The organism is Metapseudomonas cellulosilytica, from assembly GCF_049334135.1.
In the GTDB taxonomy this organism is placed as follows: domain Bacteria; phylum Pseudomonadota; class Gammaproteobacteria; order Pseudomonadales; family Pseudomonadaceae; genus Metapseudomonas.
The window spans coordinates 223,925-265,852 of record NZ_JBHZGN010000008.1 but is presented as its reverse complement, the minus strand read 5'-3'; the positions used below and the strand labels follow the sequence as shown (position 1 = coordinate 265,852).

The 41,928-nt window shown below is 64.5% G+C and carries 32 protein-coding genes and 2 pseudogenes (1 of these 34 running past the window's edge); 20 read left to right on the top strand and 14 right to left on the bottom strand.

Annotation, left to right across the window (positions count from 1 at the left end; genetic code table 11):
• Positions 1–51: 51 nt before the first annotated feature.
• The 3 genes from ACFW0H_RS13085 to ACFW0H_RS13075 form a co-directional block, all read right to left on the bottom strand.
• Positions 52–903 carry a transporter substrate-binding domain-containing protein gene (locus tag ACFW0H_RS13085; RefSeq protein ID WP_422914326.1) on the bottom strand — a complete coding sequence of 284 codons (852 nt, stop codon included), beginning with the start codon at positions 901–903 and terminating at the stop codon, positions 52–54.
• Between the two features lie 131 nt (positions 904–1,034).
• Positions 1,035–2,153, bottom strand: coding sequence for an FAD-binding oxidoreductase (locus ACFW0H_RS13080; protein ID WP_422914325.1), 1,119 nt, complete (start codon positions 2,151–2,153; stop codon positions 1,035–1,037).
• Entirely contained in the window at positions 2,146–3,210 is a 1,065-nt protein-coding gene (locus tag ACFW0H_RS13075) for an aromatic ring-hydroxylating dioxygenase subunit alpha (protein ID WP_422914324.1), read from the bottom strand. Before ACFW0H_RS13075 ends, ACFW0H_RS13080 begins: the two co-directional genes overlap by 8 nt.
• Positions 3,211–3,363: 153 nt before the next feature.
• On the opposite strand from ACFW0H_RS13075, the gene ACFW0H_RS13070 reads away from it, so the two are divergent.
• On the top strand, positions 3,364–4,323 hold the full coding sequence (locus ACFW0H_RS13070; protein ID WP_422914323.1) for a LysR substrate-binding domain-containing protein: 960 nt from the start codon (positions 3,364–3,366) through the stop codon (positions 4,321–4,323).
• A 294-nt stretch (positions 4,324–4,617) separates the two neighbouring features.
• Here the strand turns inward: ACFW0H_RS13070 and ACFW0H_RS13065 are convergent, their stop codons facing one another.
• Complete coding sequence (locus ACFW0H_RS13065) at positions 4,618–5,406, bottom strand: cysteine hydrolase family protein (protein ID WP_422914322.1); 789 nt, start codon at positions 5,404–5,406, stop codon at positions 4,618–4,620.
• Between the two features lie 186 nt (positions 5,407–5,592).
• Between ACFW0H_RS13065 and ACFW0H_RS13060 the strand changes: the two genes are divergently transcribed.
• On the top strand, positions 5,593–6,570 hold the full coding sequence (locus ACFW0H_RS13060) for a GlxA family transcriptional regulator (protein ID WP_422914321.1): 978 nt from the start codon (positions 5,593–5,595) through the stop codon (positions 6,568–6,570).
• Positions 6,571–6,740: 170 nt separating this feature from the next.
• Here the strand turns inward: ACFW0H_RS13060 and ACFW0H_RS13055 are convergent, their stop codons facing one another.
• On the bottom strand, positions 6,741–8,171 hold the full coding sequence (locus ACFW0H_RS13055) for an APC family permease (protein ID WP_422914320.1): 1,431 nt from the start codon (positions 8,169–8,171) through the stop codon (positions 6,741–6,743).
• 374 nt (positions 8,172–8,545) lie between these two features.
• Here ACFW0H_RS13055 and speB point away from each other — a divergent pair, with 374 nt between their 5' ends.
• From speB to ACFW0H_RS13015, 8 genes are all read left to right on the top strand, one after another.
• Positions 8,546–9,499, top strand: a complete 954-nt coding sequence (gene speB, locus ACFW0H_RS13050) for an agmatinase (RefSeq protein ID WP_422914319.1) — start codon at positions 8,546–8,548, stop codon at positions 9,497–9,499.
• Between the two features lie 93 nt (positions 9,500–9,592).
• Positions 9,593–10,423, top strand: coding sequence for a polysaccharide deacetylase family protein (locus tag ACFW0H_RS13045; protein WP_422914318.1), 831 nt, complete (start codon positions 9,593–9,595; stop codon positions 10,421–10,423).
• Between the two features lie 11 nt (positions 10,424–10,434).
• The gene (locus ACFW0H_RS13040) at positions 10,435–11,358 is read left to right on the top strand and encodes an NAD-dependent epimerase/dehydratase family protein (protein WP_422914317.1); all 924 of its coding nucleotides are present in this window, start codon (positions 10,435–10,437) and stop codon (positions 11,356–11,358) included.
• Positions 11,359–11,372: 14 nt separating this feature from the next.
• On the top strand, positions 11,373–12,098 hold the full coding sequence (locus ACFW0H_RS13035; RefSeq protein ID WP_422914316.1) for an SDR family NAD(P)-dependent oxidoreductase: 726 nt from the start codon (positions 11,373–11,375) through the stop codon (positions 12,096–12,098).
• Positions 12,099–12,154: 56 nt separating this feature from the next.
• Complete coding sequence (locus tag ACFW0H_RS13030) at positions 12,155–13,048, top strand: LysR family transcriptional regulator (RefSeq protein WP_422914315.1); 894 nt, start codon at positions 12,155–12,157, stop codon at positions 13,046–13,048.
• Between the two features lie 310 nt (positions 13,049–13,358).
• Positions 13,359–14,702 (top strand): cytochrome C, encoded by a 1,344-nt coding sequence (locus ACFW0H_RS13025; RefSeq protein WP_422914314.1) that lies wholly within the window; start codon positions 13,359–13,361, stop codon positions 14,700–14,702.
• 4 nt (positions 14,703–14,706) lie between these two features.
• A complete protein-coding gene (locus tag ACFW0H_RS13020) occupies positions 14,707–15,204 on the top strand; it encodes a sorbitol dehydrogenase (RefSeq protein ID WP_422914313.1) in 498 nt (165 codons plus the stop codon).
• Entirely contained in the window at positions 15,201–17,423 is a 2,223-nt protein-coding gene (locus ACFW0H_RS13015) for a GMC oxidoreductase (RefSeq protein ID WP_422914312.1), read from the top strand. The genes ACFW0H_RS13020 and ACFW0H_RS13015 overlap by 4 nt, the downstream gene beginning before the upstream one ends.
• Before the next feature lie 287 nt (positions 17,424–17,710).
• Here ACFW0H_RS13015 and ACFW0H_RS13010 read toward each other — a convergent pair whose 3' ends face one another.
• Genes ACFW0H_RS13010 through glcD form a run of 5 tightly spaced genes read right to left on the bottom strand, consistent with a single transcriptional unit; the run spans position 17,711 to position 24,124 of the window.
• Positions 17,711–19,885, bottom strand: coding sequence for a malate synthase G (locus ACFW0H_RS13010; protein WP_422914334.1), 2,175 nt, complete (start codon positions 19,883–19,885; stop codon positions 17,711–17,713).
• Positions 19,878–20,306 (bottom strand): heme-binding protein, encoded by a 429-nt coding sequence (locus tag ACFW0H_RS13005; RefSeq protein WP_422914311.1) that lies wholly within the window; start codon positions 20,304–20,306, stop codon positions 19,878–19,880. Before ACFW0H_RS13005 ends, ACFW0H_RS13010 begins: the two co-directional genes overlap by 8 nt.
• A 40-nt stretch (positions 20,307–20,346) precedes the next feature.
• Positions 20,347–21,564, bottom strand: coding sequence for a glycolate oxidase subunit GlcF (gene glcF / locus ACFW0H_RS13000; protein WP_422914310.1), 1,218 nt, complete (start codon positions 21,562–21,564; stop codon positions 20,347–20,349).
• Between the two features lie 8 nt (positions 21,565–21,572).
• A complete protein-coding gene (gene glcE / locus ACFW0H_RS12995; protein WP_422914309.1) occupies positions 21,573–22,625 on the bottom strand; it encodes a glycolate oxidase subunit GlcE in 1,053 nt (350 codons plus the stop codon).
• Positions 22,625–24,124, bottom strand: a complete 1,500-nt coding sequence (gene glcD, locus ACFW0H_RS12990) for a glycolate oxidase subunit GlcD (protein WP_422914308.1) — start codon at positions 24,122–24,124, stop codon at positions 22,625–22,627. The genes glcE and glcD overlap by 1 nt, the downstream gene beginning before the upstream one ends.
• Positions 24,125–24,356: 232 nt before the next feature.
• Between glcD and glcC the strand changes: the two genes are divergently transcribed.
• The gene (gene glcC, locus ACFW0H_RS12985; protein WP_422914307.1) at positions 24,357–25,130 is read left to right on the top strand and encodes a transcriptional regulator GlcC; all 774 of its coding nucleotides are present in this window, start codon (positions 24,357–24,359) and stop codon (positions 25,128–25,130) included.
• Positions 25,131–25,250: 120 nt separating this feature from the next.
• On the opposite strand, the gene ACFW0H_RS12980 is transcribed toward glcC, so the two are convergent.
• The 3 genes from ACFW0H_RS12980 to ACFW0H_RS12970 form a co-directional block, all read right to left on the bottom strand.
• The gene (locus ACFW0H_RS12980; protein ID WP_422914306.1) at positions 25,251–29,651 is read right to left on the bottom strand and encodes a response regulator; all 4,401 of its coding nucleotides are present in this window, start codon (positions 29,649–29,651) and stop codon (positions 25,251–25,253) included.
• Positions 29,652–29,694: 43 nt separating this feature from the next.
• Positions 29,695–30,852: a response regulator gene (locus ACFW0H_RS12975; RefSeq protein WP_422914305.1), complete on the bottom strand. Its 1,158-nt coding sequence runs from the start codon at positions 30,850–30,852 to the stop codon at positions 29,695–29,697.
• Between the two features lie 175 nt (positions 30,853–31,027).
• Positions 31,028–32,794, bottom strand: a complete 1,767-nt coding sequence (locus tag ACFW0H_RS12970) for a sensor domain-containing diguanylate cyclase (RefSeq protein WP_422914304.1) — start codon at positions 32,792–32,794, stop codon at positions 31,028–31,030.
• A gap of 351 nt (positions 32,795–33,145) precedes the next feature.
• Between ACFW0H_RS12970 and ACFW0H_RS12965 the strand changes: the two genes are divergently transcribed.
• From ACFW0H_RS12965 to ACFW0H_RS12925, 9 genes and pseudogenes are all read left to right on the top strand, one after another.
• Complete coding sequence (locus ACFW0H_RS12965) at positions 33,146–33,625, top strand: hypothetical protein (RefSeq protein WP_422914303.1); 480 nt, start codon at positions 33,146–33,148, stop codon at positions 33,623–33,625.
• Positions 33,626–33,639: 14 nt separating this feature from the next.
• A pseudogene (locus ACFW0H_RS12960) lies at positions 33,640–34,437 on the top strand (phosphatidylserine decarboxylase).
• A pseudogene (locus ACFW0H_RS12955) lies at positions 34,434–34,563 on the top strand (IS5/IS1182 family transposase); the annotation flags it as partial. The pseudogenes ACFW0H_RS12960 and ACFW0H_RS12955, both read left to right, overlap by 4 nt.
• A gap of 31 nt (positions 34,564–34,594) precedes the next feature.
• Positions 34,595–34,858, top strand: coding sequence for a hypothetical protein (locus ACFW0H_RS12950; RefSeq protein WP_422914302.1), 264 nt, complete (start codon positions 34,595–34,597; stop codon positions 34,856–34,858).
• 30 nt (positions 34,859–34,888) lie between these two features.
• Positions 34,889–35,671 carry an arginine deiminase-related protein gene (locus tag ACFW0H_RS12945; protein WP_422914333.1) on the top strand — a complete coding sequence of 261 codons (783 nt, stop codon included), beginning with the start codon at positions 34,889–34,891 and terminating at the stop codon, positions 35,669–35,671.
• Positions 35,672–35,694: 23 nt separating this feature from the next.
• A complete protein-coding gene (locus tag ACFW0H_RS12940; RefSeq protein WP_422914301.1) occupies positions 35,695–37,023 on the top strand; it encodes an MATE family efflux transporter in 1,329 nt (442 codons plus the stop codon).
• Between the two features lie 312 nt (positions 37,024–37,335).
• On the top strand, positions 37,336–38,787 hold the full coding sequence (locus tag ACFW0H_RS12935; RefSeq protein ID WP_422914300.1) for a sensor histidine kinase: 1,452 nt from the start codon (positions 37,336–37,338) through the stop codon (positions 38,785–38,787).
• Entirely contained in the window at positions 38,784–39,410 is a 627-nt protein-coding gene (locus ACFW0H_RS12930; RefSeq protein WP_422914299.1) for a response regulator transcription factor, read from the top strand. The genes ACFW0H_RS12935 and ACFW0H_RS12930 overlap by 4 nt, the downstream gene beginning before the upstream one ends.
• Before the next feature lie 98 nt (positions 39,411–39,508).
• Positions 39,509–39,997 (top strand): GlcG/HbpS family heme-binding protein, encoded by a 489-nt coding sequence (locus tag ACFW0H_RS12925; RefSeq protein ID WP_422914298.1) that lies wholly within the window; start codon positions 39,509–39,511, stop codon positions 39,995–39,997.
• 60 nt (positions 39,998–40,057) lie between these two features.
• On the opposite strand, the gene egtB is transcribed toward ACFW0H_RS12925, so the two are convergent.
• Positions 40,058–41,928, bottom strand: partial view of an ergothioneine biosynthesis protein EgtB gene (gene egtB, locus ACFW0H_RS12920; RefSeq protein WP_422914297.1) — the 3' portion only. 238 nt of this gene lie beyond the right edge of the window; 1,871 of the gene's 2,109 nt are visible here — the last part of the coding sequence; the start codon falls outside the window, past its right edge; the stop codon is at positions 40,058–40,060.

Genomic DNA, 41,928 nt, shown 5'->3' with positions numbered 1-41,928 from the left:
CCCCCCCCCCCCCCCCCCCCCCCCCCCCCCCCCCCCCGGCGGATCACCCGGTCACTGGCTGGGTGGCGTGAAGTCGTGCTTGAACCATTTGCGGCTCAGCTCGCTGATCGTCCCGTCGGCGATCAGCGAGGCGATCGCCGCGTCCAGCCTGGCCTTGAGCTCGGGCTCATCCTTGCGGATGCCGAAGGCTTCGCCTTCACCCCAGATCGGTCCGTTGATCGCCGGGCCGACCAGCACCAGGCCGCTGTCCGAGGCCCGCTGCATTTCCCCGGCGAGGAAACCGAGGTCCTCGAACACCACATCCACGCGGCCATTCTTCAGGTCCATCAGCGGTTCCGGCGGGGTCTTGTATTCGCGGATGGTCGCCACCTCGCCGAACTGCTCATGGATGAACTTGCTGTACACGGTGCCGGAGACGATGCCGATCAGCTTTCCCTTCAGCCGGTTGCGCAGGTCGTCGACGGCCGGGGTGTCCAGTTCGGGCTTTCCGCGCAGGTGCAGGGTGCCGCGGCCGAGGTCGACGCCGCTGGACTGCAGGGCGATGAAGGTGGCGGGCGCCTTGGTGTAGGGGCGGGAGAAATCGATGACCTTGCGGCGCTCCTCGCTGATCGCCAGGGCATCCATCACCACGTCGAACTTGCCGGCGCGCAGGCCCGGGATCAGTCCGTCCCAATCCTGGGCGACGATCTTGCAGCGAACCTGCATGCGCTCGCAGAGCACCTTGGCCATCTCCGGCTCGAAGCCATCGAAGCTGCCGTCCGGCAAGGTGCGGTTCCAGGGTTCGTACACCCCCTCCGTGGCGATCTGGATAGTCTCCAGGTCCTTGGCCTGGGCATTCAGCGAGCAGCTGGCGAACAGCATCAACAACGAGCAGACGGCGAATTCGATTTTCTTGTTTTTCATCTTTGTATTCTCCGATGCGAAACCACAGAGGGTCGTAAGGGGCATGCAAGGCAAGGCGGATCACAGCTCGGGTGTCGGTTCGATAGGCACTCCATCGGTACTCGGTCGATGTTCGGCAGCCGCAGCCGCCATCAGTTGTCCAGCGCCAGCACCACCGGCGAGGTCGGCCGCGCGCAGCACAGCAGCACCCGGCCCGCTTCGGGCTCCACCAGGGGGGCTTCGGCGTACTCGACGCTGCCGCTCAGAAGGGGCGTCAGGCAGGCGTTGCACAATCCGGCGCGGCAGCTGAATGCCGGCTTGAGTCCCGCCTGCTCGGCGCAATCGAGCAGCGACGGGCAGGCCGGGTCCCAGGCGACGGCCTGGCCGGAAGGCTCGAAGCGCACCGTCAGTGCCGTGTCGGCCACGGGAGCCGGACTGGCCGGCGTCGGCGTGGCGGGAATGGCGGGCGTCTCGTCCTCGTCGAGAATCGTCGCCGGGCCGAAGAACTCGTAGCGAATCCGCGCCTTGTCGATGCCCAGGCCGCGCAGCAGGCGCCAGTTCGCCTGCATGAACGGGCGCGGCCCGCACAGGTAGACGTCGTAGTCATCCAGCGGCAGCAACCCCTGCAGGGTGTCCCTGCTGACCAGCCCGCTGCTGTGGTGATGACCGTGCTCCAGGTCCTCCGCTGTCGGCGCGCGATAGCAGAAGTGCACGGCGATTCCGCTGCGCCGGGCCGCCAGCGCCAGCACCTCCTCGCGCAGGGCGTGGACGGCGCCGTTCTCGCAGGCGTGGATGAAATACACCGGGCGCGTCGAACGGGTGGCCAGCCGGTGCAGCATGCTCACCATGGGCGTCAGCCCGACCCCGCCACTGAACAGCAGCACCGGCCGCTCGCTGTCCTCGTCGAGGACGAAGTCTCCCGACGGGCCGGCGATATCCAGCTCTTCGCCGATCTCCACCGCCTCGTGCAGGAAGCTCGAACCGACACCCGCCGGGACATCGGGCAGATGCGCAGGGGGCAACTCGTGCTTCACCGAGATGCGCACCTGCGTCTGGTCGTCCGGGTCGCCGGACAGGCTGTAGGCACGCAGCACCTGTGGGCCTTCGCTGCCGGGAATGCGCAGCACGATGAACTGCCCCGGGCGGAACTTCACGGGCCCGCCATTCACGGCGGGCTTGAGCACGAAGGAGGTGATCGACGCGCTTTCCCGCACCTTCCCTGTCACCTGGAAGCGCGCGAAGCCCTTCGCGACGGGGATTGGCTCAAGCATGGGCCTCGACCTCGCTGGTGCCGCGCATGCCGGCCGCGGCTTCCTGCTCTTCGCGGATCAGCCGCTCCATGCCACGGCGGAAGCGCAGCGGACCGGAGTCGATGGCCAGGTCGATGTTCGGCGTCTGGCGGTTCTTCATGCCCGCATGCACGGCGGCGAGCACCACGCGGTCCTCTTCGAAGGCGCGACGCACGTCGACGGCGAACCGTCGGGACACGGCCTCGTCATCGGCGTCGAAGTTGCGCAGCTGGAACCAGTAGTAACGGGTGCGGTTCTCGTCCACCGGCGTCATGAAGTTGTACGAGTCCATGAGGAACGCCTTCTCGTGGACGGGCGCGTGGTCACCACCGGTGCCGGCCGGGGTGTGCACTCCCTTGATGATCGCGTGGGACGGATAGCGTACCTCGTAGTACTGCAAGCGGTCGCAGCGCCCCTCGAACTTGAGGTACTGGGTGTAGAACGGCGCCACGTCGATGTCGTACAGCCAGCGCGAGACCACCACGCCGTCGTCGCTCACCCGGGTCTGCAGCGGCTCCGACTCGCAGGCCGAGGTGCCGAAGGTACTCTGGTGCACCCAGGCAACATGGGAGGGGTCCAGCAGGTTGTCGGTCATGTACAGGTAGTTGCACTCGACGGTCATCGAGTCTCCACGATTGAGGCCCCAATCCGGGTGATCCCACTCCGGGATATCGACGATCTTCGCCGGATCGGCCAGCAGCGGATCGCCCATCCACAGCCAGACCAGGCCATAGAGCTCCTCCACCGGGTAGCTGCGCACCTTCGCGGCCTGCGGCACCCGCGCCACACAGGTGGCCTTCACGCAGGTGCCCGAGCAATCGAAGGTCAGGCCGTGGTAGCCGCATTCCACCAGGTCACCCTGCAGGCGCCCCATGGACAGCGGCAGCTTGCGGTGGGGGCAGGCGTCTTCCAGGGCGACGACGCTACCGTCGGCCTTGCGATACAGGACGATGGATTCGCCAAGGAGGATGGTCCCATGCAGGGCCTGCTTCACTTCGGTATCCCAGGCGGCGACATACCAGGCGTTTCTCAAGAACATGGCTCGTAGCTCCTCTTGTTGTTATGCGAAGCGAGGCTTCTTGAGGCAGAGCGTAGGAGCCGGGGACTCAAAAGAATAGATGGTCTTTTCTGTTGATTGTTTTAGATTTTCTAAACAAGATAAATCGTCGTCCCTTGGGCTTCAGGAACCGTCATGAGCCACCTTCCCCCCTTGCGTGCACTGGAAGTATTCGAGGCTGTCGGCCTCTGCGGCGGCATTTCCCAGGCGGCGAAACGCCTGGGCATCTCCGCCGGAGCGGTCAGCCAGCAGATGAAGCTCCTCGAAGAGGCGGTTGGCCTCAGCCTGACGGTCAAGGAGGGCCAACGCCTGCGCCTGAACGCCGCGGGCCAGCGCTTCCATGAAGGTTGCAGCCAGGCCTTCGAACGGCTGCGGGCGGCGGCGGCGGAACTGGAGCGCTCGAAGAACGCCAACAACCTCTATGTCAGCGCCCTGCCCTCGCTGCTGTCGAAATGGCTCGCGCCGTTGGTTGCCGAGTGGCAGCGGGAATACCCGGAGCTGAGCGTCTACCTCGACGGCACCCATACCGAGCCCTCCCAGGCCGAGGCCAACGGTGTCGACTTCCGCATCAGCTACGGCGAAGGCATCCACGATGACCAGCACACCCTCGAACTCTTCCGCGACTGCGTGATACCCGCCTGCAGCCCTGCCCTGCTGGCCGCCGCAGTGCCAAGGGAAGACGCCCGCACGTTGCTCGAGTACCCGCTGATCACCATCGACTGGCGGCCCAAGTTCGACTCGCCGCCGTCCTGGGAGGAATGGTTCGCGGCAAACGCTGTCGACGATGCGACGGTCAGCAATAGCCGGATCTACTCGCTGTCGTCGATGGCCATCCAGGCGGCCATCGACGGACAGGGCCTGGTGCTGGCGCAGTACTCGATGATCAGCAAGGACCTGGAAGACGGCCGGCTGGTCATCGCCCACGCCTCGGCCCTGCCAATGCCGGCGGCCTACAACCTGAGCTGGAACCAGAACAACCTCCACAAGGCCCAGTGCCGCGCCTTCCAGCGCTGGCTGATCGCCCGGGGGCGGGATCAGCAATGTGTCACTGACGAGTTGCTGCAATGTCCGCAGGTCCAGCTCCAGCCGGCGTGAATACGACCGGGTGATAAGGGGGCGTGGTCACCTCGGACCCCGTAGGTTGGTGCCGAGCGCAGCGAGGCCCAACAATACGCACATCGCTGGGCTTTGGCCGAACCGGCCATGCATTGCCGCCGCCAGTTCTGGCAGCCAGGGCCCCAGCACTCAAGCCGAGCAGCAGAAAATCTCGCCGATCCGGGCTGGCAGGCCCGAAGTTCTTTCTATCGCTCATGCGTGACTCCGCATCAGTCAGCCAGCACGGGAGCCACCAGGGCTCCCGTGTCTGGTCGGCCGATTGGCCAGCCAAGTTCAGCGGCCTTCCAGCTTGTCCACGACCTCGTCGGTGGTCACCAGGTCGTTGGCGATGTAGCGGAAGTTGACCAGTGCGCTGCCGTATCCGTCGCCGTCGGGAAGTTTCGGGCCGGCGACTGCGTCGCGCACGACGACCACCTCGAACCCGCGCTCCAGGAACTCGCGAAGGTGCGATTCGACGCACAGGTTCGAGGCCATGCCGGCAAGCACGATCTTGTCGATCCGCTGCTTGCGCAGCTGCAGCATCAGGTCGTTGCTTTGCGGGCCATACAACTTGTGCGGCGAGGCGACGATGGTCTTGCCGTCTTCGATGACGGGCTTGAACTCCGGCATGAAATCGGCGCCCGAGTTGCGGAAGCCATCCAGCGTCAGGGCGCCCTTGCGATCGAAGAGGCCAAGCTTGTGCTGAACGGTCTCGGCCGGTGCCTCGTACTCCCACTTGTGATCGTGGGGATAGTAGTAGTGCGGCGAGATGGCCACGGTCGCACCGGCCTTCTTGAAGGCCGTGAAAAGCCGGCCCAGGTTCGGCACCAGATGCTGCTCGGTCACGCTCTCGCCGAAGACCGGCCAGCCTGCGCCCTTCGGGCTCATGAAGTCGATCTGCGGGTCGATCACGACCAGGGCGGTTCGGCTCATGTCCCATTGAAAGGTCGACGCTGGGAGCGCGGGCTTGGCCGGATCGGCGTAGGGGTTCTCGGCGGCGAAGCCGACGCCGGATGCCAGCAGGATGGCGCCCAACAAGGCGGCATGGATCATTTTGCGGGGATGGGTTCTGTTGAAGGTCATTTCGCATGTCCTCGAAGTGGGGGTGGCGTGTGTACGGTACGGCGCGAGGACGGATCGAAAAGGACGTTTATCCCTGGATTTCGGCCGACTCGCGCAGCCACCTCGGGTGGGGCGGGCACAGCCGTTGACCCTGCAAACAGGCGGGGCGTCTAATGGCGCATCAGCCAGGCTCTTGGCATTCAGCTCATGCCGCATCACGTTTGCTTCCTGATCTACCCGGGCTTCGTCTTGCTGGACCTGAGTGGCCCGCTGGAAGCCTTCTCCAACGCCAATCGTGCCCGTCCTTCGGGCTATCGATTCACGGTCGCTTCGCTTGACGGCGGATTGATCAGCACCTCGGACGGACTGCAGGTCGCGACCGAAGCACTGCAGGATGTCGACCGCCTCGACACGCTCATCATCGTCGGCGCGCCAACCGCTCCCGTCGGTGACTGGATGACGCCGATGGCGGCTGCGATCCGGCAGCTGTCCTTGCGTTCGCGCCGCACGGCCAGCGTCTGTACCGGCGCCTTCGTGCTGGCCGAGAGCGGGTTGCTCGACGGTCGTGTCGCGACCACCCATTGGAACTACGCGCCGCAATTGCAGGCGCGCTATCCGTCGCTGCGCGTGGATGGCGATCGAATCTGGACCGAAGACGGGAACGTCTGGACCTCTGCAGGCATGTCGGCGGGCATCGACATGGCCCTGGCCATGATCGAGCAGGACCTGGGCAAGGAGGTGGCGCGCTTCGTTGCACGCATGCTGGTTGTCTACTATCGGCGCCCCGGCGGTCAGTATCAGTTTTCTTCGCTGCTGGACTTCGACCCCGGCTCGGATCGCATCCGCAAGGTGCTGAGCTATGCACGCGACCATCTGCGTGATGACCTGTCCGTTCAGCGCCTGGCAGACGTGGCGCACATGAGCGTGCGCCAGTTTGGCCGCGTGTTCGCGACAGCCATCGGGGTAACGCCGGCGAAAGCGATCGAGCGCCTTCGTATCGAGGCGGCGAGGCCGCTGATCGAGGATGGGCATCAGAGTTTCGAGGAGATCGCCAGGAGCTTCGGATTCGGCGATGCCGACCACATGCTGCGCAGCTTCGTGCGAGTCGTTGGGCGCACACCACAGGAACTGCGTCGCAGCGCCCGCCAGGCCAAAGGCGATGGCGGGTCCGGGCGAAAGGCCTAGCTGTAGGCCGCGCGTGCGCAAGCTCAGGTGCAGCCGGATCAGCCCGGCACCCTACGACAGGCGCCGGGAATGACCGCCCCGTTCCCTCCTCACCGGGGACATGCCCTGTGGGTTGGCGTGCGAAAGAAACGGTCCGTCCCGCCCCTCTCGCACGACGAGAACCCAGGCGATTACGAGGCTTTCAGGGAGCTTCCCGAGAGCCTGCCGGGCCCGAAACAACGACTCAGTATTGCGATCGCGGCACCGCTGATGATTGCGAACGCACCCAGGTACCAGGCCGTGTAGATGTCCTCCGGCGAAACCGGGCTCGCACCGGCCATGTAGCCGATGTAGGCGAGTACCAGGATGGCCATGAGCGCCAAGGCCGAAAGCCCCGCCGCAACCAGCGGTTGCTGTTTTTTCCAGCTCATCACGATGAATGCGGCAAGTGCGGAAACGTAGGACAGCACCAGCGTGATGGTGATGACGTCGTAGTACCAGATGATCTTGCCGACAGGCTTCCACCAGACCAGCACGATCCCCACCGCCGACACCAGCACCAGGGTGATCCAGGGCGCCTTGAAGCGATTGACCACTCGCAGTACGGAAGGCAGGTGCCCTTCTTCGCTCATCCGGTAGAGCGTCCGCGCAGCCGAATTGGAGGAAATCTGCAGTCCGGCACAGGCCGATGTGATGACCACGAACAAGGCAATCCAGGCCATCGCCGGCGGCAAATAGGTCTGGGCGACTACCGCGATGGGGCCGCCATTGCCGTTCTCGACGATCGCGGCAAGCTGCTCGACCGGTACCGCGAACTGCCAGCCAATGGCCGCAAGGCTGTAAATGAGGAAGGCCGAGCTCAGGACGATCAGGAGCGAACGCTGGACGGTTCGCACCGGTACGCGCGCTTCCTCGATGTAATTGATGGCCGAGTCGAAGTTCGCCAGCATCCAGACGCCGAACAGCACGCCCGGGCCGATCGCGGCCAGGCCGCCTGCGCTTTCCAGGGAGTACATGGTCGCGACCGACAGCCCTGTGGTTTGCGGGTTGGCGATTCCCAGCAAGCCCAGACCGGCAACGACGGCGATCTCGAAGATCAGGAAGGTGGCGGCAACCCGCGCCGTTACGCCAACCCCGCGGGATGAGACGACAAGGAAGGTCAGGATCAGCAGCGTGCTGATGACCTTCGCCTGCCATTCGCCCTGCAGCGCCGGAAACAGCGCCTGAATGTACTGCGTGCCGATCACCGCGCACATCGGCGTGACCGCCATGCACGCAATGGCGTAGGTCCAGCCCAGGACGACACCGCAGTTCGGGTGCAGAAAGCGGGAGCAGAAGGTGAAGATACCGCCGGCCGACGGGGCATGCCGTGTGAGGGAAACCATGCACACGGCCAGGACCAGCATCGGAAAGAAAAACGCGATCAGAATCGCCAGCGGTGCCTGTTGGCCGGATATGGAATACAGGATGGACATGGATGAAGCCGCCACCCATGCGGGGGCATTGAAGCCCAGTGCGGAAAAAACGACGTCCTTTGTGCCGAGCTTGCCCTTGTTCAAGCCCGTGTCGAGCTCCCTGATCGTGCCGTGCCGGTCATAACCGATGAGGTCGTGAAATTTCATGTCGTGCGGTCTCGCTGTTGTTTTTAGTCGGGAGGCGCCTCGATGAAAAGTACGGCCCTGTCGTCCAGGCAAAAATCCTGAGCTCCGAAAGTCAGCTTCTTCGGAAGCAAAAGTGAAGACCGCCCCATCGGTGCACTTTCGCTTTGGTGAAAGTCAGGTTGCGCATCGCAGGATTTATTCCCCCAGAGCCTCGCACCATCCTGTCCTGGCCCGTGGAGCTCTCAACAAGTGCCATAAATGCACATGGGAACAGCGAAGGCGCCTTGCTCGGCAGGGCTGCCGCCTTGTGCCGCCGAGAGCTCCGGGTACCGCTAATCGGACTTTCAATACCCGAATGCGCGCTGCCGCCTGACGAGCACGCATGGAGTAATCGTATGCACAATGACTTTCCCCAGCCGCTGGACGCCGCCCTGGTTCCCCGCTTCGCCGGCATCCCGAGCTTCATGCGTCTCCCCATCTTCGAAGACCCGAGCCAGGTGCAACTCGCCCTGGTCGGCGTCCCTTGGGACGGCGGCACGACCAATCGCGCAGGGGCTCGGCACGGGCCGCGCGAAGTGCGCAACATGTCGAGCCTGATGCGCAAGGTTCATCACGTCAGCCGCATCGCACCCTACGACCTGGTGCGAATCGGCGACCTGGGCGACGCGCCGGTCAACCCCATCGACCTGCTCGATTCCCTGAAGCGCATCGAAGGCTTCTTCCGGCAGATCCACGAAGCGGGCACGGTGCCCCTGTCAGTCGGGGGTGATCATCTGGTCACCCTGCCCATCTTCCGGGCCCTGGCGCGCGAGCGCCCCATTGGAATGGTGCATTTCGACGCGCACTCCGATACCAACGATCGCTACTTTGGCGACAACCCCTACACCCATGGCACGCCCTTCCGCCGCGCCATCGAGGAAGGCCTGCTGGACCCGAAGCGCACCGTCCAGATCGGCATACGCGGCTCCATCTACTCGGCTGACGATGAAGCGTTCGCCGAGGAGTGCGGGATTCGCGTCATCCACATGGAGGAGTTCGCCGATATCGGTGTCGCAGCGACCCTTGCCGAGGCGCGCCGGGTCGTGGGTGATGGCCCGACCTACATCACGTTCGATGTCGATGTGCTGGACCCGGCATTCGCGCCAGGCACTGGCACCCCTGAGATCGGCGGCATGACCACGCTCGAGGCCCAGCAAATGATCCGCGGCCTTCGAGGCCTGAATCTGGTCGGCGCCGATGTGGTGGAAGTATCCCCGCCGTTTGACCAGGGCGGCTCCACCGCCCTGGTGGGGGCCACGATGATGTTCGAGCTGATGTGCATCCTCGCCGAGTCCATCGCCAAGCGGTGACCGCCCGCCCCGTCTATCAGCAGCACGCCTGACCGGGATGGCGGATGCCGACCGGCCAGGCACGCGCGCAGCCAATAAAGAGGACGTCCTCCAATGGTCATCTGGCCAAACAACAAACGCTTCGCCGCCACCCTCTCCTTCGACCTCGATGCGGAATCTGCCTGGGAATCCTCCAGCCTGAACGGTCGCCGTCTCTCGTTGCTGTCCATGGGGGCATACGGCCGGAGGGTCGCCGTACCACGCTTGCTCGACCTGCTCGAGCGGTACGACATCCGGGCCCAGTTCTACATCCCTGGCCGTATCGCGCAAATCGATCCGGAGGTCGTGCGCAGCATCGCCAAAGCCGGACACGGGATCGGCTGCCACGGGTTCTTTCACGAGCGCGTGGATGAAATGGACCCGGTTCGGAACCTGCAGATCCTGAAGGACAGCAAGGCCATTCTGGAGCAGACCATCGACCGTGAGGTCTGCCACTACCGGGCCCCGCTCTGGGAAATCACGCCGGATGTGCTCCAGTCGCTGATCGAACTGGGCTTCCATTCCGACAGCAGCCTGATGGGGGATGACCGTCCTTACCTCGTCGGTGGGCCAGAACACAGTCTGCTCGAACTGCCCGTCAGCTGGCTGCTCGATGACTTCGAGCAGTTCGCCTACTCCGCCGAGCCCGCCGTCGGTGGCGTGATCGAAGAGCCGGACAAGGTCTACCGCATGTGGGCGGCCGAGCTCGCCGGCATGCGTGAGTTCGGCAGCCACTTCATGCTCACCATGCACCCTGAAGTGATCGGCAGGCCGTCGCGGCTGATGATGCTGGAGCGCCTGATCCAGCTGATGCGCTCCCACGAAGACCTGTGGTTCTGCACCCCGGAGACCGTCCACGCCCACTGGCGTGCCGGGAACATCGAGCTGCCCATGCACCCTTACTGAGGATTCTGTAGATGAACTATCTGGTAACCGGCTCCAATGGTTTCCTCGGCCAGGAAGTGGTCCGTCAGTTGCTGGCAGCGGGTCATGCCGTACTGGGATTCGATCGAAGCCTCAGCAGCGCGATCGCCGACGAAGGCTACAACTATCTGCAGGGAGACCTCGCTGACCTGGCAACGCTGCTCCAGGCCTGCCAGGCATTCAAGCCAGCCGCGATCATCCACACCGCGGCGATCTCCCACCCCGTCGACTCCCGCCGGATTCCGCTGCAGACCGTGCTCACCAATGCACTGGGCACCACCCATGTCTTCGAATGCGCGCGCCTGAGCGGGATCGGCCGGATCGTCAACCTCAGCTCGGAATGCGCCTATGGGCACAATCAGGACCTCGGCGTGATCGATGAGTCCGCCGCCCTGGAGCCGACCACACCCTATGGATGCACCAAGGTCTTCACCGAGAAGCTCGGCAAGGTGTACGGCGAGTTGTACGGGATCGAGGTGATCTCGCTGCGTCCCGGCTGGATCTATGGACCTGGGCAGTTCATGCAGTGCTACCTGAAGTCTCTGCTGCGCCACGCCATCGATGGCGTTGCCCTCTACGAAGCCGAGGGCGGTGATTACCTCCTGCAGTACGTACACGTCAGCGATGTCGCGCAAGCCTGCATTCTCGCCGCACAAGTACCGGCCGCGCGCCTCAAGCAACGCGTGTTCAACGTGACCGCCGGCGAGCAGGAGAGCTATCGAGACGTTGCTCGGCGGGTGCTCGACCTGTTCCCCCAGGCCCGGTTCGAAATCGGCCCGGGCACGATCCCCGTTCTCGATGCCAACGCACGTTTCGATATCACCGCAGCGATCGAACAGCTGGGTTACCAGCCCGGATACAGCCTGAGCGAAGGCCTCGCCAGCTACGCCGACTGGCTCGTCGAACATCCTTTCTGACTGGGGAATCACTTATGAAAACCTATCTTGTAACCGGTGCTGCAAATGGCATCGGCAGGGCCGTCTCACTCCGCTTGGGGGAACCCGGTGACACCGCGATCCTGAATGACCTGGCCGACAGCGCGGACCTGCAGGCGGTCGTCGACGAGCTGCGTGGTCGTGGAGTCCAGGTACGCGTGGCGTTGGGCGACGTCTGCGACCCTGGCACGGCCGCCCACGCGTTCGAAGGCGTGGGCCGCCTGGATGTCCTGGTCAACAACGCCGGTATCCTCTTCGAAGCGCCGATCACCGAGCTGAGCCTGGAGCAGTGGGACCGAATGATTCGCGTCCACCTGCATGGCGCCTTCCTGTTCGCCAAGGGAGCCGCGGTCCTGATGAAGCGTCAGCGCAGCGGTGCGATCATCAATATCGCGTCGGATCTCGGCCAGCTTGGCTGTGCCGATCTTTGCCACTACTCGGCAGCGAAGGGGGGCATCATTGCCTTCAGCAAGTCGCTGGCAAGGGAGTTGGCACCCTGGCAGGTGCGGGTGAATTCCGTCGCCCCTGGCGGCACCCTGACCCCCATGGTCGAGCGATTGGGTGAGGACTACATTCGCGCAGAGGCCGCGCGCTATCCTTTGCAGCGATTGGGCTCTGCCGATGAAATTGCCAACGTCGTGGCGTTCCTGGCCTCGGACCAGGCCAGCTTCATGACGGGTCAGATCCTCGGCGTGAACGGCGGCGGTGCGATGGTTGGCTGATCCTGTCACCCTGGCGCGACCTGGCGCGGGCCAAACCACAACGATGAGCAGAAATTATGCTGGGCAATCTGACTGACATTGACCTGCGGATGTTGCGGATCTTCTGCTCCATCGTCGAAGCGGGCGGCTTTACCGCCGCCCAGGTCCGCTTGAACACCAGCCTGCCACGCCTGAGCGTTCTGGTGCGCGACCTGGAAATTCGCCTCGGCTACTCCCTCTGCACCCGCGGCAAGGCCGGGTTCCAGCTGACGGAGGAAGGCCAGGCCACCTACGCGGCCGCCCAGGAACTGTTCACCGACATCAATCGTTTCCGCCAGCGAACGACAGCCCTGCACGGCGGCCTGCCTGACTTTCTGCAAATAGGCACGGTCGACAGCCTCATCACCTGCCAGGAGGCGCCGCTTCCAAGGGCGATAGCGCGGTACAGGAAGGATCACCCCAATACGCGCCTCGAGCTGCACATCATGCGCCCTGACGAACTGGAGCAGGCCGTCCTGGAGGGACGCCTGCAGCTCGCCATCGGGGCGTTTCATCATCGACTCTCCGGCTTGTATTACCAGCCGATGTTCGAGGAAGAACAGAACCTGTATTGCAGCGCTGACCACCCGCTCTTCAACCGGGACGATGCGACGCTCGGCGTCGAGGAAATCTGTGCGGCGGACTACGTGGATCGCGGCTACATGGCAGAGAACCGACGCCCTCACGACCTGCGGTTCAGCCGATCGGTAAAGGCCTTCTCCATGGAGGCGATCGCAACATTGGTATTGTCTGGCACCTACATCGGCTACCTGCCCACGCACTACGCCGCCGCCTGGGTCGCCGCCGGCAAACTGCGCGCGCTGCAACCGGAGCGCTTGTCCTATCGCTCCGAATTCCATTGCGCGACCCGCCAGGGGCAAGAGGCGAAACCCGCACTGACGAAGTTCTTGAAGTGCCTGTTCAGTTGCTGACGTATCGATGAGCCTGCGACGCATCCTCGGCGGTGGCATCTCTGCTTCTCGAGCCTGGCATGGCCAATCACACCATCTCCCCGATCCGGTGTTCCCTGCCCCGGAAATCCGCGAAGAGCCCAATACAGGCCAACTGCAATTCGGGAACGGACCCTGGCCGATTGCGGCTCGACCACTAGTCGGAATCCCCGGCCGGAGTTCCGGGGGCAGGACTAGTCTGAATTCTGGCGCCAGGGATCTGCGCTGAAGTACAAGGCCCAGGAAGGGCTGCCCCATGTCTCCTGGCGCTCTATCTGCTGAGGAGACAACAATGAAAATCCACCCGCGTCGCCTGGCGTACTGGAGCGGTACCGTCGCCGGAGTTCTTGCGTTGCCTGTCGTTGCCGCCACTCCCCCGCTGTCCCCGCAAATTCCCTTTGATGTCACAGTGGTCCCGCCGGTCAGCCTGCAAAGCCTGCAGCACGATTTCGATGTGCTGTCCTGGCAGACCTTCGTCGCCGTCAACTGGCCGGCCCTGGCCAACGGTCAAGCAGACACCGGGGCGCAGATCGGCAAGCCGGATGCGGCGACGGTGTGGGAGTCGTGGAAGGAGAGCTACCAGATCTTCCTGCCCAACGGGCAGAAACCAGCGGGTTGGAACCAGCCCAGCCCGCCGCCGGCCGCCTGCCAGGGCTTGAAGAGTGGGCGCGTGCTGCAACAGATGGGCAAGGTGCCGGATGTGCTGGACGAGACGATCCAGCCGTTCAAGACCGGCCCGCTGGTCGACCAGAGCGGCCGGTACACCCGCAATGAAATCGTGCTGAACCAGTCGATGTTCGACGGCATCGTCGACAACGGCCTGTACAGCATCGAGGGCCAGCAGGCCTTCTTCACCAACGTCAAGAACCAGGTTGCCTTCAGTTGCGGTTCGAACCAGGCGAAGCAGGTCGGTTCGATCATGATCAAGGCCTCCTGGAAGCTGCTGGACGGCGACGACCAGCCGCAGGATTTCCATACCGTGGATGCCCTGGTCTACACGCCGGGCAACAGCGACCCGGACAAGGGGCCGATCATTCCCGAGTCCTGTACCTCGGCCAAGGTCGGGCTAATCGGGCTGCACATCGTGCACAAGACCGCCGACGCGCCGCAGTGGGTCTGGTCGACCTTCGAGCATGTGCGCAATGTGCCGGAGAAGACGACGCCGGTGAATGAGCGCAAGGGGCCTTACCTGTTCTACGACCCCCATGCCGATAACCGCCCGGTCAACGAGCCGCCGCCACGGCCGTGGAACCCCGCGGTCAAGAGCACGCCGTCGCAGATCGTGCGGGAGATTCCCATCGACGCCGCCACGCAGCAGCTCAACGCGCAGTTCCAGTCCGCGCTGGCCGGCACCGTGTGGGCCAACTACCAACTGGTGAGCACCCAGTGGCCGACCGACCCGGCGGACAACTGCCAGAGCCCGTCGCCGACCAATCCCTTGGGTACTCCGGCGCCCAACTTCCTCGCCAACACCACCCTGGAAACCTACATCCAGGGCACCACCCCGCAAGCCTCGTCGAGCTGCATGGAGTGTCACAACAACGCCACCACCAAGGTGACGCAATCGCCCCGCACCAGCTTCGCGGACTTCACCTACCTGCTTGAACGCGCGCAGTCCACCAGCGTCAAGGAGTGATGCCATGAGCGACCAGAACCTGCAGAACTTCATCGGGCTGTCTTCGGCCCTCACGGGCCTCGCGTCGAGCAAGCTGGCCCCTTCCATCGACCCGATCAACCTGCCGCCGCTGTTCTTCGCCACCGCCCAGGACGGTCTGGGTGCGGCAGTGCTGAGCAACCTGCTGGAGCAGTACGCCAGCCTCGAGGCCGCCGGCAAGACGCCGGACCAGATCGCCGCCGCGGTGCTGGCGAACCCGGGCAGCCAGACCGCCCAAGGCGCCCGTTCGATCATGAAACTGTGGCTGCTCGGCATCTGGTATCAGCCGTTCGATCAAGGGAACCGGCATGCGGGCGATCAGCAGGTCGTCTCCGATCAGGCCTACAAGGAAAGCTGGGCCTGGCGCATCGCCCAGGCCCACCCCATGGGCTACAGCCAGTTCCACTTCGGCTATTGGGCTGCTGAGCCGCCGAGCCTGGAGGACTTTACCGGTGTACCCGCCAATGGAGGGCCGAGCGCATGAACACTGAACAAGCGGATGTAGTGGTGGTGGGCGGCGGCATGTCCGGCAGCGTGATGGCCTATCAACTGGGCCTGGCCGGGCTGAAGGTGCTGGTGCTGGAGTCCGGACCGGCGATTCCGCCCAATCGCAGCGAGTACCTGGAGCGTTTCTACACGGCGATCCTCAAGGCGCCGGAAGCGCCCTACCCGCCGGATGAGCTGGCCCTGGACCCCGCCCAGCAGAATGCGCCGCGGGCCACGGTGGCGGACCTGATCAACGGCTGGCAGAACCCGCAGAAAAGTTACCTGGTGCAGAAAGGACCGCTGACCTTCAGCAGCACCTACGAGCGTCTCGGCGGCGGCACGATGTGGCACTGGATGGGCACGGCCCTGCGCCTGGTGCCGAACGACTTCCGCATGAAATCGGCCTATGGCGTCGGGGTGGACTGGCCCCTCAGCTATGCCGACCTGCAAACCGCCTACTGCCGCGCAGAGGCGGAAATCGGTGTGTCCGCCGATGTCACCGCGCAGAGCTATCTGGGCGTGTCCTTCCCGCCGGGCTACCAGTACCCGATGCACGGCATTCCCGCATCGCTGGTGGATCAGGGCCTGGCGGCCGCGGTGAACGGCAAGCTGTTCCAGGGCCTGCCGCTACTGGTCAGCCCGACTCCGGCCGGGCGCAACTCGCAGCCCTATGACGGGCGCCGGGTCTGCGCCGGCAACACCAGCTGCACGCCGATCTGCCCGATCCAGGCCAAATATGACGCCACCGTGACCATGAACAAGGCTCTGGATACCGGCAACGTGCGCGTCCTCTACCAGAGCGTGGCCAGCCGCGTGCAGGTGGGACCCGACGGCCAGGTCAGCGGCATCGAATTCATCCAGTACGCCACCGGCACCGGACCGGCCACCGGCACCGGCCTGGCCCAAGGCAAGCGCTACGTGATCGCCGCCCACGCCATCGAAACACCCAAGCTGCTGCTCAACTCGGCGTCGCCGCAGTGCCCGAAAGGCGTGGCCAACAGCAGCGGCCAGGTCGGGCGCAGCCTGGCCGACCACCCGGTGTACCTGGCCTGGGGCCTGATGCCGGAGGGCAAGCCGCTGTTCCCCTATCGCGGGCCGTTGTCCACCTCGGGCATCGAGAGCCTGCGCGACGGCGCTTTCCGCAAGGGGCGCGCGGCCTGGCGCATCGAGATCGGCAACGAGGGCTGGAACTGGCCGGCGAACGATCCCTACACCACGGTCTGCGACTTCATCGACGGCACCAACAACGGCCACGCCAACCCGCTGCCGTCGCAGTCGGGCCAGCCGTCCCAGGCGCTGTTCGGCACGGCGCTGGTGCAGAAACTCAACAGCGTCTTCACCCGCCAGTTCCGCATCGGCTTCCTGGTGGAGCAGATGGAGGACAACCCCGACCAGGCGCTGTGCCAGGTGCTGCCGTCCAGGGAGTACACCGACCACCTCGGTATCCCACGGCCGGAAATCCACTACGACTTCTCGGACTACACCAAGGAGGGCTTCAAGCAGGCGCGCGCAGCCGCGACCTACATCATCACCGAGCTGCTCGGCGCCGAGGAGCTGACCGACCTCAACCCGTCCATCGCGAACTCCCCGCCCGGTGTCTTCAGTTACCAGGGCGAGACCTACAGCTATCAGGGCGCAGGCCACCTGATGGGCACCTACCGCATGGGCGCCGACCCGACCACCTCGGTGGTCGACAAGCATCAGCGCAGTTGGGACCACAGCAACCTGTTCCTGGTCGGCGACGGCGTGTTCCCCACCACCGGCACCGCCAACCCGACCCTGACCCTCACCGCCCTGGCGTTCCAGGCTGCCGACAGCGTGGCCAGCGACCTGCTGGCGCGCACGGTCCAGGTGCAGGCCAACCAGGCGTGGCAGGGCACCGGCGTGCAGGTCAACGGGTACAGCTGGCAGCTGGCGGTGTGCCGCGGCGGGCAGTGGACCGCCAACCCGGCCACTGGCATGGTCGGCGGCGACGGCCATGCCGGGTTGATCGCCAAACCCGGCTACACCCTGCCAGGGGCCAACGAAGGCGCGCTGATCGGCCGTATCGGCAGCAATGGCACGCCCTTCCTGATCGGTGCCATGGCCCAGTTGCCGCACGGCCAGCAAGGTGAGCTGCAACTGTGCATCAACGACGACCTGGTCGGCCGCTACGGTGTCGGCCTGCGCGATAACCTGGGCAGCCTGAGCGTGGAGGTGCGGTTCGGCTCGCTGTAAACCCGTGGTGGGTCGGTATCGCTTCGCCCAGCGGGGTGATACCGACCTGGGCTGCAGACGCCATCGGCAACAGCGTCGCGACCGTGGTGGTCGCCAGGAGGCTTGGCGAGTTCTCGGAGGAAGCGCTCCATGGCCGGCCCTGCGGAGCTTGAATCCATCCAATCTCGGCAAGGCCGATGCCAAGGTTTTTTCACAGCCTTGGCCAAAGGCTGACGCTGGCGATTGTGCCGATACAGGCAATCCTTACTGGCTACCCAGCAAGGAGTCCTGCGACTTTTCGACCCCGGCTAGTTCGACTTCTTGAACGCCAGACGGAATCGATGCAGCAGCGGTTCGGTATAGCCACTGGGCTGCGTGCTGCCTTCGAACACCAAGGCGCAAGCCGCCTGGAAGGCTGTCGACCGCTCGAAGTCCGGTGCCATGGGCCGGTAATCGGGATCACCGGCATTTTGCTGGTCTACCACTTTGGCCATGCGTTGCAGCACCTCCAGCACCTGCTCCCGACTGACCACGCCATGACGCAGCCAGTTGGCCAAGTGCTGACTGGAGATACGCAGGGTGGCACGGTCTTCCATCAGGCCCACATCATGGATGTCCGGCACTTTGGAGCAACCAATGCCCTGCTCCACCCAACGCACCACATAGCCGAGCAGACCCTGGGCGTTGTTTTCCAACTCCTCGCGTATTGCCTCCCCACTCCAATCAGGCTTTTCGGTCACCGGCACGGTTAGCAGACCATTCAGCAAACCGTCTCGTTCGGAGGCGAGGTCGACCTGCTCCAACTCACGCTGTACCGCCTGCACGTCCACCTGGTGGTAATGCAGAGCATGCAGAGTGGCCGCGGTCGGAGATGGAACCCAAGCGGTGTTTGCGCCGGCCCTGGGATGGGCGATCTTCTGCTCCAACATGGCAGCCATGAGATCCGGCATCGCCCACATCCCCTTGCCGATCTGCGCGCGGCCGCGTAGCCCGCTCGCCAGGCCGACCAACACGTTGTTGCGTTCATAAGCCTGTATCCAGGCGGTGGACTTCATGTCGCCCTTGCGCAGCATCGGCCCCGCTTCCATGGCACTGTGCATCTCGTCACCGGTCCTATCGAGGAAGCCGGTGTTGATAAAAGCCACCCGCGCGGACGCGGCGGCAATACAGGCCTGGAGGTTGACGCTGGTGCGCCGCTCCTCGTCCATGATCCCCATCTTCAAGGTGTGGCGCTGAAGGCCCAGCAGATCTTCTACGCGGCTGAAGAGTTCATCGGCAAAAGCAACCTCCACTGGACCATGCATTTTCGGTTTGACGATATAGATGGAGCCCCGCCGCGAGTTGCGGCGGCTCTTCTGATCATGCAGTGAAGCCAGGGTAGTCAGCACCGCGTCCAGGATGCCTTCGGGAATCTCGTGGCCGTCACCATCACGGATGGCTGGGTTGGTCATCAGGTGGCCGACGTTGCGCACGAACATCAGGGAGCGACCCGGCAGCTGCAATTCGGAACCATCGGCAGCTACATAGCGACGATCGGGATTGAGCTTCCGGGTGAAGGTCCTGCCACCCTTGCTGACTTCCTCGACCAGGTCGCCCTTCATCAGGCCCAACCAGTTGCGGTAGACCTGCACCTTGTCCGCGGCGTCCACGGCAGCTACCGAGTCCTCGCAGTCCATGATGGTGCTGAGGGCGGCCTCCAGCAGCACATCCTTCACCCCTGCTGCGTCAGTCCGGCCAACGGTGCTGTCGCGGTCGATCTGGATTTCGAAGTGGAGCCCGTGATTTTTCAACAGCACGGCACTGGGCGCATCGGCTTCACCCTGGTAGCCAATGAAACGAAGCGGCTCGCGAAGGCCAGTTTCGCGCGTGCCCAGGTAGACCACCAACTGGCCGTCTCTAACCGCGTAGGCAGTAGCATCGGAGTGGGAGCCCTCAGCCAGCGGCGCCGCTTGGTCGAGGAAAGCTCGGGCGAAGGCGATCACTCGGGCACCACGCAATGGGTTGTAGCCAGTCCCCTTCTCGGCGCCATCCGTCTCGGGAATCACATCGGTGCCATAGAGTGCGTCGTAAAGGGAGCCCCAGCGGGCATTGGCAGCATTGAGCGCATAGCGGGAGTTGGACACCGGCACCACCAATTGCGGGCCAGCCTGTTCGGCCAGCTCCGAGTCGACATTGGCCGTGCTGACCTGCACGCGTTCCGGCTGCGGCACCAGGTAACCAATGCCTCCCAGGAAAGCCTGGTACGCGGCCATGTCACGAATTGGACCAGGGTTCGAGCGGTGCCAGGCGTCCAACTCAGCCTGCAATCTATCCCGCTCGGCCAGCAGGTCACGATTCCTGGGGGCCAGATCGTGGACCAGGGCATCGAACCCCAACCAGAAGGCAGCCGGGTCAACGCCGGTGCCGGGCAATGCCTCCTGTTCGATGAAGGCAACCAGTTCAGCGGCAACGTTCAGGCGATGGCGGGCAATGTGGTTACTCATGGGCGTTCTCCGTTCCAATTCGGGCCAGGCATTCGGCGCCAGCACGGGCGACTTGGGCATCCTGATCGGACTTCACACCGGAAACGCCCACGGCCCCCACTACCTGGCCATCCACCAGCACCGGCACACCGCCCTCCAGGGACGTGAGCAGCGGTGCGGAAAGGAATGCATTGCGCCCGCTGTTGACCATGTCCTCGTAGAACTTGGTCTCGCGTCGACCAAGCGCCGCGGTCCGCGCCTTCTCCGTGGCGATGTAGGCACCGATGGGAGCGCAGCCATCGAGGCGCTCCAGGGCCAACGGATGGCCGCCGTCATCCACTACAGCGATGGCCACATTCCATTGGTGGCTTTGGGCCTCGGCACGGGCGGCGGCGAGGATGCGGGTAACGTCGCTCTGGCTGAGCACGGCTTTGGTGTGCATGGGATGTCCTCGAGTACTCATTGAGTTTGCATGGGTTGGCCTAGCCAAGCGCTTCATCCACCAGTTCGATCCAGTGCCTCACTGGTGTCCGGCCGGCGCCGTCGAGATGGGTCTGGCAACCGATGTTGGCGGTGGCGATCACTTGGGGCTGACCGCTTTCCAGGGCGTTGAGCTTGTTGTCACGCAACTGCCGCGACAGCTCCGGCTGGGTGATCGAATAGCTGCCGGCAGAGCCGCAGCACAGGTGCGAGTCGGGTACCGACGTGAGATGGAACCCCAGGCGGGTCAGCACAGCTTCCACGGCGCCACCCAGCTTCTGGGCATGTTGCAGGGTGCACGGGCAGTGGAAGGCCAGGCGCAGGTCGGTTCGGATGCCAAGGGCTTCCAACGGCGCATCGCGTAGCACTTCCACCAGATCCTTGGCCAGCGAACTGACCCGCTGTGCGCGCGCTGCGTAATCCGGGTCGTGCATCAGCAGGTGGCCGTAATCCTTGACGAAGGCTCCGCAACCGCTGGCGGTCTGGACGATGGCTTCGGCGCCGGCTTCGATGGCGGGCCACCAGGCGTCGATATTGCGCCGGGCCCGGTCCAGACCTGTCTCCTGGGCATTGAGGTGATAGTCCACTGCGCCGCAGCAGCCCGCCTCACGGGCCGGAACCACACTGATCCCCAGACGGTCCAGCACCCGCGCGGCAGCGGCATTGGTATTGGGCGACAGGCCGGGCTGCACGCACCCCTCCAGCATCAGCACGCGACGGTCATGCCGCAGGTTGGGGCGCGGTCGTGCAGGACGAACCTCGCGCGGCAGCTTGGCCTTGAGGCCCTCCGGCAGCAACGGTCGGAAGGCATTGCCGGCCTTCACCAGCGCCTTGAACAGCCCGGCGTGGGGTACGACAGTGCGCAATCCGCCACGAAGCACGCGTTCGCCGAGCGAACGCGGCACCCGCTCTTCGACCACGGCGCGGCCGATATCCAGGAGGTTGTGATACTGCACGCCGGAGGGACAGGTGGTTTCGCAGTTGCGGCAGGTCAGGCAGCGATCCAGGTGCTGCAAGGTACTGGCACTGGGCTCATGGCCCTCCAGGACCTGCTTCATCAGGTAGATACGCCCACGCGGGCCGTCCAACTCGTCACCCAGCAACTGGTAAGTGGGACAAGTCGCATTGCAGAAGCCACAGTGCACGCAGCTGCGCAGGATGGCTTCGGCTTCTTCACCGCGCGGCAGGGCGCGCGCCTGTTCACTCAAATGGGTTTGCATGGGTCGCCTCAAACGTCCGCGTACATACGCCCGGGGTTGAATATCCCCTGCGGGTCCAGTTGTGCCTTGAGCTGGCGGTGGTAGCGCAGCAGCGGCTCCGGCAACGGATGGAAGGGACTTTCACCACCGTCGAAACAAATGGCGTGTCCTCCGGCCTTCTGGGCGATGGAGCGGATCTCCTCGGCCGATGCGTCGGATTTCAACCAACGCTGCGCCCCGCCCCAATCCACCAGTTGAGTACCGGGCAGATCCAGGACCGGGCAGGCGTTGGGCAGCGAAAGCCGCCAGAGCGGACGCGGGTCATCGAAGAACGGCAAGCACTGCTCCTTGAGCGCCTCCCAGAAGCCAGGCTCGACGGTTTCGCAACCCAGTCGTTCGCGGGCCGCGGCCACCGAACCTTCACCGCCCTCCAGGCGCAGGTGCAGGGCCTCGCCGTCATGGCAGGCGGCGCTGAGGGGCAGCGGTTGCTGTCCCCACTCGGCCAGCTTGCGCAGGGCTTCCGGCAGATCCACCGCCAGGCGCAGATTGGCCACGGCACGCGGTCTCGGCAGCACCTTGAGAGAGACCTCGGTCAGTACACCCAGGCAACCAAAGCTGCCAGCCATCAGTCGCGACAGGTCGTAGCCGGCGACGTTCTTCATCACCTCGCCGCCGAAGCGCAGGTGCTTACCCAGGCCGGTGATGACACGGGTGCCGAGGACGAAGTCGCGCACTGAGCCCGCCCAGGGCCGACGTGGGCCGGACAATCCCGCAGCGACCATGCCGCCCACCGTGGCACCATCGCCCAGGTGCGGCGGCTCACAGGCCAGCCACTGATTCTTTTCGTTCAGCACCCGTTCCAGTTCTGCCAGAGGCGTACCGGCACGCACGGTGACCACCAGCTCGGTGGGGTCGTAGCTGACGATTCCACGGTGCTCGCGGGTATCCAGTTCCAGGCCCGTCACCTGCCTGCCGATGCGGGCCTTGCTGTCACCGCCCCGGATGCGCAGGGCGCTGCCTTCGGCAAGCGCCGCGCGGACCTGCTCGAGCAGGTGGTTGCTGGCGTCAAATGCGTGGCTCATCAGAAGCGCTCCAGTTCCGGGAAAGGCAGCTGACCCATGTGCACATGCATCGCACCAAACTCGGCGCAACGATGCAGGGTCGGGATGTTCTTGCCGGGGTTGAGCAGTCCGGTGGGGTCGAAGGCCGCCTTCACGGCGTGAAACAGCGTGATCTCGTCCGCGTTGAACTGGGCACACATCTGGTTGATCTTCTCGCGCCCCACACCGTGCTCGCCGGTGATGCTGCCGCCCACCGCCACGCAGAGTTCGAGGATCTTCCCGCCGAGCGCTTCGGCGCGTTCCAGCTCACCCGGCTGGTTGGCATCGAAGAGGATCAGCGGGTGCATGTTGCCGTCGCCGGCATGGAATACGTTGGCGACCCGCAGGCCGTATTCGGCGGAAAGATCGGCAATACCGCGCAGCACGCCAGGCAGTTCGCGACGGGGGATGGTGCCGTCCATGCAGTAGTAATCGGGGGAGATCCGCCCCACCGCCGGGAAGGCATTCTTGCGCCCGGCCCAGAATCGCACGCGCTCGGCTTCGTCCCGAGCCTGGCGTACCTCGTTCGCACCGGCGGCTTCCAGCACCTGGCGCACCCGTTCGCAGTCGTCGTGGACGTCCGCCTCGACCCCGTCCAGTTCGCAGAGCAGGATGGCTTCGGCGTCCACCGGGTAGCCGGCGTGGATGAAGTCCTCGGCGGCACGAATGGCCAGGTTGTCCATCATCTCCAGACCACCCGGGATGATGCCGGCGGCGATGATGTCGCCCACCGCGCGGCCGGCCTTCTCCACCGAGTCGAAGGCCGCCAGCAGCACCTTGGCCACCTGGGGCTTGGGCAGCAGCTTGACGGTGACTTCGGTGACCACTCCGAGCATGCCTTCGGAGCCGGTGAACAGGGCCAGCAGGTCGAAGCCGGGGCTGTCCAGGGCGTCGGAGCCCAGGGTCAGGCGCTCGCCTTCGACGGTGAGGATGTCCACCTTGAGCAGGTTGTGCACGGTCAGGCCGTACTTCAGGCAATGCACGCCACCGGCGTTCTCCGCGACATTGCCGCCGATGGAACAGGCAATCTGCGAGGACGGGTCCGGGGCGTAATAGAGATCGAAGGGCGCCGCCGCCTGGGAGATAGCCAGGTTGCGCACACCGGGCTGGACACGGGCGTAGCGCCCGACCGGGTTCACTTCGAGGATGCGGTTGAAGCGTGCCATCACCAGCAGGATGCCTTGCTCCAGGGGGAGCGCCCCACCTGACAGGCCCGTACCCGCGCCCCGGGCCACCACCGGCACGCGACGCTGGTGGCAGAGCTTGAGCAGGGTCTCCACCTGCTCGACACGCTCCGGCAAGACAACCAGCATGGGCGTAGTGCGGTAGGCGGAAAGGCCGTCGCATTCGTAGGGGCGGAGGTCCTCCTCGCGATGGAGGATTTCGAGATCCGGCAAACACTCGCGCATTTCGGTCAGCAACGCGGCTTTGTCGACTCTCGGCAGCACGCCGTCGACGCGCTCGTCGTAGAGGATGTTCATGGCAGGCTCTTTGGTCTTGTTGTTTTGATGCCGGCGGTGACCGTCGGTAATGACCATCATCAGCCTGCCCTACCCGATCGTCCATTGCGCTGAGCACTGGTCCGACCAGTTTTTGAGGAACAGTACGTTTCTATACTTATGGGAACTCCAGTATTTATCTAAGCTGTAGAGCACTCCACGATGTAGTCGTGTTTCACTTTTTGACTGGTCCTACCAGTTTGGAACGGAAGAAATGCCTAGCACGAAAGACGGTGAACGCCGCCAGGTAGCCGATGTGGTAGCCGAGCGCATCGAGCAACTGATCGTCGATGGTGTGCTCAAGACCGGGCAGGCACTGCCCTCGGAACGCCGCCTATGCGACAAGCTGGGGATCTCCCGCTCAGCCCTGCGCGAGGGCCTGCGGGTACTTCGCGGACGCGGAATCATCGAGACCAGCCAGGGGCGCGGTTCCTTCGTCGCCGAACTCACCGGCCCCCGGGATGCGAGCCCCTTGATGCACCTGTTCAGCTCGCAGCCCCGCACGCTCTACGACCTGCTGGAAGTACGGGCCCTGCTGGAGGGTGAATCGGCGCGGCTGGCCGCCCTGCGCGGAACAGACGCCGACTTCGTGCTGATCACACGGCGTTACGAGGAAATGCTCGCCGCCCACCAGAGCCCGGAGGGATTGGACTCCCAGGAACACGCGAGGCTGGACCATGCTTTCCACCTGGCAATCTGCGAGGCTTCCCACAACCCGGTGCTGGTCCACACCCTGCAATCGCTCACCGACCTGATGCTGAGTTCGGTCTTCGCCTCGGTGAACAACCTCTATCACCGGCCACTCAGCCTGAAGCAGTTGGACCGCCAGCACTCACGGCTCTACCACGCGGTCATCGAGCGGCTTCCGGAGCAGGCCCAACGCGCCGCCCGTGACCACATCCATGGCATTCGTGACAGCCTCAAGGAAATTGAGCAGGAAGAACAGCGACTGGTGCGGGCGACCCTTCGCCTGGAGGGTTGGAGCTGAAAAAGGGTTCTTCGCGGAATTCCGGGGAAGTGAAAGCCGATCCCGGAAGCGGTGCGCACAGCGCACCCTACGGGCCAGACCAGGCGAAAGGGGGTGGCCTTGTGCACGGGGGGTGGATGTTTATTCACTCGCCATCTCCTGCAGCAACTCCAGTGCCCTGTCGAATTCGAAGAGTTCGACCTGTTGCGCCACCCTGGACAGAACTTCCGCTGCCGCGATGCCAGGAGCCATGGCCTCCAGTGTTTTCAGGGCATCGACGGCCGCCGTGTCGCTTTCGGCCAGAAGCCGCTTCAGTTGTGCGAGGCGGATCTCGAACTGCGGCCGGGAAGACCGCATGGCGGGCGGTTCAGTGGCGGGGCTCGATGGCGCAAGGCCGGCGAGTGCTTCCAGCACTGGCGCCAGGCCATGCTCGACCTCCGCCAGCCTGGCCTGAACTACCTCAGTCGCCTCACCGGCCAGGCAAGCCTGCTCCAGCGCAGCCGCCGCCTGCGCCACGCCTGCAGCACCGATATTGCCAGCGGTGCCGCGCAGGCTATGGGCCAGACGGGCGGCCGCCGACGGGTCATCGCTGGCGCGCGCCGACTGGAACTGTTCGCCAAAGTGCAATTGGGTCGCGTGAAACTTGCGCAACAGGCGTAGATAGAGGTCGCGCTTGCCCATGCAGATCGCCAGGCCAGCGGCCAGGTCGATCCCCGCCAGGCTGTCGGGCAGTCCAGCGGCCGCCTCGGGAGCCCCCACCACAGGCGCTGCAGCCTGTCGGCGCGCGCCAGGCCTGATCCACCTGGCCAGGGTAGCGAACATGCCGGCCACGTTCAGCGGCTTGGAGATATGGTCGTTCATGCCACTGGCCAGGGCCCGCTCGCGGTCGCCGGCCATGGCATTGGCGGTCATGGCGATCACCGGCAGATCGGCGAAGCGTGGTTGCTGACGAATCCGGCGGGTAGCGGTATAGCCATCCATAACCGGCATCTGGCAATCCATCAGTACACCATCGAAGTCCGCGTCCTGGTCCAGCAAGTCGAGCGCCTGCTGTCCATCGACAACCTGGCGCAAATCGATGCCCGCACTCTGCAACAGTTCGCCGGCCAGTTCGCGGTTGAGTTCGTTGTCCTCCACCAGCAAAAGGCGCGCCCCTCTGAGGCTGGCCATGTCGCTAGCACTCTGCCCGCAGCGCTCGCTGGCCCGGGTGTCGGCCTGCGGCACCTTGCCCAGTACCGTACCCAACGCTTCGAGCAGCGTGGAAGGTGTCACCGGCTTGGTCAGCACCACCGGCAGGTGCACGCCCTGGCGCTCCGCCTGCTCGCGCACCTCTTCACGGCCAAAGGCGGTAACCATGATCACCGACGGTGTACGCGCCAGGTTGGCCGCATGCATTTGCCGCACCGTCTCCACGCCGTCCATGCCGGGCATACGCCAGTCCATCAGCACCAGGTCGTAGGGCAGATTCCTCTGCTCGGCCTCCACCAGCACCCGCAATGCCGCTCTACCGCTGTCCGCCACGTCCACCTCCACGCCGTAACTGCTGGCCATGCCGGAGAGGATTTCGCGGGCGCTGGCATTGTCGTCCACGACCAGCACGCGGATACCCAGCAGTTCGTCGGCGGTGAACATGCGCCGTGGCTGCGCGTCGCGCTGCACGCCCAGGCTCAGGCTGAAGTGGAAGGTGGAGCCGCTGCCGAGCGCGCTTTCCACCCAGATGCGCCCGCCCATCAGCTCCACCAGACGCTTGGAGATGGCCAGGCCGAGACCGGTGCCGCCGTACTTGCGGGTCGTGGAGCTGTCGGCCTGGCTGAAGGACAGGAACATCCGCTCGCACTGTTCCTCGCTCATGCCGATGCCGGTGTCGCGTACCCAGAAGTGCAGCTCCACCCGCGCCTCGTCGCCACCGACGCGCTCCACGCCGACCACGATCTCGCCCCGCTCGGTGAACTTCGCTGCGTTGTTGCCCAGGTTGACCAACACCTGCCCCAGGCGCAGCGGATCGCCGAGTAGCGCGGTGGGCAGGTCGGCCGGGGTGCTGTAGAGCAGCTCCAGGCCTTTGTCCTCCGCTTTCAGGCCGACCATGCTGGCGAAGTTCTCCAGCACGTCCTCCAGGCGGAAGGGAATGATCTCGAGGTCCATCTTGCCGGCTTCGATCTTGGAGAAGTCGAGGATGTCATTGATGATCCCCAGCAGATTCTCAGCCGAGCGGTGCACTTTCTCGATGTAGTTGCGCTGCCGTGGATCGAGCTCGGTGCGCAACGCGAGATGGCTCATACCGATGATGGCGTTCATCGGTGTGCGGATCTCGTGGCTCATGTTGGCCAGGAAGTCGCTCTTGGCCCGCGTCGCCTCCTCGGCCATCTCCCGTGCGCGCTGGACCACGGCTTCAGCCTGCTTGCGCGCGGTGATGTCGAAGTACCACTCGACCGCGATGCGCCGCTCGCCGAGGGTCAGCGGCACGGCCGAGAGCAGCACTTCGAAGCCCTCGCCCGACTCCTGCTGCAGGCTGGCCTCGAAGTTGAGCACCTCACCCTCGGCGGCGGCGGCGAGAAAGCGCTGGCGCGCCAGCTGGTCGCGCCAGAAGCGGCCCTCGTCCGATTCAGCAAGCCGCTCGCGGTCAGTGCCGAACAGGCTATCCAGCTCCGGATTGCAGTAGCTCGGCAGGCCGTCGTCGCCGCGGATCAACATGGCCACCGGGCTGCTGTCGAGCACCGCGCGCAGCTGCGTCTCGCTGGCCTTGAGTGCCGCCTGCAGCCGGCGCCGTTCGCTGACGTCGCGCACCGAGGCGCAAACGCAGGTCCCGCGCCCCTCCAGAGTCGGCAGGTGCGACAGGCCGATCTCCACGGAGAACAGGCTGCCGTCCTTGCGCACGCCCTGCAGGTCTTCGAGGTAGGCGCCCATCTGCCGGGTGCTGCCATGGTCGATGAAACCATTGCGCAACTCCACGTGGCGCACGCGAGCGGCGCTGGGCACGAGGCGTTCGACGGACTCGCCGATCAATTCGCCCGTTGAGTAGCCGAACAGGCTGTCCAACTGGGGGTTGGTCATCAGGATGCGACCGTCCGCGCCTATTACAAGCATGCCGTCCGGCGCCGCCTCGATGATGCCCCGGTACCAGGCTTCCGTAGCACGCAACGCGCTCTGCTGGGCTTCCAGCTCCTGCGCCTGGCGCTCCAGCTGCAATGCCTGGGCGCCCATTTCGTCGGCCTGTCGACGCGTTTGTGCAAGCAGTTCCTGCACCGCCAGGTTGCGCTCCATCAACGCCATGGCGCCGGCCAGTCTCGGCAACGCCTCCTGCAACAGCGCCATCTCGCGCTCACCCGGCGCCTGGAACCCGGCCAGTTCGAGCACGCCATGCAGCCGGTCCCCACGCAGGATCGGCTGCAACAGCAGGTAGCTGGCCGGCAGCTCACCCAACTGCGTGCGCAAGCGACCAAACGCCTGCGGCAAACCCTCGAACTGACGGGGCGTGCGGTCCAGCGCGCACTGCCCGAGTAAACCAGCCCCCAGGGCGACCGATGCTTCCGGCGGGTACTCCGGATCGGTGGCATAGCTGCCCATCAGCTCAAGATGATCGCTGCCCTGGCGCAGGTTGTAGACCACGCCCTGGCAGATGCCGAGCGTGCCGGCCATGTGCCGAAGAAAGGTCAGCGCCAGCTCATGCGGTGCGGTCGCCTGCGGCAGGTCGGCCTGCAACTGTGCCGTCTGCGCCTGGATCCAGCGCTGCCGCTCAAGCTGCTGGGCTTTGGTTTGCAGCATGGCGATGGCGCGCGCCAGGTCGCCCGTCTCGTTCTCCATATCGGTATGGGGGATGTGCTGCTCCAGCTGCCCCGCCGCCAGGTGGTCGACGGCGGCACGCACCCGGTTCAGTGGCAGCCGAATCGAACGGCTTGCCAGGCTGGACAGCAGCAACGCCAGGGTCAGCCCACCCAGCAGCAGTACATAGGTGAGCGTAGTGCTGGACTTGGAGAACTCGGCGATCTGCTTGGCCGTGTCATGGATAAAGGTTTCCTTGACCTGGGCCATCCGGTTGAGCAGGTCGTCGGCCTGCTGGTCCAGGTCCTGGAACTCGCTGCTGTTGAGCAGCATCAGCGCCTGCCCCTGGTAGCCCTTGCCGGCCAGCTCCAGCGCTTCCTCGCCACCACGCTGAATGCGCTCCACCAGCAATTCCAGCTCAGCCAGTTGCACCAGGCTTTGCTGGAGGCGCAGGGTCGGCCGCGCCTGGGCCAGGGCCTCCTGCAGGCGCTCCCGGGTGTCATTCAGCTGCTTCAGCGCGTCGACGCGTATCTCTGCGCTGCTGGTGCCGACGGCACGCTGCAGCGCCTGCACCAGATGCGGCAGTTGCGCGCGCGCCTCCTGCAGGTGGGCGGCACCGACCAGGTCCTTCTGGTACAGCTGCTGCATATTGCGCTTCAGCAGTTCCTGCGTATGCAGGCTCTGCACCCCGAGCACCAGGATCAGCGCCAGCAGCGCGGCAAAGCTCAGGACCAGCTTGTGGCGCAACGGCAGGCGCTCAAGCAGGGCAAACACTCTGTTCATGGCCATTCCCCGTTTGCCGAATCCAGGCAGGTCACGCTGGCGCTCAGGGCTCCTCGGCGATGCGCTCGAGGGCAGCCAGTTGCTTGGCCATGTCCTGGTCGCTGTCAGCGAAGCGTTCGGCAATGGCGCGGAACTGCTCGTGATACGTCAGGAAGGCGTCGCAGATATCCGGATCGAAGTGCGAGCCACGCCCCTGGCGGATGATCTCCACTGCCTGCTCGTGGGGCATTCCGGGCTTGTACACGCGCCGGCTGATCAGCGCGTCGTAGACATCCGCCACGGCCATCAGTCGCGCGCTGATGGGGATATCGTCCGCAGCCCGTCCCTCGGGATAGCCGCTGCCATCCCACTTCTCCTGGTGGCTGTAGGCGATTTCCTTGGCCAGTCGCAGGAAGTCCACCGAGATGCCTAACTGATCCTCGGCATGCTGGATGGCGTCCCGCCCCAGGGTGGTGTGGGTTTTCATGATCTCGAACTCATCCGGGGTCAAGCGCCCCGGCTTGAGCAGGATGTAATCGGGAATGCCGATCTTGCCGATGTCGTGCAGGGGCGCCGACTTGAACAGCAGGCCAATGGTCTCGTCGTTGAGAACGTGCCTGAAACGCGGATGATCGCGCAGCAACTCCGCCAGCAGCTTCACGTAGTTCTGGGTGCGGCGGATGTGGTTGCCAGTCTCGTTGTCCCGGGTTTCCGCCAGCGAGGCCATGGCCTGGATGGTCACGTCCTGGATGGCCATCACCTCGCGAGTACGACGCTGGACTTCCTGCTCCAGATAATCGTTCTGGTCACGCAGGAAGTCGGCAGCTTCCTTGATCTTCAGCTGGGTTTCCACCCGCGCCAGAACCACCGGCGGACTGATGGGTTTGGTGATGTAGTCCACGGCCCCCAGCTCCAACCCCAGAATCTCGTCTTCCATCGAAGCCATGGCGGTGAGAAAGATGATGGGAATATCGCGGGTGCGCGGGGCCAGCTTGAGTTGTTCCGCCACCTGATGGCCAGACAGCCCCGGCATCATGATGTCGAGCAGGATCAGGTCCGGCAGCGGGTCGGCCTGCAACAGACGCAGGGCCTTCTCGCCGCTGTTGGCGGCCTTGACCCGGTACCTGTCCTTGAGCAGGTCGGCCATCAGCATCAGGTTGTCCGGTGTGTCGTCGACGACGAGGACGGTAGCTGTCTTGTAGGCGTCTTGCGTGCTGTCCATGGTGATCGGCTCCCCTGCCAGTCAGAGAGCGGCCCGGACTCCTGCCGCTCGGTTGTAAGGGAGATTAGTCGCGGATTTCGGGGATGACGATCCGCGCCCCTGCCAACCCGACACGCAACCAGCCAGCACAACACTCACCAGTATCAGCGTCCGCCACGCATGTCCTGACCCGCTCTCAGTTGCACTCGATACGGTTGCGGCCGGCCCGTTTGGCGCGATACAGCGCGATGTCGCTGCGCGACAGCGCGGACTCGGCGCTGGCGTCATGGGCGTCGAGGGTGGAGATACCGACGCTGATGGCCAGGGGGATTCGCTCATCGCCATGCACCACGGGGGCGCCGCACAGCTCTTGCTGGATGCGCCGGGCGAAGGTGACCGCCTCGTCGATATCGGCATCGCTCAGTATCACGGCGAACTCTTCGCCGCCCATCCGTCCGGCCGCGTCGGTCTTGCGCAATTGCTTGCCGAGGATCGCCGCGAAATGCCGCAGCGACTGGTCGCCCACCGAGTGTCCCCAGCGGTCGTTGATCGCCTTGAAGTGATCCAGGTCGAACATCAGGATCGCACCGCGGTGGCCGGCGCTGCGCTGCACCCGGCCCAGTTCGGCTTCGAGTTGCTGCATGAAGTGACGGCGGTTGGCGAGCTGGGTGAGGGAGTCGGTGGTGGCGAACACCTGCAACTCGGCCTCGATCTGCTTGCGCTCGGTGATGTCGGTGATGAAGCCGTGCCAGAGCACGCTGCCATCGTCCAGCCGCCGGGGTTGCGCCTCGCCCTGGCGCCAGGAGATCCCCTGCCCCGGCAATTGCACCCGAAACTCCAGGTGCCAGGGCGCCAGGCTGCGGGCAGAAGCCTCTAGCGATTCGAGGAACAGCAGCAGGTCGTCCGGATGGACGATCGTCTGCATCACCCGGGCATCAGCCTTCAACTGCTCCGGCGTGAGCCCGCAGATATCCCGGACGCCGGCACTGGCGTAGGCGAAGTACGAGTGGCCGTCCGGGTCGCGGCGGAACTGGAAGACCATGCCGGGGATTTCGTCCGTCAGGTCGGTCAGCAGCGTGGCGGTCTGCTGCACCTGCTCGGACATGCTGCGCATGGCGGTGATGTCCGTGGTGGTACCTATCATGCGCAATGGATTGCCGGCGCCATCGCGCTCGACCACCTTGCCGCGGCTGCAGACCCATTTGTAGTTGCCGTCCCGGCAACGGATGCGGTGCTCCACTTCGTATGCCTCGGTGCGCCGCTCGAAGTGGGCCTGGATGGTGGCCCTCACATAGTCCAGGTCCGCCGGGTGGACGCGGGTGTAGCTCTCCTCGATGCGATTGCCCACTTCATGCTCGGCGTAGCCCAGCATGGCCTTCCAGCCGGTGGAATAGTGGATCTCGCCGGTGGTCACATTGCGGTCCCAGATGCCGGTACCGCTTCCGGCGATGGCCAGCGCCATGCGCCGTTCGCTTCCGCGCAGCACCTCCAGCTCCCGCCGCAGCTCGGCATCGGCTCGCTCACGCGCCAGCAGGTCGGCCGCCAGCCGGGCCAGTTCGCGAAGCAAAAGCAGTTGGGCCGTATCCAGCTCCCGAGGTTGGTCGTGCAACAGGCACAGCATGCCGAGCACACCGCCATCCTCGGCCCGCACCGGGCAGCCGGCGAGGAAGCGCACCTGGGGTTCGGCCATTACCAGTTCATGAGCACGGAAGCGTTCGTCGCAATGGAGGTCGGGTACCACGAGCACCCCGTCGGTGTGAACCCAGCAGACGCCAAAGGGGACGATCGACTCGGCAATGCCAAAGGCAAGGCCATCGCAGGTCCTGATCCGTTGCCACTGCTCGGTGCCCGTGGTCAGCAACGCGGCCATGACGCCGAAATGGCGTCTGGCCAGGCGGGTCAGGCCGTCGAATCGGTCATCATTGGCGCTCTCCGGCGCCTCGTGTGCAGGCAAGGGCTGCATCTGGACTCTGCTTCGCCAGGACTGAGGGAGCCGCCTGGCGCTGATCGGCCATAGGGAACTCGAGTCTACCCATAATGGCGATTCGACGTCATGACCCGGGCGAGGTGTTGATGATGAAAATCTTCCAGGGCGCACTGTGGGTGAGGGGTGCCCGCCCGACCCGCTAGCGAGCAGTTGAGTCCCCCGAGTATCAGGGGCACGGCCACTGGCTACTTGGGTTGGAACTGTTGGGAGTTCTTCGGACTCCACTCTATTGAAGCCCAGCGCCGATGTGATTCGGCCCATCCAGGACAGGGATGCTATGAAAGCAGGCGCGCGTTACCGACAACGTTGCGCCAGCTAGAGGTCGAAATGCTTGTCCTCGTCCGTCACACCGGCGATTCCATCCGCATCAATGGCAAGGTCGCCAGCTCTTTCGCAGCCTCCCCCTGCCGGCACACAGGCGGTTCCACCCGTCTTTTGGTCGCAGGACAAAAACGAAGAACAGGGAAAGAAGACGAACCCTCGGCAGGAACGAGAGGGACCTTTCTCGAACCCACAGCGGCGGCCATCGCTGCACCACTTATCGGCGTTGCTCCTGGCTCGGACGATGACGACGAGCGTCCGCTGATACCACCCATCCCACCGACAATTCCCTGGGCGATCGAACTGCCCACCGAATTAACGACGAACCAGCCCGTCCAGTTCGATCCAGCGCCTACCGAAACAGCGCGCAACGCCCACACCGGGTCCAACAACGACGGATTCCCCGGCGACTTCCACAGCGCGGTGAAGGCGGCCCCTACCCTGTCCGCCGCTGGCGAAGTCCTCGACCACCTGCACGGCAACTAACTGAGGTGGACCCCATGTCAAAGAGTCTTAGGGATTGGTTGGCGAACGATATATCCCCAATCAAGGAAAAGTCGATCAGTTGGATCTCACAACATCACTTTTTCCGGGACCCCGTACGTCCGGCGTACTCGGACATGAGTTATTTCTTTTCCCCGGCCGACGGCATCATCCTGTATCAGAAAACGGTACGCAGCGATGAAAGCATCGTCGATATAAAAGGGCGCCCCTATTCGTTACGGGATGCCTTGCGTGATCCGCAATATGAGGCAGAAAGCCTGGTCATCGGCATTTTCATGACCATGTTCGACGTCCACGTCAATCGTGTTCCCTACCCCGGACGGCTATCGTACCGGGAGCTGGAGCCTATCGATACATTCAATAATCCGATGCTCGATGTAGAGACAAACATTCTGGAGGATCTTCGCATCCCATCGGACATGCTGGATTACCTTCATCACAACCAGCGCATGGTCAATCGGATCGACTCGCCGGAACTTGGCATGAGTTATTAAGTGCTGCAGATCGCCGACTACGATGTGGATTGCATTACGCCTTTCAACCTCAAGCAACATCAGCCCGTCTTCCAGGGAGAGCGCTTCTCCCAGATTCGCTACGGCTCGCAAGTTGACCTGATCGTGCCACTCTCGTCCAACTTCGTTTTCGAGACGCTGCAGAATACCGGCGACCATGTCGAGGCGGGCATCGATGCGCTGATACGCATTTCCAAAAGAAAAAACCATTATCGAAACGCTGAAGAAGAGTTCCCCTCTCCGGAGAAATACACCGCTCACGATGCACGAGCTTCCCAATGAAGCAGATGACATTCTGCCGGCGTCGAGTACGCCGACAAGCGCAAGTAGAGTCGCAAGCCGTTTTTCCTGATCGAGTGGAATCAGGAGGTGCCGTGGCAAGGAATGATCGCGCTGATCGAGCCGCATTCCATCCTTAACCTGACAGGAGCTCTCTGCCATGAAAGCACTGGATACCCACACTGCGGACGCAGCCCGGAATATTCTGAATCCAGCGTATGGTCTGGAACTTGAATCGCCGGAACCTGAACTCAACGGACTGGAAATCAGCTTCAGCGAGGTGGCCGAGCAATCAGAGTTAAAGCTGACTTCCCCCTGGCGTAATCCTACGCAACTGGAGCGGCCGTGCTTCCTGTTGAACTTCCCATTCTCCTATTCGACTCAAGAGGCCAACAATTGCTGGATGACGGAACTGTCGGAATAGGATCGCCAACCAGACTTTACCAAGGCCTGCATCCAGTTCATGGAGCTGTACCGCTATATCAGCGCGGAGGCGCTGGTTTATATCCTGCCTACGCCTAAACTTTCCGGCCTGCAGGATCTCTTGTACACGGCGAATCTGGGTATCGTCCTGGATCATTTTTCAGACAAGAATACGGTCGTGATCTCGAACTTCACTTCCGAGCCACGCCGCGCCGAAACGGCAGTCGGCTTCCAGTTTTTCCGGAGCATGGGATATGACGTCCATGTGGCGCCGAGCAAGTTCGAAGGTGAGGCCGAACTGAAGCACCTGCACGACAATATTTACATTGGCGGCTATGGTATCCGGACTGAAAAGGAAACTTACGACTGGATGGAAGAAAAGTTCGACATGCACATCATCCAGCTGCCGATGACCGATCACTACCTCTATCACCTCGACTGCCTGGTATTTCCGATTACCCGCGAGCACACCCTGGTCTGCACCGAGTTGCTTGAAAAACGGAAGATCGCCGAACTCGAACGCGTCACCAATATTATCGATGTCAGTCTCGATGAGTGTTACTCCGGCATCTGCAATAGCGTACGTCTGCCAAGCCTGGTGCTCAACTCATCGCACATCCACTCGCTGAGGGCCAGTACAGAGGAATACGCCGAGGAAATCCACAAGAACCGCAAGCTGGAGGATATTGCTGCCGACCTGGCGCTGGAGGTCAGTTATTTCAATCTCAGTGAGTTTCACAAGAGCGGTGCTCTGCTGTCCTGTATGGTCATGCACTTGAATCGTCATGCCTACAAGATCGCGCTGACTGCCTGAAAGCGACCCGTGAGTATCGGATCGTGGCGAACGGCAATCTGTCGAAAGTACTCTGGACGGTCTCGCTGCCGATCATCTTCGTCGAAGCCTCCGAAACCTTCGATCGCCTGATCGATACCGTCTTTCTGGCAAGGGTCGGTGTGACCGAGCTGGGGGCGATCGCAGTCACCGACTCCATATTGCTGTTATTCCTGGTACTGCCGCTCGGGCTGGTGGACGGCATCCAGATTCTCACTGCGCGGCGTGTTGGCCAGCGCCGACCCGAGGCGGTCGGCGCCATCTTCAGCCAGGGACTGGTACTGGTACTGCTCATCTGCCTGGCGCTGACGGTGCTGCTCAAGCTGCTCTCGCCAGTGGTGAGCTACTGGTTCGTCACGTCCGACGAGGTGGGGGTTCTGCTGGATGACTATCTCCAGATCGAAGCCTACGGCCTGGTGCTCACCGGCGCGACGTTCGCCTATAGCGCCCTGCTGGTCAGCATCGGCCGATCGCGGGCCCTGGTGCCCGCCACCCTTCTGCTGGTCAGCATCGATGTGTTGCTGAACTACCTGTTCATCTTTGGCAATTTCGGCTTTCCCGCCCTTGGCATGCGCGGTGCTGCGGTCGGCTCGGTGGGCGCCGAGTTCGTTACCTGTATCTTCCTCACCGTCTACCTGTGGCGTCTCGACAGCGGACGCTACCGGTTCTTCCGCCGGCCCAGATTCGAGCATCGGTCCCTGCTGTTGCTGGGGCGCCTGGCATCCCCCATAGCGCTACAGGGGGGCGTAGAAACGCTGCGCTGGTTTCTGTTCTTCCTGATTCTCGAATCCATGAGTACCGAAGCGCTGGCGATCGGCAATATCGTTTTCACCTGCTATATCGTCTTCCTGATTCCGACCGAGGGCATCTGCGAGGCGACCTGTTCGCTGGTCAGCCGCTACATAGGACGTGACTGGTTGCCGAAGATCGACGAGATCCTGCGACACGCCATCAGCGGTGCACTGATGGTCACCGGGCCTTTCGTCGCGATTGCGCTGCTGGCACCGCACTGGCTGGTATCGGTGTTCTTTCCAGAGGCAGTGGGATTGGAGCAAAGCAGCATCAGCTTGCAGGTTGTCGCTCTCGCCATGCTGGTGGCCATCCCGGCAGAAATCTGGTTCACCGCGGTGATTGGCACCGGCGACACCGCGGCGGCACTTGTCATCGAAGTGTTCATTTCATTGGCAATGCTTGGCTTTGCCTACGTCGCCGCCTTTCATCTGGCCTTGTCGGTCGCAATGGTCTGGGTTTCACTGCCGCTGGCATCCCTGGTCAACCTGGTGTTTTCCTATGCCTGGATGAAGTCCGGCATCTGGCAACGACACGAAGCCTGATTCCGTCGCAGCAGTGCGCAGCTGTCATCCAGCGACATGGAGGTCGGCAACTGCACTACAACGGGTATAGGCGCCGCCACGGAACTTGCGGCGCCGTACCGATTTCCGGAATCAGGCTGAACGGATGCGAACCATCGACACCTCCCCCCTGGGCCAACGCGCTGGCGCATCCCGTGCGGCCATTACCGCCAGCCGCCCCTTGCGCAGCGGACCGCGTGCATCCCCAAGGGCAATCCTCCTGGCCTGGCCGACGGCGTGCCCGCCCCCTGCCTCCGTAGCCGTACGGATGGCTTGCGTCCGAGGCGGCAAGGCATGATGTCGGCCGTGAAGCCCCTGACGAATACCCGCACATTCCTTCTCTGGCTGGTCCTGTTCTGCCCCATCGCAGCCTGGATCGGCTGGCAGGACTACGTCGACCGCTACGAGCGTTTTTTCCAGGACACCAGCATCGCGCAGCGCATGCTCAGCCAGAAGACCGTGCAGCACGAAGCGGTGCTGGCCACCCTGGCCGCGCTGTCGCACCCGCCCATTCCTGAACGCCTCCTCCCCAGCCTGCAGCCATCCATGCCGCAGTTGTTGGGGCTGGGTTTCCTGCGCGACGGGGCCTGGGCAGGCAGCACCGCGTCTCCGCCGGGCCTGGTGGCTGCGGTCGAGCACGCCCGTCAGGCGGGGCGGCCCGTCACGCTGTCGCTGGACGAGTCCCGCTATTGGCTGGTTGCCCCATCGAGCTGGAGTCTGTTGCTGGACGCGCGGCAACTCATTTCGGCCGCCGACTTCCCGCCCTCACTGGCGATGTTGACGCTGGATGTCGGAGCAGGCCCGCTGACGCTGCTGGCGCGCCAGCCTGCCACCCGTTCACCGGGCTGGAAAATCGACCTGCGAAAACCTCTGGGCGCAGTCAGCCAGCCCTTTCCCCTGCACAGTTGGCGCACCCTGACGCCCGCCGACTGGCCCTGGGTGGAATGGTTGGCCTGGGCGGCCGCCAGTTGCCTGCTGACGGCCGGCACCGCTGCCTGGCAACGGTCGAGCGCCGACGCCAGACGGCAGCAGGAGGCGGTCCGTCTGGCGGCGATGGCGCGGCTGAGCACCCTGGGGGAAATGGCTGCGGGCATTGCCCATGAGCTGAACCAGCCGTTGACCGCCATCCTCGCTCAGGTGCGCGCCGCCGAACGCCTGCTGGATGACGAGGACGAGCGCCCAGCGGTGCGCCAGGCGCTGCGCGCCAGTGCTGGCCAGGCCCGCCGCGCGGCCGACATCATCAGCCGCATGCGCGAGCTGGTGAAGCCCAGCTCGCCCTCGCCGCGCATGATCGTGGAACCGGATGCGCTGGCGGCTTCGCTGCTGTTCCTGCGCGAAGAGGAGCTGGCGCGCCGCGGCATCCGCCTGACGTGGCGCAATGCCGACCCGGGTGCCCGCCCGCTGGGTGATCGGGTGGCGCTCGAGCAGATCCTGCACAACCTGGTGCAGAACGCCGCCGACGCGCTGGCCGACACGCCAGGCACCCGGAGTATCGTCCTGAGCGGCCGCGTCGAAGGCCCGGAATACGAGTTCAGCGTCAGCGATAATGGCCCTGGCATCCCCGCCGAAGCCTTGCCGCGGCTGTTCGAGCCGTTCTACAGCACGCGGTCGCAGGGCATGGGGCTGGGCCTGGCCCTGTGCGAAACCCTTGCTGGCTCCATGGACGGCCGCATCGCTGTGCACAACCTCGACCCCACGGGCGCCTGCTTCACCCTGCGCCTGCCACTCGCCGGAGCCGACGCATGAGCCTCCCCGCACATTCCCCGCTTGTGTACCTGGTCGACGACGACGATGCCGTGCGCGAAGGACTGGCGCTGCTGCTGCGTAGCGTCGGGCTGCGCAGCGAGGGCCATGGCGATCCCCAGGCTTTCCTCGCCTCGCTGTCGCCACAGGCCATCGGCTGCGTGGTGCTGGACATCCGCATGCCGGGTATCGGCGGGCTGGACGTGCTGGCAAGGCTGGCGGAGGTTTCCGACCTGCCTGTCGTGATGCTCACCGGTCACGCCAACGTCGACCTTTGCCGCCGCGCCTTCAAGGGCGGCGCCATGGAATTCCTGCAGAAGCCGGTGGACGATGACGTCTTCCTGGACGCCGTACAGGCCGCCGTGCGCACCCACGTCGCCAGCCGCGAACGCCAGGCGGTGACCCAGGCCGCCGTCGAACGGCTGGCACGGCTTTCCGGGCGTGAGCATGACGTGCTGGTGCGCATCGTCCAGGGCATGAGCAACAAGGAGATCGCGCGGGAATTCGACCTGTCGCCGCGCACCGTGGAAACCTATCGGGCCAACGTCTTCGCCAAGCTCGAAGCCGACTCGCTGGCGCAACTCATCCGCCAATACGCCACCTTGCTGGACCCGCCGTCTCCGTAGCACTACGGAGACGGCAGCGTAATCGGGCGCATACCGCGGCAGGCGCGCCCTGGCCACACTGGCTACTCCTGAAATCGATCCACGAAAAGGACGTAGCCATGTCTCGTTATCCGCTTGCCGCGCTGTTCTGCACCCTGACCTTCGCGGGCGCCGCCAATGCTGCCGTGCTGAAGGAAAGCAATATTTCGACTGCCGACGCCCAGAAGCTGGCCGCCGCCACTGTCGCCGCCTGCCAGGCCAAGGGCTACAACGTCAGCGCGTCGGTGGTGGACCGCGCGGGCCTGCTGAAAGCCTTCGCCCGCGCCGACAACGCCGGCCCCCACACCATCGAAGCCAGCCGCGCCAAGGCCTTCACCTCAGCGTCCGCCAAGGCGCCGACCCTGGCCATCATGGAAAACGCCCAGAAGAACCCGGGTGCCGCCAACCTGACCGATATCCCGGGCTTCGTGCTGCTGGGTGGCGGCGTCCCGGTCAAGGCCGGCGATGCCGTCATCGGTGCGATCGGCGTGGCGGGCGCACCGGGCGGCCACCTGGACGCACAGTGCGCAGACGAAGTCCTGGCGGCCAACGCTGAACTGTTCAAGTAAGCGACTGCGCCGGCTCCGCAGCCTGGCCCGCAATGCCGGCAGGCTGCGGCGGGACGGGGTTCAGGCCTCCAGCACGAAAATGCCCACCTGCGGATCCGGACTCAGCCACTGACGCCCCAGGTGCCAGCCGGACTCGGCGGCCAGGTCCGCCACCTGCGCCAGGCTGTACTTGTGCGAGTTCTCGGTGTGCAGGCGCTCTCCGGCGCGGAATTCGAAGGTGCGGCCGGCCGCGTGAACCTTCTGGTTGCGGCGGCTGACCAGGAATATCTCCATGCAGCTTCGCTCAGGGTTCCAGCGGGCCAGGTGATCGAAGGCGTCCAGGTCGAAATCACCTCCCAGTTCGCGGTTGATGCGCGCCAGGAGGTTCTTGTTGAACTGTTCGGTGATGCCATCCGCGTCGTCGTAGGCCGCTTCCAGGGTGGCGACATCCTTCTGCATGTCCAGGCCGAGGATGAAGCGCGAGTCGCGTCCCAGGTAACGACGCACCGAACGCAGGAAGCGCCGGGACTCCTCCAGGGTGAAGTTGCCCAGGGTGGAGCCGGGGAAGAAGGCGACCCGCGGACGCCGCGCGGCTTCCGCCGGCAGGTGGGGCAAGTGGGTGAAGTCGCCCACCTGGGGCAGCACCCGCAGGTCGGGATAGGCGCCCTGGAGCATGGCAGTGGCCTTGCGCAGGGCCGACTCACTGATGTCGATGGGCAGGTAGAGACCGATCTGCGGTGCGGCATCCAGCAGTAGCCGCGTCTTCAGGCTGGCGCCGCTGCCGAACTCCACCAGCGCCGCTCCCTGGGGAATCACCGTGGAGAGCTCGGCGGCGATACTGCGCAGCAGCGCTGTCTCGGTGCGGGTGGGGTAGTACTCCCGGGTGTTGCAGATGGCCTCGAACAGCTCCGAGCCCACCGCATCATAGAAATACTTGGGCGGCAGGCTCTTGGCCGGCGCCGACAGGCCGGCGCGCACGTCCTCGGCGAAGGTTTCGTGATCGCCCACCGTCTGGCCGGTCACGGCATCCCGCGCCAGGCGCAGGCCGGAGAACATCCAGCGCTGGGCCGGATAGAAGAAGTTGCGATAGCTGGGCCGGGCGTGGCCGGCCGGGGTGATGCTGGCGCCGCCGCGCAGCACCATCTGGCTCACCATGAACTTGCCGTTGTACTCGCCCACTGCATCGCGGGAAGGACGGAAGCCGGGATAAGGCGCATAGGCGCTGGCGGTCCACTGCCAGGCGCAGCCCTCCACCTGGCCGAGCACCCCGGCGCGGGCGGCCACCTCCCACTCCGCCTCGGTGGGCAGGCGGGCATCGGCCCAGGCCGCGAAGGCGCAGGCCTCGTAGAAGCTGATATGGGTGACCGGGGCGGCCAAAACCAGCGGGTGCAGTCCGCCCAGGCCCATCTCCATCCAGTCACCGTCCCGTTGTTGCCAGTACATGGGCGCCTGCCAGCCGTCCTCCTGTACCCGCGCCCAACCTTCGGAAAGCCAGAGGTCGGCGCGCCCGTAGCCGCCCGCCTCGATGAATTCCAGCCACTGGGCATTGGTCACCAGGCGGTCACAGATCTGGAACGGCTGCAGGTACACCTTGTGGCGCGGTCCCTCGTTGTCGAAGGCGAAACCCTCGCCGTCGTGGCCGATGTCCTCCAACCCGCCGGGCAGGCCGACGAAGCGGCCCGGGCGATCGCCACCGGGGTCGCGCCAGCGTACGTTGTAGGCCGGGCGCAGGGGTGAGCGGCTGAACAGATGGAGCAGGTCCATCAACAGCAACTCCTGGTGCTGCTCTTCATGGGCCAGGCCGAGTTCCACCAGGAGCAGCACCTCTTCAGGGGCGTCCCGCAGCAACACTTGCATGTGCTCATCCACATGGCGCCGATAGGCCAGCACCCGCTCCAGGGGCGGCCGGGTCAGCAGCCCCCGCTCCGGACGGGGTTGGCGTGGCCCGAGGG

Coding starts and splice junctions, on each gene's coding strand:
- ACFW0H_RS13085 (WP_422914326.1), bottom strand. CDS start 903: ATGAAAAACAAGAAAATCGAATTCGCCGTCTGCTCGTTGTTGATGCTG.
- ACFW0H_RS13080 (WP_422914325.1), bottom strand. CDS start 2,153: ATGCTTGAGCCAATCCCCGTCGCGAAGGGCTTCGCGCGCTTCCAGGTG.
- ACFW0H_RS13075 (WP_422914324.1), bottom strand. CDS start 3,210: ATGTTCTTGAGAAACGCCTGGTATGTCGCCGCCTGGGATACCGAAGTG.
- ACFW0H_RS13070 (WP_422914323.1), top strand. CDS start 3,364: ATGAGCCACCTTCCCCCCTTGCGTGCACTGGAAGTATTCGAGGCTGTC.
- ACFW0H_RS13065 (WP_422914322.1), bottom strand. CDS start 5,406: ATGACCTTCAACAGAACCCATCCCCGCAAAATGATCCATGCCGCCTTG.
- ACFW0H_RS13060 (WP_422914321.1), top strand. CDS start 5,593: ATGCCGCATCACGTTTGCTTCCTGATCTACCCGGGCTTCGTCTTGCTG.
- ACFW0H_RS13055 (WP_422914320.1), bottom strand. CDS start 8,171: ATGAAATTTCACGACCTCATCGGTTATGACCGGCACGGCACGATCAGG.
- speB (WP_422914319.1), top strand. CDS start 8,546: ATGCACAATGACTTTCCCCAGCCGCTGGACGCCGCCCTGGTTCCCCGC.
- ACFW0H_RS13045 (WP_422914318.1), top strand. CDS start 9,593: ATGGTCATCTGGCCAAACAACAAACGCTTCGCCGCCACCCTCTCCTTC.
- ACFW0H_RS13040 (WP_422914317.1), top strand. CDS start 10,435: ATGAACTATCTGGTAACCGGCTCCAATGGTTTCCTCGGCCAGGAAGTG.
- ACFW0H_RS13035 (WP_422914316.1), top strand. CDS start 11,373: ATGAAAACCTATCTTGTAACCGGTGCTGCAAATGGCATCGGCAGGGCC.
- ACFW0H_RS13030 (WP_422914315.1), top strand. CDS start 12,155: ATGCTGGGCAATCTGACTGACATTGACCTGCGGATGTTGCGGATCTTC.
- ACFW0H_RS13025 (WP_422914314.1), top strand. CDS start 13,359: ATGAAAATCCACCCGCGTCGCCTGGCGTACTGGAGCGGTACCGTCGCC.
- ACFW0H_RS13020 (WP_422914313.1), top strand. CDS start 14,707: ATGAGCGACCAGAACCTGCAGAACTTCATCGGGCTGTCTTCGGCCCTC.
- ACFW0H_RS13015 (WP_422914312.1), top strand. CDS start 15,201: ATGAACACTGAACAAGCGGATGTAGTGGTGGTGGGCGGCGGCATGTCC.
- ACFW0H_RS13010 (WP_422914334.1), bottom strand. CDS start 19,885: ATGAGTAACCACATTGCCCGCCATCGCCTGAACGTTGCCGCTGAACTG.
- ACFW0H_RS13005 (WP_422914311.1), bottom strand. CDS start 20,306: ATGCACACCAAAGCCGTGCTCAGCCAGAGCGACGTTACCCGCATCCTC.
- glcF (WP_422914310.1), bottom strand. CDS start 21,564: ATGCAAACCCATTTGAGTGAACAGGCGCGCGCCCTGCCGCGCGGTGAA.
- glcE (WP_422914309.1), bottom strand. CDS start 22,625: ATGAGCCACGCATTTGACGCCAGCAACCACCTGCTCGAGCAGGTCCGC.
- glcD (WP_422914308.1), bottom strand. CDS start 24,124: ATGAACATCCTCTACGACGAGCGCGTCGACGGCGTGCTGCCGAGAGTC.
- glcC (WP_422914307.1), top strand. CDS start 24,357: ATGCCTAGCACGAAAGACGGTGAACGCCGCCAGGTAGCCGATGTGGTA.
- ACFW0H_RS12980 (WP_422914306.1), bottom strand. CDS start 29,651: ATGAACAGAGTGTTTGCCCTGCTTGAGCGCCTGCCGTTGCGCCACAAG.
- ACFW0H_RS12975 (WP_422914305.1), bottom strand. CDS start 30,852: ATGGACAGCACGCAAGACGCCTACAAGACAGCTACCGTCCTCGTCGTC.
- ACFW0H_RS12970 (WP_422914304.1), bottom strand. CDS start 32,794: ATGCAGCCCTTGCCTGCACACGAGGCGCCGGAGAGCGCCAATGATGAC.
- ACFW0H_RS12965 (WP_422914303.1), top strand. CDS start 33,146: ATGCTTGTCCTCGTCCGTCACACCGGCGATTCCATCCGCATCAATGGC.
- ACFW0H_RS12950 (WP_422914302.1), top strand. CDS start 34,595: ATGAAAGCACTGGATACCCACACTGCGGACGCAGCCCGGAATATTCTG.
- ACFW0H_RS12935 (WP_422914300.1), top strand. CDS start 37,336: ATGATGTCGGCCGTGAAGCCCCTGACGAATACCCGCACATTCCTTCTC.
- ACFW0H_RS12930 (WP_422914299.1), top strand. CDS start 38,784: ATGAGCCTCCCCGCACATTCCCCGCTTGTGTACCTGGTCGACGACGAC.
- ACFW0H_RS12925 (WP_422914298.1), top strand. CDS start 39,509: ATGTCTCGTTATCCGCTTGCCGCGCTGTTCTGCACCCTGACCTTCGCG.